Here is a 57,389-nt window from a genome sequence, read left to right on the forward strand (position 1 = left end):
CCGCTTCCGCGCGTCACCGACCTGGATACCCGGACCGCCGGGTTCGTCCGCGGATACGGGCTGACCGTCACGGACGCGCCGGACCAGGCCGGGCGGCGCCGCCCGGCCTGGGCGGCCTGATCGGCCTGCGGAGCGCGGCGCACGCCGCCACGGCGCCCGAGGAGTGAGACTTCGTCGAGGGCGGCAGCGGCCGGGAGACGACACGCTGTCCGCGGACCGGGCCGCCTTCGACGCGGTGGCGCCGGCGGACCGGGCGGCGCCACTCGGCTGCCGGGCCCTCGTGGCGACCGTGGACGTGCCGGTCACCGTGAATACCGCGCCGATCTCGCAGGCCGTCGTCGGGGGCGCCCTGCCGGAGGCGGGCTTCAGCCCGACCCGGGCGACCTCCGGCGACCGGCGGATCCACCAGCGCGATCCGGCCCACCACCTTCGCGGTCCGGAATCGCCGTTCCGGCGGTGCCCGGACGTTTCCCGGAAAACCCCGCACGGCGGTTTCTTCGTCGTCGTCGATGTGCCGTTCACCGTCGGCGACGAATTGCTCGAAAGGTCCGGCCAGGAATTCGGCGCGCTCTTTACGCCGATATTGCACTTCCATGCCGGGAAGGAGGGGCGGAACCACCTCCGACTGTCCTGCAGTTCCCTCTCCGGTGAACACTTGGAAGAAGGACTGAACAGGCTTGCGACCCTTTTCGCCGACCGCGGCGTGCGTCTTGTTGACATCCGCGCCGACCCGATGCCTCACTGTAGTAGCGTGAGTATGGACATCACAGCCGGGAGTTGACTTGTTACACTGCAAAGCTGTCTGCAAACGCTATGGCGGAGGACGGTGGATCCTCACCGATGTGGACATGGAGGTCTCCGCCGGCGAGGTGGTCGCCGTGGTCGGCACCAACGGTTCCGGGAAGTCGACCCTGCTGAAGATCCTGGTCGGGCTGTCGCAGCCCACGTCCGGCAAGGTGTCGGGCCGACCGCCGACCATCGGCTACGTACCGGACCGCTTCACGGCGCACGAACGCATCTCGGCGATCTCCTACCTCACCCACATGGGACGCATCCGAGGCATGTCCACCTCCGCCGCCCGCGCGCGGGGAGGCCACCTGCTGGACCGGCTGGCCCTCGTGGGCGGCCCGACCGCGTCGCTGCGCACACTCTCCAAAGGCAACGCACAGAAGGTCGCGCTGGCCCAGGCCCTGCTCGTCCGGCCCGACCTGCTGGTCCTCGACGAACCGTGGTCGGGCCTGGACGCCTCGGCCCACGGCGTCCTGGGCGAGTTCATCGACGAAGTGGCCGCCCGACGCGGCGCGGTGGTCTTCACCGACCACCGCGAGGCGATCACCGGGACGCACGCCACCGGCGCCTACGCCATCACCGACGGCCGGGTCGTCTGGCGGGGCGGCACGCACGCCGAGGGCCCCGCCCCGGTGGTCGAACTGGTCCTGACCGTGCCGGCCGACGGCGCGGTCCCGGCCGAGCCGGACTGGTACTCGCTCCCGGGCGTGGTAAACGCCGCCCGCCGGGGCCAGGACACGATCCTGCGGGTGACCCGGGAACACTCCGACGCCGTACTGATGACGGCGCTGCAGCACCGGTGGTCGGTGGACGCGGTGGCCAGGGCCGCGCACGACCACGGCTCCCGCACCGACGCCGGGAGTGTTGCCCGGTGATCCCCTTGGTCCGCTACATGTTCACGGTTCTGCTGCTCTCCCAGCGCTACCTCGCGCCGCTGCTCGTGTTCATCGGCCTCGCCGCCGTGCTGACCAGCAGCGACACCGGCCCGCTCCCCGCCACGTATTCCGCGGTGGCGGGCGCCATGCTGCTGTGCTCCACCTGGCTGACCATGACGCTGATCGGCCTGGAAGACCCGCCGCATCGCTCGATCGTGGTCGTCAGCGCGGGCAGCCACCTGAGAATGGTGCTCGGATCGGTCGCGACCGCTGCCGTCTGGTGCCTGCTGCTGACGGGGGCCGGCCTGGCACTGCCGCTGCTGTTCGGAACCCACACCGTCGGCCCCGCCGATCTGGCCCTCGGCACGGAGGCCCAACTGACCTGCGCCTTCACCGGCATGTCCATCGGATTCGTCTGCTCACGGCTGGTGTTCCGGCGGCAGGGCTACGCACTCGTCGTCGCCCTGGCGCTCCTGCTGGCCGCCATGCTCGGCAAGGGCGTGTCCCCGGTCAACATCCTGCTGACCGACCTCCAGCACGCGTCGAAGTCGGCGGACGTCCTGGGCTCCACGGGCGTGCTGGCCGCCGCCGCCGCGGTTCTGCTCGCGGCGGGAACGGCCGTCACCCACGCGATCGCCGTCAAGAAGAGCTGACCACCAGGGGAACGTCCCGCGACGGCGCGGGACGTTCCCCGGTCCGTACCCGGCGCCTCCGCCGCCGGCGGCTCACGCCGCCCCCTCGGTCCCCGCGCCGGGAACCTCCCGCACCGAACGCAGCCCGGAGCGGAGCAACACGACGGTCGCGGCCGCCGACGCCAGCCCGGTCAGCACGAGTGCCCACCCCGTACCGGCCTCCGGGCCCATGGCGCCGCCCAGGACATCGACGGCCACCCCGCCCAGCAGGGCCCCGAGCGGCATCGCGCAGAAGTTGATGGTCCGCGACGTCGCGTGCACGCGGCCCAGCAGATCCGCCCTGGTGACCGACTGCCGCAAGGTGGTGATCGTGGCGTTCCACACCGGCACCCACACCGAGGCCGCCGCCCCGACCACCACCAGGGTCGGAACGGCCGGCAACCACAGCGCCAGCGGGGCCGCGGCCCACACCGCTCCGGAGGCGCAGGCCGTGACGAGGGTCGCGCCCAGACCGAAGCGGGCCAGCATCCGGTCCGCCATCCACGCGCCGCCCACCCCGCCGAGGCCCACCAGGGTGAAGAGCACTCCGACGGTGCCGGGCGGGAGACCGAGGGCCCGGTAGGCGAAGAGCAGCGACACCGTCGAGGCGGCCGCGTTCCCCAGGTTCCGCAGCACGGCGGCCACCGTCGTGGCACGCAGCAGCGGGTGCCGCCACAATGCCGCGACCCCCTCCTTCATCTCGGCGGACATCGAACCCCCCTGCCGCCGTGGCGCCGGAGGCTCCGGGGTGCGAAGCCTCATGAGCGTGAAGACCGGTATGACGAAACCGGCGGCGACCACCGCCAGGGCCGTCGTACCGGCGAGGAACTGAGTCAGCAGACCGCCCAGGGCCGGTGCGCCGAGCATGGCGAGCGAGGTCGACACCTCCAGCCTGGCGTTCGCCCGCGGCAGCATGTCCCTCGGCAGCAGGGTCGGCAGGTGCGACTGGTTGGCGACGTCGTAGAGGACGCCGAACGAACCGGCGAGGAGCGCCGCCGCACACAGTTCCGCCATTCCCAGCACCCCCGCGGCGGCGGCCAGCGGAATCGCGGCGAGCGCCAGCATCATGCCCACGGTCGACAGCATCATGGCCGGCCTGCGCCGCCGACGGTCCATCGCGACGCCGGCGAAGAGCGCCAGAGCCGGGTACGGGGCGGTGCCCGCCGCATTCAGCAGACCGACGCCCACATCGGAAGCGTCGAACAGGACGATGGCGGTGGTGGGGAAGAGGAAGATCGCCACCTGATGGCCCACGACACTCGCGGTCTGGCCGAGCCAGTACCAGCGGAAATCACGCCGGGCCGACGGATTTGTCCGCTCGATGGAACGATTCGACTCGACGGCCATTGAGCCACCCGCGCCGGCATCGATTTCCACCCTCCGTGCCCTGGCCATTTCCTCCCCCGTCCCGGTCGGCGTCCACCGACACGTCCGGGCAATTCAAACATGCGAAATCGGGAGGCGTCGACCGGGTCGCGGAAACCGGATTCACCGGATTCACCGGATTCAGCCGGTGGACGCGCTCCGGAAGATGAGGACTCGGTGCCCTCGACGACACCGACTTCGAGCTCGGCGAGCCACCCCCGCGTCGCGAACGGCGCCGGCCGGTTCCAGCTTCAGAAGGTGCTGCTCGACAAACTCGTTGGGGGCATGCTCGACGTCGAATACAGCCTCCTGGCCGAATCCGCCCAGCGCGCCGGCCGTGCCCTGCACGCAATCGGCGACGCGGACCTCACCGACGCCGTCCTCACCGGGACCGCCACCGAACTCGCCGCAGTGGAGTACGCCGAACTCGGCGACCTCACCGGCCGCGCCCGGCAAGCCGTCCTCCTCAGCCGCGAAGGTGCCTCCCCCGTCCAGGCGGGGGTCAGGCGCCGGACGGGGCGTGCGGTCCGATGCCGGACAGCGCGTCGGTGTAGATGCCGGTCATCGCCGTCACGGCTCGTGCCCGGTCCAGATCCGGGTCCAGGTGGTGCTGGATGTTGACGCCCAGGGTGCCGCCGAGCAGCGCTGCCGCGACGGCCTCCGGGTCGGCGACGTGCGCGCCCGTCGCACGCAGGTGGTCGGCGTACAGGACGCGGATCTTGGCGTACTCCTCGGCGTAGGTGGCGCGCAGGGCGGACTCGCGGCTCACCGCCTCGATCAGGAGCGTCGAGAAGATGCGTGCCTCGGGCCGGGACATCAGGGCGAAGTTCGCCTCGATCAGCACCTCGACACCGGCGCCCGGCCCGGCGGCGGCGAGGCGTTCGCGCAGGAAGTCGGCGCCCCACCGGAACGCCTCCTCGACGACCGCCTTCAGCAGCCCGTCCTTCGAGCCGAAGTGCCAGGCCACGGAGCCCCGGCTGATGCCGGAGCGCTCCGCCACGGCCTGGACGGACGCCGCGGCGGCTCCGCCCTCGGCGGCGAGTTCCCAGGCGGCGGCCACCAGCCGGCGCTGGGTCTCGGCGGAGATCTCCTGCTTGCGGGTCGCACCCACGCGGCGTCCTTTCCCAAGGTCATGGCCGTCTGACGCGGCCGATTCTGTCACGCCGATCGGCTGGCACCGGGACGGCGACCGCTTGCCTATGCTGAACGTCCAGTTCTATGCTGAACGTCCAATAACCAAGGGGAGTCATCATGGAACTGATCGACCTGACCAGGACGCTGGACCCCGCCGACCGCGAGCTGCTCCCCGAGCAGCTGCGTCCGTTCGCCGAGGTGATCGCGCCTTCCATCGCCTACGCCCACCCCGCGGGCGAGGGCCGCGAGCAGTTCGCCGCCGCCCTGCACTGCCGCGTCGAGGACCTGCCCGACGGTGAGGGCTGGGGCGCGGAGACGCTGACCGACTTCAACACCCACCTCGGCACCCACGTGGACGCCCCGCTGCACTACGGCTCGACCTGCGAAGGCAAGCCGGCCCGCACCATCACCGACATCGCCCTGGACGAGCTGTGGTGCGAGGCGCTCGTGCTGGACCTGCGGGGGCGCTGCGAGCTCGACGCCCCGATCACCGTCGAGGCGCTGGAGGCCGCCCTCGCCGACAACGGCGCCCCGGTCCCGGCCGGCGGCGCGATCCTGCTGCGCACCGGCCAGGAGCGCTACGGGCTGTCCGACCCCGAGTTCTTCCGCTACCCGGGGATGAGCCACGAGTCGACGCTCTTCCTGGCCGGCCTCGGAGCCAAGGTGCTCGGCACCGACGCCGGGGGCTGGGACCTGGGCTTCTCCGTGATGGCGCGCAAGTTCCACGAGAGCGGCGACAACTCCGTGCTGTGGGACGGCCACCGGGCCGGCCGCGAGCGGGAGGTCTTCATCGTCCAGCAGATGACCAACCTCGCCGCACTGCCGCCGTCCGGGTTCCGGGTGGCGTTCTTCCCGATCAAGATCGCCCGCGCGAGCGCCGCCCCGGCCCGCGTCGTCGCCTTCGTCTGAGCCCGGACCCCGCTGGACCCCTGCTGGACCCCGCTGAGGAGAGGAACCCACCGTGAAACTCGCAACCGTGGAGCATGAGGGCGCCGAGCGCACCGCCCTCGTCCTCGACCGGGGCGCACGCCTGCTGCTGCTCGACCGCGCCCACCACCTGACGACCGGTGAGCACGCCCCCGCGCTGGCCACCATGCAGCTGATCGTCGAGGGCGGCGACCCCGTACGACGGACCCTGGACCGGCTCGCCGAACAGGCCCCGGAGGAAGCCGTGGCCGCCGCCTCCGAGGTGCGCTGGCTCTCCCCGCTGCCCCGGCCCGTGCAGATCCGGGACTTCGGCGCCTTCCCTGGCCACTTCCGCAACGCCCGCGCCCGGATCGAGGGCATCCCGGCCGACCAGGTCGAGCTGCCCGCCATCATGCTCGAACGCCCGCTGTACTACTTCACCAACCGGCTCTCGGTGACCGGCCACGACAGCGACATCACCTGGCCCGCGTACTCCTCGGTGCGGGACTACGAGCTGGAGTTCGCCTGCGTGCTCGGCCGCGGCGGCACCGACATCACGGCCGCGGACGCCCCCGCGCACATCTTCGGCTACACGGTCTTCAACGACTTCAGCGCCCGCGACACCCAGCTGGAGGAGATCGCCACCGGCCTGGGCCTGAGCAAGAGCAAGGACTTCACCGACGCCAACGTCCTCGGCCCGTGGATCACCACCGCCGACGAGGTCGGCGACCCCTACAAGCTCACCATGACCGCCCGCGTCAACGGCGAGGAGGTCAGCCGCGGCACCACCGCCGACATGCACCACACCTTCGCCGACATGATCGTCTTCGCCTCCCGGTCGACCCGGCTGCACGCCAGCGAGGTCTTCGGCTCGGGCACCGTGCCCACCGGCTGCGGGCTGGAACACGGTCGCTTCCTGGAACCCGGCGACACCGTGGAACTCGAAGTGTCCGGCCTCGGCATCCTGCGCAACCGGGTGGTGTCATGAACCGCGAAGCACTGGTCCTCGGCGTCGGCGCCACCCCCTTCGGCCGCCACCTCGACCGCACCGCCGGCGACCTCGCTGGCCAGGCCGCCCACGAGGCGCTGCGCGACGCCGGACTCACCCCGGCCGACGTCGGCGCGGTATTCCACGCCACGGTCAGTCAGAAGGCCATCGACGGGCAGCACATGATCCCCGGCCAGGTCGCGCTGCGCCCGCACGGGTTCGCCGGCGTGCCCGTGGTGAACGTGGAGAACGCCTGCGCGGGCGGTGCCACCGCGCTGTGGCTGGCCATCGCCCACGTCCGGGCGGGCCTGTCGGACGTCGCCCTGGCCGTCGGCGTGGACAAGCTGGTCTGCGCCGACCCCGCCCAGGGGCTGGCGGTGTTCGACGGAGCCATGGACGTCGCCCACCGCGAGGAGGCCCTCGCCGCGCTCGCCGCCCTGTCCGAGCCCCTGCCGCCCGAGCTGTCCGTCCCCGAGGGCGAGCGTTCGGTGTTCATGGAGATCTACGCCTCCCTGGCCCGCGCCCACATGCAGCGCTTCGGCACCACCGAAGCCCAGCTGGCCGCGGTCGCCGCGAAGAACCACGCACACTCCGTCCACAACCCCTGGGCCCACTTCCGCAAGCCGTTCACCGCGGACCAGGTCCTGGCGGCGCGCCGGGTGGCGTGGCCGCTGACGGTGCCGATGTGCTCACCGGTCAGCGACGGCGCCGCCGCCGTCGTCGTGACCAGGGCCGACTTCCCCCACGACGGTTCGGCCGTGGCGGTGCTGAGCAGCGTCCTGCTGTCCGGCACCGACCGGGCGGCGGACGACGCCGGACGGCACATCGGCCGCCGGGCCGCGCTCGCCGCCTACGAGAAGGCGGGACTCGGGCCGCAGGACGTCGACGTGGCGGAGGTCCACGACGCCACCGCCTTCGGCGAGATCCAGCAGGTGGAGAACCTGGGCTTCTGCCCGATCGGCGACGGCGGCCCCTGGTCGGCCTCGGGCGCGAGCGCACTCGGCGGCTCCCTTCCGGTGAACCCGTCGGGCGGACTCGAATCGCGCGGCCACCCGGTGTCCGCCACCGGGCTGGCGCAGGTCTTCGAACTGGTCACCCAGCTGCGGGGCCGGGCCGGCGAGCGCCAGGTCCCCGGCGCGCGCGTCGCCATCGCCGAGAACGGCGGCGGCCTCTACGGAATCGAGGAGGCGGTCGCCGCCGTGACCATCCTGGGGAGAGCCCGATGAGCCCCGGCTACGCCGACCTGATCCTCTCCGCGCTGCGCAGACGGCCCGAACGCACCGCCTTCCGCTTCACCGACGACGACGGGGCCAAGCACACCTGGACCTACGGTGAGACCGCGAACCGGATCGAGCGCACCGCGGCCGCGTTCGGGCGGCTGGGTCTCGCACCCGGCGACGGACTAGCCCTGCTGTGCGGCCCGGACCCGCGGGCGTTCACCGTCATGGCCGCCGCCTGCCTGGCCGGACTGCGCTACACCGCCCTGCACCCGCTGGCCACCGCCGACACCGACCGGACCGTCCTGCGCGACAGCGCCTCCGGCTGCCTGGTCGTGGACGAGACCCGCTTCGCCTCCCGCGCCCGCCCCGAGGGCGTCGGAACGGTCACCCTCGCCGAAATCGACAGCCTTGCCGCCGACACCGCCCCCGGCCCCGGCGACCCACGCGGCCCCGCCCTGTACCTCTTCTACACCGGCGGCACGACCGGCGAGCCCAAGGGCGTGATGTTGTGCGACCGCTCCCTGCTCGCCAACGCCTGGGCCTGCTCCACCTGGGCCTGGCCGCCGGACACCCACTTCCTGATCACCACCCCCATGTCCCACGCCGCCGGCCTCCTCGTCGCACCCGGCCTGCCGTCGGCGGACCGCCCGCCGCGATCGCCGCGACCCGCCGGTTCGAGCGCGACATCCTGGAGCCGGACCTGATCCGCCGGGCCCTCCTCGATCTCGCAGGCGAGCTCGGCACCCGCCTGCGCGCCTCCCGCCAGACCAGCCGTCAGGTCGAGCTCCAGGTCACCTGCGCCGACCGCTCCCACACCGTCCGCCGCCGCACCCCCTGTTCTGGGCAGTTGGGCGAGCGTAGCCTCAGCACCCATGAAGCCTTGGGAGCATGCAGCCGCCAGGGCTGCCGTCCGACGCATTCGGGCGGCTCTGGAGGAGTACGACACATTGGCGAAGGGCCGGCCACCAGGCTCGCTGTCGGGCCAGGAAGTGTTCAGGCGCGAGGACCTGGTTCGCCTGCTCTGTAAGGAGACGCGGCAGCAGAACCGCACCTCCGCGATCAAGAGAGCCCGGAAGATTGTGGCGGACCCCTCGATGTATCGGCCCAAACGCATCAAGCCGAAGAAGCCGAAGCTCTTGGGCCCAGCAAAGGTGACCCGTGCCGATGTCGTGGCGGCGGCCGGGTTCAAGAGCTCCCCGCGGGCCTTCGACGCGGATCACGTGCGCAAGGTCGTCCCGACCGCCGTCGAGAGCAGTCGACGGCACTGACTGAGAAAGTGTTGGGTAATTGATCGGCTGCATGGCGTGATCTGCTGGCGGTGATCTCCGCGGTCGAGGTGTCCGCGAAGATCACCGCTATGTGTGCCTGTGTATGCAAGCCGTCCTACGACTCGTCGTTGACGGACGCTCAGTGCGCGGTGATCGAGCCGTTGCTGCCGGTTCGGGATCCGCGCCGGGCGGGCCGTCGGCTGAAGTTCCCGCGTCGGCTGGTTGTGGACGCCGTGTTGCAGCCTGTACTGGTCCCGCACCACCGGGGACGTCGAGGTGTTGGAGTCGGTGACCTGGTGCTCGATCGAGGAGCTCGCCGCCTCGCTGCTGCCCGGCCACGGCGACCAGCGCCGGATGCCCGCGAAGGAGGCGGACCGTCGGCTGCGCGCGCTCGCCGGGCGGTGCCGGACGCCGCGGCCCGGGCCCGTGGACTTCGGCGCGGTCCGTTGGTGACGGCGGACCGCGCCTACGGGTGGTATTCGAGGACCGAAGGGGGCAGACCCCACACGGTCACGTCCAGGGCGATCGGGCCGTCGCCTCCGGCGCTGAGCACCGTGAAGTAGCCGACCCGCATCTGTGCCGTCCCGAAGCACGCCATGGATCCGGCCCGCACGGTCATGCTCTGCCCCCCTGGGGGGGTGTTGAGCTGCCTCACGCAGTCCTCACGGCTGGGTTCCTCCGACCCGGTCCAGGGGATGACCGTCTTGCCCGAGACCTTGTTCGCGTCGCACTTCTCGGCGCAGTGGACCGAGAGGTCTCCGCCGTCCGCGCTCCGCGGTGGCATCAGGTCCAGCTCGTACCCGGAGTTCGTCGTCCCGCTCCTGGCCTCGGCGCCGAGGGTCAGCCTCCCGTGCCACTGGACCGATGCGAACAGCTCTTCGGATGTCGGCGTCGGTGTCGGCGTCGGGAACGAGGGAGCCAGGGGCGCGAGAGAGGCGGGCGGCGCCGACGATCGGCCGTCCTGCCCCAGGTTCGCGTCCTGTTGCCGCCCCCGGACGAGCAGCAGGCCCGATCCGAGGCCCACCAGCACGGCGAGGACGAGCAGGCCGATCCAGAGGGCCCGTCGATAGGGCGGCGGCTGAGGAGGATGGAAGTTGGCGATACCGGCCTGGACGACGCCGCCGTGGACGGTGCTCTCATGGATCCGGCTGGTGACGTTCACGTCCCCGTCGTCGCTGCCCATTCCCACTCACCGCCCGCCGGTCTGTTGCCCGTTCGGTGGCAGCCTACCCTGGTCGTCTCGACGGAACCCGGGCCGGCTTTGGACACCTGGCTCACCGGGTGCGCCGGTGCCTGCGCCGGGTGCGCGGGGGTGTGCGAACGGTTCCGTCGGGGACGAGGATCACCCACATCGACGAGGGCCTCGACTTCGGTGGTGGCGTCCGCCCACCGTCCGCCCCGGATCATCATGCTCCGCACCCTATCGACTACGGTGTGCGACGGGGGTGGGAACCGGCCTGGACGCCCCCGCCCCGGACGCCAGGCAGCACCCCGGCGCCGGCACCCGCGGCACGGGCGGGCCGGCACCCGGTACCGGCGGGGACCGCGCAAACGCGACCGGGGACGCGGACGGCATCCACCGCGCGCCGGACGGGACCACGTGGATCGTGCCGCCCCAGCGCCGCCCCAGCCCGCCCGCCGCCGCCCCACCAACCGCTACACCCCCAACAACCCCGGCAACTGGACCCCAGGGGCCACAGCACCGAACCCTGACCCTTCACCCCACCCCACACACCCATCCTGACCAGCACAAACGCCGAGGGTCTCTCACGGTTTCGTGAGGAGCCCTCGGCATATCCGAACAGCAAAACGGCCGGTCAAGCCGACATACTGTCGGATCGACCGGCCGCATTGCGTCGGTTGAACGCCCCGACCGTGGGGGCCCTGCCGGCCGTCCGCCGCGCGACAACGCGAGGCGTTCCCCCGGACCGGTCTCGCCGATGGACGGAAGGCCCCACCACCGGGTGGGAATGATGAACTGGCTCGCGACGACGTTCAGTCCGCGCCGCTCGCACACGACCGTGAGGTTGAGCCACACGGAGCTGCAGGGGTGGACGTCCTTGAAGCCGTGGCCGTCACGGGCGTAGATGAGCAGCGCGACATCGCGCTGCCCGCAGCCAGTGGCTCGCATCCCGGCGATGTCGCCGATGAACGCGCGGGCGAAGGCCGACGAGCGGGCCGACCGCACCGGCCCTCCGGGATGTCCGCGAGGTACACCCGCAGGGGGTCGCCGAACTCGGCGACGGCGATCCGACCGGCCGGTTCGCGCCCGAGCGCACCGGCCACGAAGTCGGCCAGGTCGGCCGCCTCGACGGCAACGGGCGCGTTGTTGCTGTCGGACATGACGGTTCCTCGTTCCAGGGAAGGTGGGGCCGCGCGGGCGGCGGCGCGGCCCAGACGATGTGGAGCGGCTGGCGGTCGGCCGGGGCGCCGCCGGGGGTTGGGCCGCGAGCAGCAGGGCCTTCGTCGCATCCTTGAGCGGGCCCTTCTGGTCGTGCAGCAGCGTGGTCATCGCCAGGTTGGCGCGGTGCTCCTGCCCGGTCAGGGCCTCGGGGCCTTGACGGTGCGGAAGTAGTCCTCGAACTCCACGACGGCCTGAAGGGCGGCCCAACGGGTGCCCCGGATGTTGTCCTGGGTGTCAGCCTCGGCGAACAGGTGGTGCGGCCGGTCCCGGCGCTCCTCCTGGGCGGCGACCCCGTGGCCGAGTCCTCGTAGCCGACTCGCGAACCCAGCGATCGGTGGACCTCCGCTCTGGCGCAACGCCTACCCCCCAAGCCTCGGGATTGACTGTCCGAGAAGGAAGACGACACCGTATTCGTCCCAGTGGCAGGGGTTGCCGCGGCTGAACGCCCGAAAGGTTCGCCTCAGAGTCGATGGAACAATGACCACTAACTCGCTATAGACATTCACCACCGACCGGCCGTGAATGTCTACGCCGCTGCTCAGCCGGCTTGTACGCCTGCGTCGTCGAGGCTCTCCTCGTCGCCGGACGAGGGGCCCGGCACGGTGGTCCTGGTGGCCAGGGCATGCTTCCGCGGCCTGCCCTTGGGGCGGCGCGCCGGCACCTCCGCACCCAGCCTCGCGAGCTCCTCCGTGCTCCAACCGGCTGCCTCGGCGGCTGCATAGGCTCTCCCGTACGGGACCTCGGTTTCGGCCAGCTGGTCCTTCAGGCTCTTTCGCTCCGCCATGACGGCTGCGAGCGGCACGATGGCCTTCTCGCGGTCGTCCTGGATCTCGCGCATTCGCCTCAGAAAATCGTCTTCCCTCGTCATGCAGCGGATCGTAGAGCCACCGCCCCCGACGGTTTCGAATCTTCCCGCGCGCCTCACCCGTGTCGGTGATTTCCGGCTGCCAATCCGGCGTATCCGCTGGCCGTCAATTCGATGACCAAGCAAGGTGGCGCAGCAGGGCGGCACGGCCAGGGACACCTGCGATCCTGCCGCCCGAACCCCCGGCCAGCGGAACCGAGGAGGACCGACGGTGAGTGCCACGGAGGGCGCCCGGCGACGGGAACGGCAGATGCAGTCGCCGCGGTCGAACCGGGTGAATCTGGCGTACAACGATGCCGAGCTGACGATCGTACAAGAGGCCGCGAAACGCGACGGTATGGCCGTGTCCGCGTGGGTGGCCCGAAAGGCACTGGCAGTGGCCAAGTCCCAGCTCGTGCCGGTATCCGCGGATGCCCGGGAAGTGCTGGCGGAGCTCATCAGATCGCGCGGCGAGCTGGTGCGAATCGGCGAGTCGGCCGGGCCTACCGGTCCCTGCGACGGCGAGCCCGGCACGCGCCTCATCGAAGAGGCCGTTCGGCGAGTCGACCGCGCGACGCTGCAGCTGATGCGGGAGCGGGCGTCGCGCTGGTGATCCCCAAAAGAGCGAAGGGCGGAAACGACACCGCCGGGCTGCTGTTCTACCTGTACGGCCCCGGAAAGCGGGACGAGCACGAGGACCCGCGCATGGTCGCCGCCTGGGCGTCATGGGTGCCCGACCCCGCGCGGTCGGCGGAGACGACGGTCGGGGATCTCGCGCTGCTCCTGGACGCTCCGGTGCACGCTTCCCGGGGCACCATCCCGGCCGAACTCGTCTACCACGTCGCGGTGCGTCTGGCACCCGAGGATCCGCTCCTGACGGACGAGCAGTGGGGCTCGGTCGCCCGGGCGATGATGAGCGCCGCCGGTGTCGCCCCGCAGGGCGACAGATGGGGCTGCCGATGGGTGGCGGTCCGGCATGCTGGCGACCACATCCACATCGTCGCGACGAAGGTCCGCCAGGACGGGATCCAGCCGAATCTGCGGCAGGACATCGTGCGGATGCAACAGCTCGCCCGACGGTTCGAGGTGCGGTGGGGACTGCGTCGGCTGACGTCGGGGGATCGGACCGCGAAGCGGTGGCCGACGACGGGAGAGACGCGAAAGGCCTCGCGCCGTCACCTGCCCGAAAGTGCGCGTGAGCAGCTTGAGCGAACGGTCCGTGCGGCAGCGGCGGCCGCAGCCGGCGAGGACGACTTCTTCGCCCGGCTCCGGTCCTCCGGTCTGCGGGTCGCGCAGCGTTCCGGCCCGGGGCGCAGCGCCCCGACGGGCTACACGGTCGCGCTCCCCGGCGACCGAGACCGGGGCGACCGGGCCGTGTGGTTCGCGGGCTCGAGTCTGGCCTACGACCTGTCGCTCCCCCGGGTCCGCGAGCGCTGGCAGGTACCGATCCCGGAGCCGGACGTGCCGCCGCATGCGTTCTGGCAGACGCTCCAGCACAACCTCAGCACGGCGTCGGGTTCGCTCGGCTCCGGCGGACGGCAAGCAGGGGCCGGCGACGTCGCCGCGCTCGGCGACCTTCTCGTCCTGATGTCCGCGGCCGCACCTCCCCTGGTCGAACCGAACCTGCGAGCCTCGGCGGCGGAATTCGAGCGGGCCGCCAGAGCCCCGGGCAGACGCGACCTGGACGGCGAAGCGCGAATGCTCCTTCGGTCCTCGGCCCGCCTCCTCGTGTCGTCGGCCAGGTCGGCCGGGCACAACGACGCGGCCGCCTTCCTGGGCTTCCTCCTGGCCCTGGTCGCAGCCGTCACGGCCGCGCAGCTCTGGCACGAGGAACAGGGCTACCGTCTCCAGGCCGACGCGGCGAGGAGGACCGGCCGGTCGCTCCTGGAAGCTGTGGAGCTGAGCACCGGAGCGTCCGTCGAAACCAGCTCTCGGTCACGCACGAGACGGCCGGGGCCCGCCTCACCGGTGCCCAGCCGATCGTCGCTACTGACCGACGTCGTGACGAGGGCGCTGCCCAGTCATGCGTCGGCGGTGCTCGTGGATCCCGCCTGGCCTGTCCTGCGCAGGCGCCTCATCGCCTTGGAGCGACTGGGCTTCGACCCCTCATCGGTTCTCGCCGCAGTCGCCACGCGGCGTGAACTCGGCTCGGCGGAGTCCATCGCCCAGGTTCTCGTCTGGAGGTTGGACGGCTGGGCTCGCGCTCGCGGCGAGGCTCTGGATACGCGGGCAGCGACAACCGCGCCACCGACCGCAGGCGCCAAGAAGACCGCCGGTCCTTCGGCCGAGACGAATCGCGTTCCCGGCAACGGTGCGGAAGGCCCCAGACGGGGCCGCTGAGCGACAGGAGATCACGATGACCATGCCCTACCCGGGTGAACCGTTCGCCGAGGCGGTCGGCGAGGCGGTACAGACGTCGACGGCGGCGGTGCGCCTGGTGCTCGCGGTCGCGGACGCGGTCCGCCGTGGGGCGCAGCGGAGGTCGGGGCGGGAGCACCCGCTGCCGCCGACCGACCTGGCGCTCACCGAGGCGGCCGGGGATCTCAAGGCCCTGCTCGCCCCCGATGTCGCCTGGATGTTGATGTCCGGTCCGGACTGGCCGATCATGGCGCAGCAGCTGGTCGCCTTGCGGCGGGCCGGTGTCGACCTGGAGCACTTCCTGCCGCGGGTCGGGGACATCGCGGTGTCGGTGCGGGATGCCGTCCTGTCCGACTCGGCGCGGATCACGGCCGAGCAGACCCAGGAGTGGGCCGGGCTGCTCCGCGAGACCCTTCCGGCGGGCCCGGTGCGCGAGGCGATCCTGGCCTCCCCCACCTGGCCGGAGATCGCCGCGACGATGCAGGAACTGCTGGAACGGGGCGTCGACGTCCGAAGAATCCTGGCGGCCGCCTATGCCGAGGGGACCGATGTCGGGCAGGCGGTCGACCGCGGGCTCGACGCCGCTCAGCGGCGGGCGAGCGGGCCGAGCCGGGACTCCGTACGCTCCTACGGTCCGTTGACGGTAGGGCTGGACCTACCGAGGGATCTCGACCTCGGAGACCGCCGGAGGGCGCTGGCGCAGCTGGGTGTGAGCCAGGCGGAGAACGCCTCCTTCGTACGCTGGGTCTACGAGGCGCTGCCCGGCCGGGACCGTGAGGCGGCGCTGCTGGTGAACTCCCGCCCGTGGCCGCTGCTGGCCGCCCGGATGGCGCACATGCAGGACGGTGGCAAGCCGGTCCGGGAGCACCTGGCGCGGCTGATGCGTGATCGCGGCTGGGAAGCCGGCCCCGCCTCCTACCTCGTGCCCCGCCTCGTCCAGGCCACCGCCGACGCACTGCGCAGGCCGGCGAACGACGCCGTCACCGCGGCCACGGTGGTGACCGACGCGGCCCGGGCCTCCTCGGCCACGGCGGGACAGCCCCCGTCATGGACGCGGGGCGCGAAGCCCAGCCCCAAACGCACCGCCCACCATGCTCCCATCCCGAAGCCCACCGCCGGACGGTCCCGGTAGCCGCCCCAAGCCCCGCTCTGACACAGCTCCTACGGTCGCGTGGCGCCCGCGAAGTCGGAGGCGGGCATGTCCGTGACGGGGGCCCTCTTGACGACGTCGCCGGTCTTCGGCGCTGAGATCATGTGTTCGTCGCCGATGTAGAGCGCCACGTGGTAGACGTGGCCGTTGCCGCCGTGTCTCCAGAACAGCAGGTCGCCTACCCGGAGTTCGGCCTGGGCAACGGGACGGTCCGCCGTGGCGGAGTACTGCTCGGCGGCGGTGCGGGGGAGCCGGCGGGCGGGCCAGTACGCGTACTGGACGAGGGCCGAGCAGTCCCAGCCGACCGTCACGCCGGCCAGACACTGTCCGTCCCGGTAGCCGCCGTCGCCGTCGCAGTAGCCCCGGGCGGGGCCGGTCGGGCTGCCGCCGCCGTAGCTGTAGGGCACGCCGAGCTGGGTGGCGGCCCGGCGGGCGGCGTCCGCGCCGGCGCCGTGGCCCGTGATCTCCGAGAACGGGCCGGTGCCCTGGAAGCGGGCCACGCTGCCCATGATGTCCGCCACATAGCGCCGGGTTTCGGCGTAGGGCGGCACGCCTCGGTTGGCTTCCACGGCGGCCCACCCCGCGTTGTAGGCGGCCAACGCCAGACGACGGGGGTCGTCGGCGATGCCGGACGCGGCCGCCTGCCCGAGCAGACTGCACATCAGCCGCCCCTGCGCCATCACGGCGTCTCCGATCTCGAAGGGCGAAGCCGTACCGCTGCGGTCGTCGTCCCTCCCCCAGGTCGCCCAGGTACCCGGCATGAACTGGGCCGGCCCTTCGGCGCCCGCCGGACTGCGGGCGTCGGCACGGAAGCCGCTCTCCTCGAACAGCTGGGCCGCGAGCAACGCGGCTGTCAGCGCCGGGTCGTGGCAGGCTTCAGCGGCCTTGAGCACCCATGGCCGGTATTCCTCGGGCAGCCCGGCGACCGGTGTCCTGCCCGTCCCGGCGGCTCCCGCCGTCACCACCGGAACGAACGCCGCGACGACCACACCGAGCAGCACGAGGAGCACCGCGCAGCAGACCGGACCCTTCTTCACGGAGACCCCCTTGTGAGGTGCGTCTATAGGCCCGAATGGGCGGATGGGCGTGCCTTCGGTACCGCCAGGGGCGTTACGCCACGTGGTCAAACGATCAGTTCCTCGCTCCTGATCGAAAGGCCGCTCTGACAACGCGAGTTGCTGGGGGAGGTTGCGACGTGGCACCCGATCCGGTGGTACCTGTTCAGCAGGCACGCACCGTCCCGACGTACGGGCTGATGCCGGTTCACGGATACGACATCGCCTCCGCCGTGGTGCTTCAGATGCTCAACGGCGGCGACGGACGGGGCCTACCGGCCCGCGGGCTCGGACCGGGAGAACCGGTGCCGTACGGCGTCCAGCCGGTGCTGGTCGCTCCCAGCACCGTCTACGGCACCGTGCAGGTGGAGGCGATCGTCCGAAGCTGGCCGGCCGACACCGTTCCGAAGCCGTGGCTCGTCGTGGTGGCCGACGTCCCCGCCAAGCCTGCGGCCGCGGCCCGCTACCGCCTCCGTGCCCTGGGCGGGCGTCTCGCCGGGACGGTGTTCCTGCCCTACCTGCCGGCGCTTCGCTCGGTCGCACGTGCCGAAGACGCCCTGGCCGACGCCGCCGTGGCGCGCGCGGCCGCCCGGCTGCGCACCCAGATGGAAGGGAAGTGACTGATGTTCCTCGCCGAAGATCCCAAGAACTCGGGACTGATTCCCGCCGCCAAGCCGACCAAGATCCCGGGAATGGAGGGCACCGTCAGCACCTTGTTCGGCTACGGCCTGTGGATCCTGCTCCTGGCCGGTGTCGTCGCGGCCGGTGTCGGGGTGTGGAAGCTCGCGATGTCCGACAAGTCCCGTCACGGCGGCGGGTCCGAGCCGTTCAAGTGGATGGGCAGTGGAGTGGCGGCCGTCCTGCTGGCCGGCTCGTTGATCTCCATCCTCAACGGCATCGCGGGCTGACATGAGGAAGTCGAGGGGAGGCCTGCCCCTGTCCCGGACCGTGCTGTGGGGCTCGGGCGCCATGCTGGCCGCCGTGGTCGGGCTCACCGGGTACGCGGCCCTGGCCGGTCACGACGACGTTCCGGCGGCCCGGCACGCCGGCCCGGCGTCCACGTCGTCGCCATCGGCGGCGACCACCGCGCCGCAGCCGGCGCCCACGTACAGCGTCCCGCCGACCTGGACCGAGCCGGAGCGCTGGCTCGCCGCGCCGAGGGGTGCGCGAAAGGCGGCGAACGGTCGGGAGACCGGCTTCCCGAACACCACCGACGGCGCCATCGGGATGATGGTGGCCGCCTCCGCGATGGACGTCGAAGGCGCCGGCACCCTCGCGGAGCAGCAACTCGCCGTCTACAGCGCCTACATGCTGCCCGCCGATCAGTCCCCGACGGCCGAGACGAAGGTGCGCCAGGGCGCGGAGCGGGCCGACGCCGCGACCCGCAGAGCCCTCGGACTGCCAGAGAGCGGGCCGCTGCCGGGCGGCGCGTTCATGCGGACCGTCATGATCGGGGTCAAGCCCATCCAGGTCACCCCCGCCCAGGTGACCGCCTACGTACTGATGAACGTCACCGACAAGGCCGGGGAGACGGCCGCGGAGAAGACGGTCTACAGCGTGGGGATCCTCGGAGCCGTCTGGCAGGACGGCGACTGGAAGTTGTCGGGACAGGCGATCAAGGACGCGGCGGCGCAGGCCGACCGGAAGCCGCCCATCGCGGCGCCGGGCGACGCCGCCTTCAACGCGGCAGGCTGGACCGCGATCAGGCAGGCGTCGTGAGGCGTCGGATCGCCGCCGTCCTCCTGTCCCTGGCGGTCGTGTTCGGCAGCACCACGGCCATCGCGCCACCGGCCGCCGCGGACGACGGCGTCGTCGGCTCGATCGTGGACTTCGGCTGCGAGCAGACCGCTGTAGGCCTGGTCGGACGGATCTTCGACACCGACTGGTGCGAGTCGGCCGGGAAGGCCACCGACAAGGCGGTCAAGGAGGAGTGGAACTCCATCTGGGAGTCCGCCGTCGGCGACTGGCTCAAGGCGGCGGTCGAACTCTGCAGAACGCTCATGGCGGCGACGCTGACGATCGCTTTGAAGGGACCGTCGCTGAAGCTGGAGAACACCGGGCTGTGGAACGGGAACGCCGTACTGGCCGGGATGATGGCGTGGCTCGGCCTGCTGATCTCCGTGTTCGGATTCATGTGGCAGGCCGGGCGCATGGCTGTCACCGGCCAAGCCAAACACCTGTTGCGGGCCGCCTCGGGGTGGGGGCAGAACGCGATGCTGAGCGTCTTCGGCGTATCGCTGGTGGCGCTGCTGCTCACCGCCGGTGACGCGCTGACCGACGGCTTGGTCCAAGGCGTCTTCCATGACGACACGACCGCCTTCGACAAGATCATCACCACCATGGTTCCCAACGGGATCGTGAACCCCGTGATCGTGGCCGGCGGCGCCGTGGTGCTCATCCTGGTCGGCTTCGTCCAGCTCATGCTGGTCTTCCTGCGCAACAGCGCGATCCCGATCCAGTGCCTGCTGCTGCCGATCGCCGGGGCCGGACGGGTCGGCGGCGACGCCACCCAGAAGTGGGTGACGAAGCTGATCTCCTCGATCCTCGTCGGCATCGCCTACAAACCCGTCCTCGCGGTCATCATCTGTGCGGGCTTCACCGAGTTCGGTAAGTCGGACGGCTTCGCCGCGTGGCTGCGCGGCCTGGCCACCCTGATGCTCGGCATCCTCGCCCCCGGACCGCTCACCCGGATCTTCGCCTCCCTGAGCGAGGAGCTCGGGTCGGGCATGGCCGGCTCCGGCGCTGTCGGAGCCATGGGTGCGATCGGTGCGATGGCGGGGCGCGGAAGCGGTGAGATCGCCGGAAGCGGGGCCGAGGGGGCCGGGGGAAGCCAGCCGACCACAGCCGTGGAACACGCCAAGCGCGTCGAACAGGCCAGATCCAGGGGCAAGGCCGCCGACGACGAACAGGACGGCGGCAGCGACGCCCTCGCTCAGGCCTCCCGTACCGGTGCCGGGTTGGTCCCGAACCCGACCGCCCCGGGAGACGGTGCGAGCTCCGCAGCCGGTGCCGGGGGCTCGGCGGGAGCCGGTGGTGCGGCGGGTGCCGCCGGGGTTGCCGGGGTAGCGACCGGGGCGGGCCCCGTGATCCAGGTCCTGGACGGACTCGACCAGGCCGTTCAACGAGGTGCCGGGGAGATCGGAAACGGAGGACACCTGTGACCACGCTTGAAGTCCCGGACGGGTTGAGGGTGCAGGGATTCCGTACACGGCGCAGCTTCGGCCTCGCCGGAATGTCGCGCGAAGCCACCATCCTGGCCGCCGTCGTGCTGATCGCCGACGGCATCGTCGGCGCCCGCTGCCCCGGCACCTTGCTCGTCACCATGCCGCTCACCATCACCCTCGCGGGGCTGGCCGCCGCGCGCCGTCAGGGCATGCCGGCTCTGGCCTACTACTGGGCCGTGCTCGCCTGGCGGCATGCCGACCGTTCGGGCAGCACCTCCTACCGCCAGGTCCTTCTGCCGCAGCCCTACGCGCTGGACCTGCCCGGCGTCGGGGCGAGCTCCGTGCTGATCGCCGCCCACGACCCCACCACGGGCCGTCCGGTCGGGGTGGTCCACAACCGGTCCAGCGGAGCGATGACCGTCACCACCCTGCTCGCCCCCGGCGGGACGCTCATGGCCACCACCAGCGCGGTACGCGGCAACCTGCGCAGCTGGAGCGCGGTCCTGGACGCGATGAGTACCGACGAGCAGATCCTGGGCGCCGCCGTCACCGTCCAGATCACCCCGGGCGCGGGCGAAGCGCTCGCCGACGACGTCAAGGACCGCCGTCGACCGGACGCCCCGCGCCTGGCGCTCGACACGATCGACGAACTCGTGCGCACCACGCCGCGCGCGACCGCCTCGGTGGCACCGTGGATGAGCGTCATCGTCGACCCCACCGCGGGGGCGAACCCACCGACCGACCTGGCCGAGCAGGTGGCCGAGGCCCTCCGGGTGGTCGACACGCTCGACCTGAACGGCACCGGCACCGACATCGTGCGCCGGAGCACGCCCACCGACCTTCGCCGCCTGGTACGTTCCGCCTACGATCCGGCGGTGTTCGACGCCCGGGACGAGGACTTCGCCGAGCTGACCTGGGGTGAGTGCGGCCCGGTCGCCGCCGACGACCTGCTGGAGGCCTACGCGCACGACGGCGCTGTCTCCGTGAGCTGGGTGCTGCGGGAGATGCCGCGCCGCCCGATCCCCTACAGCGTGCTGCTGCCGCTGCTGAGCCCCGGGCGGTTCCAGCGCCGCGTCACCCTCTCCTACCGGGTGCTCGACCCGTACGAGGGCGAGGCGGTCCTGGAACGTGAGATCTCCAACGCCGAACAGCGCGCGCAGGCGACCGCACAGGTACGGGGACGCGCGAGGTGGAGCCAGAAGGCCGACCACCAGCGTGCCGAGCAGGCCGCCCACCAGGCGGCGAGCGGCGCCCAGGTCGTCGAATGGACGCTGAGGGTCACCGCCACCGCCCGCTCCGCCGCCGAACTCCCCGACGCCCGGCAGGAGTTGGAACGCGCGGTGAAGGCGACGAAGGGCATCCGGATGCGCCCCGCCTACGGCGCGCAGGCGTCCACGTTCGCGGCCGGTCTGCCGATCGGCTACCAGCCGTTGGTGAAGTAGGGAGTCGGCATGCGACAGCCGAAGCTGCTGACGCCGCGTTGGAACCCCGACCCGGACGACGGCCGGCCGGAGCGCGGGAAGGCCCGCGGTGTACCGGGCGGGCGGCGAACCTACGCTCCGCGGCTGGGCTGGGGCGGCCTGTTCGGTGGCCGGGCAGCGGTGGAGGACACCGGCACCGTCTACACCGGGCCCTCCACCCAGGCCGGCGCGATCTATCCGTTCCTCCTCGGTTCGGGGCTGCCGCCTCGCGGAGTGCCGGTCGGCCGGGACGTGCTCACCGGCGAGCTGGTGTGTGTCGACCCGTCCGGCTGGACCGGGAAGCTGACCACCAATCCCGGGGTGTGGGTCATGAGCCAGCCCGGCGTCGGCAAGAGCGCCCTGGTGAAGCGCATCTGCCTCGTCTACGTCGCGTTCGGCAGCATGATGTGCGTGCCGGCCGACGTCAAGGGCGAGTACACCGCGATGATCCGCGAACTCGGCGGCAGTGTGCTGAGGATCGGCACCGGGGCCGACCGGATCAACCCGCTCGACTCCGGCCCTCTGCTGGGCCGATCGGCCTCGCTGCCCGCCGCCGACCGCGGCGCCCTGCTCGACGTCCTCAACGGGCGCCGGCTGGAGACCCTCGGCGCCCTGCTGGCCACCCGGTGCGGGCTCGGCCGCCAGCCGGACGAGATCGAACGCTCCGCACTCACCACCGCCGTACAGCTCGCCGCCGATGCCGCGCCGGGCACCGACCCGGTCATCCCCGACGTCACCACCGTCCTGCGCCAGGCCCCCGAGGCGCTGCGGGCCAAGCTGGCGGCCGAGGGCGACACGTACCTCGACCTGACCCGCTCGGTCGTGGCAGGGCTGGACAACCTGGTCGACGGGCCGCTCAAGGGCATGTTCGACGGGCCGACCACGACGCCGCTCGACCTGGACGCCCCGGCGGTGTCGGTCGACATCGACGCCCTGCGGGCCCGGGGCCGTGACGTCGTGTCCGCCGGGATGATCGCCAGCTGGGCCTACACCTATAACACCATCGACAGCGCCCGCAGCCTCGGTGTGATCCGCCGCCGACTCGTACTGCCCATGGACGAGATGTGGCGGGCCCTGCGTTCCGGCCCCGGCCTGGTCGACGCCATGGACTCCATCAGCCGCCTCAACCGCACCACCGACGACGTCACCATCTACGTCACGCACTCGCTCCAGGACATGGAAGCCCTGCCCACCGAGGAGGACCGGGCCAAAGCCAGAGGCCTGATGGACCGGTGCGACACCTGGGTCATCGGCGGCTCGACCGACGAGGAACTCGGCCGCGTCTCCGGCAAACGAACCCTGACCGAACAGGAACGCCTGCTGATCACGTCCTGGGCCTCGGCCACCAGCACCGGCCTCGACGCCTCCGACCACGTCCATCCCGGCCGCGGCAAGTACCTCATCAAGCTCGGCACCAGGCCCGGCATCGCCGCCGCGATGGAACTCACCTCCACCGAGCACCGGCTCTACCACACCGACACGGCCGGGAACGCACCCGAAGGAGCCCGCCGATGATGACCGAGAACGACCGGGCGTGGCTCGCCGGCGGCGCCCTCGCCGGCGGCTCGGTGGTCCTGTCCGCCTCCACCTGGACCGGTGCCTCCGTCTGCGCCGCCATCGCCGGAGCCGACATCCCGCCGCTCAGCCCCTTCACCGTCTTCGAGATGACGCGCGACTGGCACTCCGTCTGGCCGAACTCCCCCACCACCAGTGCCATCGGCGCCGTACTCCTCGACCTGGTCGTCCTCGCCGGCCTTCTCTGGGGCCTGCGGACGGGACTGCGCTGGTTCCACAACGCCTCCCACCTCGCCACCCTCCACCAGGTACGCGACCTCGCTCCCGAGCGCGCAGCCCGCACCGCCATCCGGCTGCGCGCTTCCCTCCACGGTGTCAGGCCTCGCGCCGTCGCGCCGCACGACCGTGGTGTGCTGATCGGCGACCACCTGCCGACCGGCGTGGAACTGCGCGGGTCCGACGAGGACACCTACCTCGCCCTGATGGCACCCCGGGCCGGCAAGTCCTCGACGATCGCGATCCCGGTCGCCGAGGAAGCCCCGGCGGCCCTGCTGCTGACCAGCAACAAGCCGGATGTCTACGCCGCCACCCTGGCCTCCCGCCGTAAGGCGGGCAACGTCTGGGCGTTCGACACCCAGGGCGTGGCCCGGATCGAGCGGGCATGGTGGTGGGACATCATCTCCGAGGCCGAGACGCTCGACCGCGCCGAGCGCCTGGCCGGGCACTTCGTCAACCAGGTCAAGTCGGACGTCGCCGACCCGTTCTGGTCTCAAGGCGCCGGCGACCTGCTGGTCGGCATGTTCCGCGCCGCCTGGTGGGACGGCGCCACCGTACGGCACGTACTCAAGTGGCTGGCCGACCCCAAGGAACGGGCGCCGCTGCGGATCCTCTACCAGCACGAGGAGGTCCTCGCCGAACAGGTCGACAGCTCCATCAACATCGCCGAGGAGACCCAGTCCGGCATCTACCAGAACGCCCGCACCGCCGTCAGCGCGCTGCGCGACGAGAAGGTGCTCGCCTGGCTGCTCCCCGACCGGCACCGGCCCCGGTTCCGGCCGGAGGAGTTCGCGCTCAGTCGGGACACCCTCTACCTGCTCAGCAGGAAGGGCGGCGCCGCCTCCGCCGTCGTCGCCGCGCTGGCCGACTCCGTGTTCACCTCCGCCTCCGAGGCCGGAGAGCGCCACGGCGGACGCCTGCCCGAGCCGATGCGCGCGGTCCTGGACGAGGCGGCCAACATCTGCCGGATCGAGGACCTGCCCGACCTCTACAGCCACCTCGGCTCACGCGGCATCACTCCCTGCACGATCCTCCAGTCCTACCGGCAGGGCGTACGGGCCTGGGGAGAGGTCGGCATGGACGCCCTGTGGAGCGCGGCCACGAAGAAGGTGATTGGCGTCGGCCTGGACGACCCGCGCTTCGTCAACGACATCGCCACCCTCATCGGCAACCACGACGTCATCCGCGAGTCCCGTTCCAGGAGCCGCGACGGCGGCTCGACGTCCTTCAGCGAGCACCGCGAGCAGATCCTCGAACCGGCCCAGGTCCGTGCCATGAAGCGCGGCACCGCCCTGCTGCTGTCCACCGGCATGCCCGTCGCCCAGATCGCCCTGCGCCCCTGGTACGAGGAGCAGGCCATGGCCCACCTCGGCCCCGCGATGAAGACCGAGGAGGCTCTCATCGCGAAGCGTGCCGCCGTCGCCTGGGAGGCCCGGAGGTCGGCTCGCCATGACTGACGAAGCCGCGGATCGGGTGCTCACCGAGGACGTGGACGATCTCAAGGCCATGCTCCAGGCCGTTCAGGCCGAGTTGCGGGACCTCCGGGAGTCCGGCTCGGGCGGGGTTGGATCGGCGGATCACAAAGGTGAGACCGACGACGCCGAGGCAGAGCAGGAGGAGAGCACCGAGTGGCAGTACCCGCCCTTCCTCTTCCTCCTCGAAGGCGAGCAGCGCGACGCGGAGCTGAGGCTGCTCGCGGAGTGGGTCGAAGGCGTCCTCGTCCCCGGCTGCCTCGGCGAGGCATCCGCCGAATCCCGGTGGTGCCATCTGTGGATCGAGCACTGGGACGCCGTCGGTGTCCTGCACGCGATGTGGCTGGCCTGGCAGGAACTCACCGATCCCGCCACCTGCGGCTACACCGGGCCCAGCGTCTGGTACCGCGACCACTACCGGCCGCACATCGCCGACCTGCGCGGTCCGGGAGGGCCGTTCGCCGGCTGCACCAAGGGCGAACACCGGACCGGGCACCGACTGCCCGGCAGGGTGCCCAGCGCCTGGTGCACGACCGAGGACGACAGCTGACCGGCCGACGCTACCGGGTCTTCCTCCGCGGATGGAGCGCACCGACCTCTCGGGACAGCTCGGACGCGCGGTGGGCCGGCAGGCGCGCCGGGTCCGACGGGCGGGCCACCGTCGTGCTGCGGGCACGGGCGGCGGCGGCCTTCACCCGGCGGGTGTCGTGGGAGGGGTCACCGGTGAAGCCGAGCGTGTTCCGACGGTCGGCCTCCAGCACGGCCCGGCGAAGGGGGCTGCCGACCGCTTCGGCCGCGCGCGCGGTGGCGATCTGCGCTGCGGCGGACGCTTGACGGGCGCTGTCGTAGGCGATCGTGATGTGGCGGATCTGCTCGGGCGAGGCCGGGTACCACCTGGTCCAACCGTCCCGGAACTGGTCGGAGGGTGCGCTGCCGCGAGGGTTGTGGGCGGGATCGGAACTGAGGAGTGCTCCGCGCTGAACCAGGGCGGAGCCGATACGGGGAACGTGTTCGGCGAGGATCTGTCCGGCTGCGGGGACAGCGTGGGCGGCAGCGAGCAGGTGGGTTGCGTCGCCCGGCGCCGTGATGATCTCGTGCGGGGCCCTGGGGGCGCGCCGCCCGGTGTCGCGGCGGGTCCAGCCCGGGGAGAAGAGGGTGCGCCCGAGCCGGACCACCGCGAACTCCGCCTCGCGGACGAGGCGCGGGTTCGAGGCCGCGGGCGCGCTGCCGAGGCCCGACTTCCAACTGGCCGCGGCCTGTTGCCAGGCCTGAGCTGCCTCTCGCAAGGCGCCGCCGACCACTTCCACGACGCCCTGGGCGACCGGGTCGGATGTGAGGAGATCCCGGGTGTGCTCGATCAGACGGGCGGTGAGCAGGTGGGCCACCGCGGAGTGGTCGGCGGCGATCGACAACTCGGCGACGGTGGCGTCCGGGAGGCGCTGGGACGCTTGCTGCGCCACGTGGGCGGCCAGCCATTCCAAACCTCCGCCGACCGCCCGGAGCGCTTCGTACTGCGACTCGCCCGGCCTGACCGGGGGCGGCGGCGCCGTGGCGGCCTGCGGGAGGTGCGTGAGGCCGGGAGCCGGGACGGACGGGCGGGGCGAGTGGAGCTGGCGCTGGATGCCGATCGCCGCCCGCTCGATGAGCACCGCGCGCTCCCTGAGGCGGTAGGCCACGTCATGGCTGCGAATCACCCGGCGGTCGGACGGGCACAGCTGGCCGATCCGCACGGCCACCCGCCCGGCGACGCTGGCGAGTTCGGCCGTCTGGGCGACCACGTGGCGCGCGACCCCGGAGCTGTCCAGGTACGCGGTGTAGGGGCTGCGGGGCTCTCCGTCCGGCCCGTGGTGGCTGGCGAGCAAGTCTCCGGCGAAGCGGAGGAAGCCCACGGCTTCGGCCAGGTGCGACGCTGCCGGGTCGGGCTCGGGCCACGCGTAGAAGGCCTCGTCCCGCAGCAACCGTCCGAGGATCTCCACGTTGCTGTGCAGTCGGGCCACGTCGCCTTCGGCGATGCCGAGCGGGTCGGGAGCGAGGGCTCCGAATCGGCTGGTGCCGCGGTGGAGCAGCTGGAAGACGTCCGCCAGCGCCTCGCTGCGAGCGGCGTGCTGACCTGGTGTGCTCGGGCTATCGGCGTCGGCGAGGGTGAGGGCCGCCAGGGCGTACTCCATCCTGGAAAAGGCCAGGGTGACGAAATCACCCCAGGTGACGTCCGTCATCCGGCCGCTCCCTGCTCGACCGGCAGGGCATCGCGCAGTGCGGCGGCGGCGTCCCGGGCGTGGAGGGCGGCCATGTGACGGTCCCGCATCCGCCGGACGTCGGGCGAGCGCCGGGCGAGCTCGTCGAGTGCGTCGGCGAGGCCGGCCAGGTGGTCGACCAGGTCGTGGTCGGCCAGGCGGTCGCCGCCCTCGGGGTCGCGGTCGGGCAGTGGGAGGTAGATGGTCGCCTCGGTGGCGTAGGAGGCGGCGGTGAGGGCGGCCAGCTGGTCGTAGCGGTCGTCGCGGACGGCCAGGTCCGCGAGCGCGTGTGCGGCAGTGGCGGCCGTCCTCAGGGCGGTGGCGGCCGCCTGTTCGACGTCCGGCTGGTTCGGGTTCGGGTTCATGATTCGGTCCTCCGATGGGATGGCGGTGCGGAGACAGACGAGCACAGCTCGCACCGGTTCGGGGTACCGACCGGGGTTGCTGTGGAAAACACGGGCCTGACAGCAGGGCGGTTCACCGGATCGGATGAACTCGCCGAGTTCGCTCCCGGCCTCGGCTCACCTCTGCTTGGGCGTGCGCCCCGGCTGGACGGACGATCCGCCGCGTCGCAGGTGCGCCGGCCGCTCACCCGCAGCGGCGGTCGGCCGCCTCGGGGACGTACGGGCCGACCGCGCCGTGGCCGCTCTCGCCGAGACGCTTCCTGGTTGCGCGGCCGTCGGGCCAGGCCGTTGCAGCGCCTCGCCCATCCGCCGCAGCTCGGGAACATCGACGGTGATGGACGGAGTCCCGGCGGCGGGACCTCCATCCTGACGCCGCGCGGACATGCTGTAGGCACCTGCCGCGTTGCCGAGAACCAGGAGGGCCTCCGCGCTCGGCAGCCCGATCTGGCCGCGGCGCAGCCGGTCAGAGGCCAGTTGGGCGAGCCGGGCGATCGTCTCGCAGGCGCGGATCGACACATTGCGAAGGAACTCGGAGACACGGTGGTCGGCGAAGAGCCGACCGGCACATTCACCTGCCCTCAGCGCGAGAGTTCGCCACAGTCGGCCAACCGCTTCCCGTACGGCCCCAAGTTGGCGCCATTCCTCCAGTCCGCGAAGGTCTGGGTCGCATCGCTCGGCATCGCGAAGAGCTGCGTTGACGGCCTCCGCGCCGTACCCTGCGGCAGGCAGTACCGTCGGCCCCTGCACGTCCCGCATCACAGGTCCACCCGACTTCGCGGCAACCTGCTGCCACCGAACCCGCAGCGCCTCGACATCGGCCTCCAGGATCACTCGCAGATCGTCGGCCGTGCTGCGCCCCGCGGGCACGATCTCCTTCCAGGCCTCCATCACCTCACGGAGCTGCACCCTGAGATCGGGCAGCCCGACCTGGTCCGTCACCAGCCGAGCACCTGCCGACTCAGCCGTTCCCTTTTCGGGCCACAAGGGCAACTGATCCGTCTGCACCTCCCAAGCGCCTGCCGATTTCTCGTGTGCCGCCGATTCCAGGTGTGCACGCACTGACCCGCCGTCCGTTCCGGCATCCGCCGTCAAGCTCCCCACGAGTCCGGCCGAGACCGCGTCCTCCTCTGCCAGCCGCTCCCAAATCCTCTGATCATTCTCTGGAGGAACACCGAGAATGACGTCCTCCCGCTCCGCCGGCTGCAGTGATCGCATCCACCATCTCCCACACGACTATCCGCATATACGTCTGTCTGCACCAACAAGGAGTGGGATGCTTCGGGCGGGCACCGCCCCCTCCAGGTACGAGCTCCCCCGGTGTAGCACACGCCTGCCGAATTTCACCGGCCAACGCGACGGCCATATCCGAACTCATCGGCTCACCCTGATCACAAGCACCGGCGCGCCATCAATCCTCGCGGCACTGGCGCCCGCGCACCCGAGTTTCCGAAGGCCACCCGACCAACCATCAGGGGTGAGCCGAGAATCGGCCCCGTCGACGAACCCTGTCCCGAGAGCGAGCGAAGTCAGCAATGACTGAGTACAGCGAGTTAGTGCTTATTGTGACACTTAATGCTGCTGACAAGGCTGGATGATTCGGCGATCCCGTCCATTCACGCTGGTACCGGATCCTCCGCCGTCGGGTGGTTCGCACCACCGGTCACTGGCCCACGTCCTGCGTCGCCTAGCCTTGAGCGATGAACCTGAGCCTTGCGTACCGGACCGCCGAATCGCTGCTCGCGGACATCCCCCTGCGGTGGGCGCACTCCCGTCAGGTCTTCGAGCAGGCCCGGCTCCTCGGCCCGACGCTCGGGGGCGACGAGGAGCTGGTGCGTGTCGCCGCAGTTCTTCACGATGTCGGGTACGCGCCCTCGGCGGTCGACACCGGCCAGCACATGATCGACGGCGCCCGGTACCTGCGTCGGATCGGTGTCCATGCCGAGGTCTGCTCGCTCGTCGCCTACCACTCGTCCTCGGAGTGGGAAGCGGCCGAACTGGGACTGTCGGCCGCGCTCGCGGAGTTTCGCCGGCCGCCGTCGGACCTGCTGGACGCGATCACGTACTGCGATCTCACGAGCGGACCCGACGGCACCGTGGTCGACCCGGTGTCCCGGCTCGACGAGGTCCTTCACCGGTACGGCACCGGCCACGTCGTCCACCGTGCCGCCTCCGCGGCTCGCCCGGCGCTGCTGGCCGTGGTCGACCGGGTCGCGAAGCGGCTGGCCGAGTCCGCCAGCGCCTGAGTCAGCCGAGGTGTGGGGCCGGCTCGTTCCGGAAGCCGTGGTCGAGGCGGAGCCAGGTCGTCGGGGCGATGTCCAGCCCTTCGAGTTCCGCTCGCGGAACCCAGCGGACCTCGAAGGACTCGGAGCTGGCCGTGAGGCGGCCGCCGACCGGCCGCGCCCGGAAGCACAGGGAGAACTCCTGGCGCACTTCCCCGTCGGAGAACTCGATCACGTGCCCGGGGTCGCTGTACGTGCCGACGAGGCCGGTGACCTCGACCTCGATACCGGTCTCCTCCCGCACCTCGCGCACGACGGCCCCTGGAAGGTTCTCGCCGATCTCCAGAACCCCGCCGGGCATACCCCAGCGGCCGTTGTCGGAGCGCCGCTCCAACAGGAGATCGCCGCGCTCGTTCACCACGAACGCGGTGACGGCGGGCACGATTCGCTGGGCTTCCGGGGCCTTCGGATCGTCGAAGTAGTCGGTCCGGCTCACGATTCCTGCCTTGGTAGCGGAACAGCACCGGCCCAGACCTTCTCGAAGCTCTGCCGGTAGGTCGAGACCAGCTGGGCGCCGACGACGCGGCGCAGGTGGAGCACCGGGGTGAGCGGTGCGCTCACCCCGTAGATCTGGGTGTTCACCAGCATCTCGTCGTCGAACCAGTACAAGGAGTTGTGCAGCGTGGACCGGTGCGTCCGGAACTCGATGCCGGGCGTTCCGTAGAGCGGCCGGTAGAGCTTGATGACCTCGCGCACCTTGTACGCGACGCCCTCGCCGAGTTCCTCCTCCTCGCCCCGTCGCGCGACCTCCGTACTCTCCGGGTCACCTAGCAGCAGACGGATCCGGACGCCCGCCCGAGCCCGTTCGGCGAGCGCCCGGTGCCAGCGCGGGTTCTCGGCGAGATGGACGCCGGCATGGACGAGCACGCCGATGTCGGAAGCCGAGCGCTGAGCGAACTGCAACCACAACTCCGGTGGCACGGAGGAGCGGTGGGGGTATACATGGACGATCTCGGCGTCGGCCTCGTCCAGGCGCCGGGTCTCCGACTTCGCGTCCGGCCAGAGGTAGTCCTCGTCGGTCTGCAGCTTGGCCGCCGCCGCCTGGCGATGCCGCCTGTACGGTTCACGGCTTTTGAGGATCCAGCGCTCCACCGTCTTGGCATCGACTCCGCAGTGCTCCGCCAGTTCCCGCTCGGTGACTCCGCGGACGACCAGCGCGGACCGAAGGCGTTCGTTCGCCATGGCACCCCCGAATGGGACGTCTTGGGACGTATTGAGACTCCAGGAGAATACCGAGGACGTCCCAAGACGTCCAGCTCAGGCCTGATCATGTCCCCCTCCCCACCGGCATTCTGAGTCTCCGCCGGTTCGACCGGATCGAATCGGCCGGCTCGAATCCACCCGCTCATCTGCGGAGACTCGCCATGATCCCCTGCATCCTCAGCGCCGTCGTCAGCGACCTGATCGGCACCGCCGGCGTCCTCGCCGACATCCACGTCAGCCCCAAGGGGCTCGCTCTGACGGAGGCGGCGTGAACGCGACCGCCGACGCCGACAGCACCGAGGCGCCTCGACGGCCCCTGCCGCTGCCCGGCCTCCTCTCGGCCGTCCACATCCTCGACCCCCACACCCCCGGCATCGCGGGCCTGGCCTCCTATCTGGCCCGGAGGCACGCTCGGGTGACGGTCTCGCCGCCGCGCCCCGATTCCCGCCCCGACCTGCTCCAAAGGCTTGAACGGTGCGGTGTCGGCCTTCGGGCGGCCACTCCCGGGACGGCCGCGCTGATCTGGGGCGGGGACAACACCGTGGTCCACGAGGTCCTGGACCATGCCGTCGGCCGAGGCCTTCCCATACTGGGCTACGGGCGGGCCGTCGAGCTGCTGGCCGCCACGGCGCCGACCACGGTCGCCGTCGCCGGCAGCCACTCGACCACCATGACCGCCGCCGCGCTCACCTGCGCGCTCGTCAGCCGCGACCCGGGGTGGATCCTCGCCGAGGCACCCAAAGGGGACTCCGCCGGCTACGACGGCGGCGGAGAGCTCCTGGTGGTGGACCTGTGCCCGGACAGCTCCGGCCACGACGCCTCGCCGCCCGGTTGGCACTTCCGGTCCCTGGGCGAAGGCCTCGACCCGGCCGTGACGCTGGTCACCGCCGCGGACGCCGCACCGCCGAGCTGGTGGAACCAGCAGGAGGCGCTGGACCAGATGGAGGCCCTCGCCCGACGGAGCGGCACGGCGGTGCTGTGGGCCGCCCAGCCCGGCTGCCTGGAGCTCGCGGACCGGCTGCGCCGGCGCCGGGGCCCGAGGGTGGTGACCGTCGGTCGCGGCGCCGACATGGACGTGCAGGTCCTCGGGAGGTTCTGGACCGGTGAGGAGCACCGGGTCACCGTCCAGGCCGGCGGCGAGCGTCACACCTTCACCGTGCCGGTCGCGGGGACGAACTCCGCCATGGCCGTGGCGACGGCCTGGGCCGCGGGCTGGGCGCTCGGTGTCCCCGGCCACGAACTCGTCAACGGGCTCGGCGCGTTCGCCGGCGTCGAGCGGTCGCTGACCCGGCTCGGCACGAGGGGTGGAATCGACGTCGTGGAATCCATCGCCGTGCACCCGAGGGAGATCGAGGCCGACCTCCAAGGCGCCCGGATGCTCACCGAGGGCGCGGTGGTGGCCGTGTACGAGCCCTCCGGGCATCTGCGGTCGAACACGCTCGCCGGCCTGATCGCCGACGCCCTGACGGCCGCCGACCGGACGGTGCTGCTGCCCGTCCACTCGACGTTCCCCCGTCACCACAACCGCGTCGACGGCGGCGAGAGCATCCTCACCGCCAGTCCCGCGGGCACGGTGATCCGCTACGAGCCCGGCCTGGACCAGCCGGGCCCCGAGTCGCTGGTCGCCTCCCTCGTCCGACGGGGCGACCTGGTCCTGACCATCGGCCCCCACGCCGCCCGACGGATCGGGCCCTCGCTGCTGGCCGCCCTCGACCGGTCGTAGCCTCCCCTCCTCCCCCGCTTCTGCTGGAGATCCGCCATGCCCACCTCCCGCCCCGTCAAGCCCGACCTGTCCGAGGCCGACGTCCTCCTCCTGCAGCAGCTGGCCCGCGGCGCCCTGTACGGGGCGATCAGCCGGGCCACCGGGATCGAGCGGGCCAGGGTCGGTACTGCCGCCCTCACTCTGCTGCCGAAGATCGGAGCGAAGTCGCGCTTCCACGCCACCGCCCTGGGCGCGGGATGGGGCCTGGTGCAGGAGGTGCACCTGATGAACCCCATCGGCAACCCGCTGTCGGCACAGCACATCGCCGTCCTCGCCGGGCTGGTGGGCGGCGAGGACGCGACCGTCACCGCCGAGCGCCTGGGCCTGGCCGTGAACACGGTGAAGACCTACACCCAGACCGTCCTGAGGACGCTCGGGGCCCGGTCGCGGGAGCAGGCGAGCGCCGCGGCCGTTCTCGGCGACCTGGTACCGCTGCGGGCACTCGGCGTCGGTTGGCCGGCCGTGAAGCTCAGCAGGCTTCGGCAGCGGGCGAAAGCGTGCTGATGCGTACGGAAGTGGCGTCCACGGCGCCGGCCGCGCAGTTCGTCGCGGTGTTGGACAGGGTCGGTCTCGGGATGACGAACGCGGCGATCGGCACGGCCATGGATCTGAGTGTCGACACCGTCAAGTACCACCTGCGCCAGGCGTACGACCGGTTGGGGACGGCGAACCGGGTCCAGGCCTTCACCTGGGCGTGGCAGTCCGGCCTGCTCACGCGTTCGGCCCCGACGGGTGCTCCGCCGGCTCTCACGGACGAGCAGACGCTGATCCTGCGGATCTGGGCAGCGGGTGGGAACCGCCTCGACGTCGCCCGCGCGCTGGAGGTCCGGGAGCGCGCGGCGGAGCTCTACGAGGACGCCGTGCTGGACGTCTTCGGCACGCGCAAGCGCGTTGTCGCCGTCCGCCGAGCACTGGAACACCAGCTGATCGACCCGGCCGGGGACACCCTGGCCGGGCTCACCACACCCATGGCGGCCGATTCGGGCCAGGGCCGCACCAGGCACCACCGGACGAAGGGAGCGGCCGGTGCGTCCGGACCCGTAGCGACGACCCCGGCAGAGCTCTGCCACCGTTCCGATCCGGTGGAGCGCGCCGTCGCGATGCTCCGGTCCACGCGCGGTCTGGTCGTACACCTCGGCGCGCTGGCCGCCCTTCCGGAAGTGCCGTCGCTGGCGGAGGTTCTGGCCGGCGCCGCGCCTCGCGGGGGCGCGCCGACCGTCGTCCGGCTGGTGCACCAGGCGCTGGCCCTCGGCCTCCCGTGCGCTCTGGTGCTTCCTGCCGTGGCGGTCGATCCGGACCGTGCCGTCGGAGTGGTCGGGCTGAGAGCGGCCTGGTCCTGCGCCGTACGCCAGGGCGCGCACAACGGCACCGCCGCCTACGTGGCCGCCGCCCACCGCCTCGGTGCACCGGCCGACGACCTCCTGCTCGCGTGCACCGCCGATCAAGTACCCGTGGCCGGGGAAGCCGGCTTTCGCCGGGTCCTGGCGACCACGAGCTTCGTTCCGAGGACGGAGCCACGACGTGCCCCTGCGCCCGAGCTGAACGGGCTGGAGCGGCGGATCGCCGAACTCGCCGCCGAGGGGCTGACCATCGCCGAGATCAGCGGCCGGGTCCATGCCGGGGAGTACCTGGTCCGTCACCGCCTGGCCGACCTGCGCCGACGCGCCGGCGCCGTGGACGACGCGCACCTGGCCGTCCGCCTGATCACGACGGAGCTGATCGGCACCGAGCGGCTGCGCGCCGGGCTGCCCGACCGGGTGCCCGAGCTGGATCAGGCGGGGCGAGCCGTGCTCACGCTGATCTGCACCGGGACGATGAGCGAGGCCGGGGCGAACGCCGCCGGACTGAGCCTGCGCGAGGCCCGCACCGTCGAGGCCAGGGTCGTCCGTGCGCTCTCGTGGCGCGGCAGCCGCACCCACGCCGCTGCCGTCGCCCTCGTCACCGGCGTCGTCACCCTGCCTCCAACACCTCTATGGGTTGGCTGATCCGGACCGCCTCCGTCGCTGAGAGCCTCCCGATCTGGGCGGCTTCCGGCCAGTGATCCCGGTGGGGTGCCGCTCCGCACGCTGAACGGCACCCCACCCCCGCCGCCTCGCGCTCTCGCTCCGGGCGTCTGCCTCCTGACCGCCTGACCGCTTGACCAAGGACCGTTTCGATGACCACCGGCTGGATCCAGCACGACCTCACCTTCGCCGACCCTGCCACCGTCGAACAGATCACCGCCCACCGCCTGGCCCCCGTCCTCGCCTACGGCCAGAACTCCGGCGCGCTGAACGGCTGGTGGTACATCCGCAAAAAGGGGCTGCGACTGCGCTACCGCGCCGCCGACCCCGCCCTCGTCATCACCGCGCTCCTCGACGTGCTCGCCAAGGAGGGACTCCTCACGGGCTGGGCCACCGTGATCTACGAACCGGAAACCGAGGCGTTCGGCGGCCCCGACGCCATGGAGATCGCCCACCGGCTCTTCCACACCGACAGCCGGCACCTGATGGCCCGTACCGCCGAGCCCGACCCGCCCGCACTCGGCCGGACCGAGACCCTCGTCGTCCTCGTCTCCGCCATGCTCCGCTCCGCCGGCCTCGACTGGTACGAACAGGGCGACGTCTGGGCCAAGTTCGCCGAACTGCGACCCGAGCCGCCCGCCCTCGCACCCGTACTGGCAGCCCCCCTGACCGCCGCGATGCGCCGCCTGATGACCCTCGACACCCGCCGACTCACCCACCCTGGTGAACCGCTCGCCGGCCAATCCGACTGGGTCGACGCCTTCGAGAAGGCCGGACAGGACCTCGTCCGCCTGGCGCGCGACGGCCGCCTCACCCGCGGGCTACGCGCCGTCCTCGCCCACCTGATGATCTTCCACGCCAACCGCGCCGGCCTGCCCGTCGAGCACCAATCCGCCACTGCTGCACGCGCGTTGGAAACCGTCTTCCATTTCGGCGAGGGCCCCACGTCCTCGCAGCCCACCATCCGCACAACCACTAGGGTCGCCGACGTGACTACTCTCAGCAACAGCGCCGCCACCTCCGCGGAGCAGCTGCGCAACAGCCTTACCGACCGTCTGCTCGCCCAGAAGCACATCACCAGCACCTCGGTGGAGCGTGCCTTCCGCACCGTTCCCCGCGAGCACTTCCTGCCCGGCTTCCCTCTGGAGGCCGCCTACGCCGACAACCCCACCTACACCAAGACCGACGGGTCCGGCACCCAGATCAGCGCCGCTTCCCAGCCCGCCATCGTCGCCCTGATGCTGGAGCAGCTCGACGCCCGGCCCGGCCAGCGCGTCTTCGAGGCCGGGGCCGGGACCGGCGTCAACGCCGCCTACCTGGCCACCATCGTCGGCCCGGACGGGCACGTGGTCGCCGTCGACGTGGACGACGACCTCGTCGACGGCGCCCGCAAGCACCTCGCGGACGCCGGGATCACCAACGCCGACGTGGTCCTCGGCGACGGCGCGCTCGGTCACCCCGACGGCGCCCCGTTCGACCGACTGATCGCCACCGTGAGCACCAGCGAGGTGCCCACCGCCTGGCTCCGGCAGGTCAAGCCCACCGGGCGGATCGTCCTGCCGCTGCGTCTGCGCGGCACCGCCTCGCGCACCATCGCCTTCGAGCGCGGCGAGAACGGCTGGGTGTCCGTCGACGACCAGCTCGCCGTCTTCATGCCGCTGCGCGGCAGCATGGACGACGCCCGCCGCACCGTCGCCCTGACCCACCAGGGCGACGTCACCCTCCAGGTCCACAAGGACCAGAGCGACGCGGTCCACGCCGACCTGCTGCTCGGCGTCCTCGACACCGAGCGCCACGACGTCTGGACCGGCGTCACCATCCCGGCCGGCACCACCTACGAGTACCAGGACCTGTGGCTGGCCCTCACCCTCCCCAACTCCCTGATGCGGATGGCCGTCACCGGCACCGCCCGCGAACGCGGCGTGAACCCGATGTTCGGCTGGGGCGCCATGGCCACCGTGGACGCCGCCTCCCTCGCCTACCTCACTCTGCGCCCCGGCCCACCCGACACCGACGGCCGCAAGACCTACGAGACCGGCGTCATCGGCCACGGCCCGACGGGCGCCGCCCTCGCCGACCTCGTCACCGACCAGATCCGCACCTGGAACACCGGCTACCGCAGCCGCAGGCCGCGCTTCGAACTCCCGGACACCCCCGCCACCGCGGACCCGGCCGCCGGCCGCTTCTTCCTGGACCGCCCCCACCACCCGATCACCGTCATCTGGGAGTAACCCGCATGCACCCGACCGGACCGATCGCCCGGCGGTTCCCGCTGGTCGCACGCCACCGGCCCGCGTGCCTGCCCCTGACCGCCCGTGTCGGCCGGCTCACCGAGCTGGCCGACACAGCCTCCCGGCAGGACGATCCCAGCCTCGCCTCCGCCGTCTTCAACCAGGCGGCCCTCCTCGCCTCCGACCTCGCCCTGCCCGGCTACGCCCGCGAGCTCTGCCACCGCCACGCCGCCCTCCACCTCACCCGCGGCCCGCTCCCCGCGACCAGCGCCATCCACTTCCTCGAACCCGTCGTCAACCTCGCCCGCCTCCACATCCGCGCCGGCCACCACCAGCACGGCCACCAGCTCCTCCTCGACCTCTACCGAGCCGTCACCACCGCCACCGAGACCACCCTCGACGGCATCACCATCCCCACCCGCCTCACCCAGACCACCGAGCAACAGCGCGAAGTCCGCCGGTGGCTGTGGCGCGTCCTCATCGCCGACGACACCCGCGCCCTCACCACCGCCGGCCGCTGGACGGACGCCCTGCGCCACATCGAGCAGCACCGCGGCATCGGCCGGCGCATCCTCGACGGCCGCCAAGTCGCCGTCCTCGCCCACGCCACCGCCAGCGACCTCCCCGGCGCCCTCGCCCTGCTGGCCGACACCGAGCCGGGCGCGCCCTGGGAGAACGCCGTCACCGCCGTCCTCACCGCCCTGTGCCACCCCGGCGACCGGCCCGCCGCCGAAACCGCGATCGACCACTGCCTCGCCCTCGAACCCGATGAGGGCCTGGCCGTCTTCACCACCCGCCTCGCCCTGACCGCGATCGACGCCGCCGGCCCGGACACCCCCGCCTCCCGAGACCTGATCGAGCAGCTCTCCCACCGAGCGGGTGAAACGGGCGACGGCTACGCACTGCGCGATCTCCTCGCCCACCCCGGTGTACGCGACCGCCTCGGAACCGGCCGGACGGCCGAACTCGCACAGGCCCTCGCCGCCTGCGCACTCGGCTCCGCCACCCTCCCCGAGCCCCTCCGCGACCAGCTGGAGGCCGCCCTCGCCGACGCCCGGGCGGTGCTCGAAGCCTCCCCGCCGGACCCGGTCCCACCCGCAGGAAACCCGTTCGGACATCACATCCCCAGAACAGCACACAGCTGAAGCAGCCTTCGGAGTTGCCTCAAACGATCGACGGTCTGACCAGGCATGCTGCCGAGTCGATCCCCGCTGACGCCTGATCGTCCCTCCAGAAGGGATGATCAGGCGTGGTGTGTCAGCGCAAGGCGGCCCTGGCCGGGTCGGCTCATCTGAAACTCCTCTCCGGCGTGACAATCGAAGCGAGGATGCACAACCGACAGGCCCAGCAGAAGGCTTGTGGGCTTCATGACGAGACGGTTGAGGACCGGGAACGGCTGATCCGCCGCGCCCCGGACCGCACCCGACCGGCCGGATCCGCGGGGCCGGCCCCGCCGCGGTAGGTGTAGGAGACATACTCGGCGACGCCCTCCCGTACGCGAACCGGCCTCGGTCGTCGCGTGGCTGGAGGTTCTCATGGAACGGACGGTTTGGTCCGGAGCCTCGGGCGCACGACGAAGACCCATTCCGGCACCCGGCACCTCCTACTCCAGGGCCTCCTAAGTACATTTCATACATTGGGAGTTGATGCTACTTTCCATGTACCGATGCAACTCAGGGAGGGGTTGAAGTGAAGGTCACGTTCATCCAGGTGGAGGGCACGGCAGAAGAGCTGGACGCGTCCGACGTGGGAAGGCAGCTCATCGCCGCGATGGGAGTGGGCCCGACGCCCGCCAGCCGTCCCACCGCAGGGGAGGACGCGGCGGTCGGGGGCAGCCGGCAGTCGCTGCCGATTCCCGGCCTCGCGGCCGAGGGCCAGGCGGAGGTGAGGAAGATGCTGACCCGGAACCCCGCCGCGGAGCAGTTCGTCGCGTTCCTCGAGGAGACGACGTCGTGGCCCAACGCCGCGCTGCACGGGGTCAAGCGGAAGACCCACCAGGAGGGAGAACCCCTCGACTACAGCGACTACCTGCGCCTGCGACGGCAGGGAAGCCAGCTCGGCGGGTTCGCGTACGTCCACGCCGACACCGGCGTGGTCAACCTGCGGCTCAACTACGACAGCGACGCCGCGACCCTTCACGGCATCGCACCGGACGCCTATCTCGTCCCCAAGGGCCACCGGGCCTACCGGGTGAGCGTGCAGATCACGGACGAGGACACGCTCCGCCAGGCACTCGAGCTCGCCGAGATGGCCTACAAGCTGACGTAGCCCGGGATCGTGGCGGTCAGACCGAGCCCTGCTTGCCACCAACGTCCTTGCTCCATCCGGCAGTTCTTCGGGCGCCGCCGCGCCGAACGGCTGGGGTCAGGACCCGGCCGGCGATCTCCTGCCGGTCGACGTGCAGTACCCGGGCGAGCCCGTCGAGCGTGATGACGGGCTCGCCCTTCGCGTAGCGGAGGGCCTGGCCTCAGAGGTCTCCGGTGCCCGCCGCCAGTTGCTCCCGGTCGTAGGAGTCGCGTGAGCGGGCGATGGCGTCGCGGTGGCGTTCCGCCCAGGCGGTGAGGCCCTTGAGGGAGGCGTAGAGTTCGGCGGCCATCTCGGTGCCGCGGTACTCCACCTTGGGCGGCACGGTCGCGTAGACGGTGCGTTCGATCAGTCCGTCGCGTTCGAGGTTCCGCAGCGTCAGGGTGAGCATGCGGCGGCTGATTCCGGGTACGGACCGTTCGAGTTCGGTGAAGCGGACCGGGCCGTGGCTGAGGTTGAGCAGGATGCCGATCGCCCACTTGCCGCTGATCCGGTTGAGCGCCTCCAGGACGGTGCACGCCTCGCGGGCGGGGGCCGGGTCGTCGAGGCCGCCGGTCTCGTCGATGTCCTCGATCACATCGTTGTTCCCCAGGAACATGAAAGTGCCTCCTTACGGTGGACTTGATGGTCACACATGATGGTCGCTGTAACAAGAAGTGCCCTCAGGGAGCGCGGGCGCCACCGGGCGCCCCTCCCGGGCCATTCCCCCGAAGGACTGCTCCGATGACCACGCAAGCCCCGCCGTCCCTCCAGCCTTCCAGGTCACGCTGGTTGGCACTGGGGCTCCTCTGCACCGGCAACCTGATGATCATCCTCGACGGTTCGATCGTGACCGTCGCCCTCCCGACCATCCAGACCGACCTCGGCTTCACCCAGTCCGGCCTGGCCTGGGTGGTCAACGCCTACCTCATCGCCTTCGCCGGGCTGCTGCTGCTCTCCGGCCGGCTGGGCGACCTGCTGGGCGGCAAGCGCGTCTTCAGCGCGGGCCTGGGCCTGTTCACGGTGGCCTCGCTGGCCTGCGGCCTGTCCTCCTCCTCGACGGCACTGGTGGTGTTCCGGTTCGTCCAGGGGGTCGGCGGGGCGCTCGCCTCGGCCGTCGTCCTGGGCATGATCATCACCCTGTTCCCCGACGCCGGCGAGCGCGCCAAGGCACTGGCGGCGTACGCGTTCGTCTCCGCGGCCGGCGCCTCGCTGGGCCTGATCCTGGGCGGCGTGCTGACGCAGAGCTTCAGCTGGCCGTGGGTGTTCTACGTCAACGTGCCGATCGGCCTGGTGGCGCTCGTGCTGACGCAGAGCGTGGTGCCGGGCGGGAAGGGAGCGGGGCTGCGCGAGGGCGCCGACCTGATCGGTTCGGTGCTCGCCACCGGCGGTCTGATGCTGCTGGTCTACACGATCATCAAGGCCGAGGAGTACACCTGGGGCGACGCCCGCACGCTGGGCCTGCTGGCCGGCTCGCTGGTACTGCTGGTCGGTTTCGTGGTCCGCCAGGCGTACGCGGCCAAGCCGCTGCTGCCGCTGCACATCTTCCGCTCCCGGGCGGTCTCCGGCGCCAACGGCATCATGGTCCTGATGGTCGCCGGCCTGTTCGGCTACCAGTTCTGCACCGCGCTCTACTTCCAGAACGTCCTGGGCTACGACGCGCTGAAGACCGGGCTCGCCTTCCTGCCCGCGCCGGTCACCATCGCGATCGTCTCGCTGGGCTTCGCGGTCAAGCTGAACCAGAAGTTCGGGCCCCGCCGGGTGCTGGTCGTCGGCCTGCTGCTGGTGGCCGCGGCGCTCGCGCTGCTGGCCCGGGTGCCGAGCGACGGCAGCTTCCTCGCCGACATCGTGCCGCCGTTCGTGCTGCTCGGCCTCGGCTTCGGCGCGGCCATGCCGGCGCTGATCGGCCAGGCCATGTCGGTCACCTCGCCCAACGACGCCGGCATCGCCTCCGGCCTGGTGAACACCACCCAGCAGGTCGGCGCCTCGATCGGCACCGCCGTGCTCGCCACGGTGGCCGCCTCCCGCACCGCGACGCTGCTCGGCGAGGGCGACAGCAAGGTGGCGGCGCTCACCGGCGGCTTCCACCTCTCCTACGGGCTCAGCGCCCTGTTCGTGGCGGTCGGCGTCCTGGTGGCCGCCTTCGTCCTGCGCAGCCCCGCGGACGGCGCCGAGAGCGCCCCCGAGTCGGACCTCAAGTCTGCGGACACCCCCGTACCGCACGTTTGACGGTCCCCGTGCGGCCGTTCCGGAGGGCCTCCCGGAACGGCCGCACCACCCCGACGGCGCGCACCGCCGCCGGGGCCGCACCGCACTCGGCACCACGTCGGAGCACCGCGTCGGAACACGTCGGCCGAGACACCGGCCGAGCACACCCACGAGGATCCCACCGCGAAACCCGCGGGCCCCGGGAAAGGGCCCGCTTAGGGGGACGGTCAGGGGGGTCGGATCCGGACGGAGCCAGCAGACTCGTCGCATCGTCCGCGGCCGGGTCCATCAGCGTCTCCCCCGCGGGGTGGGCGGGCCTCACGCCGCCCACCGTTCCCCGCCTCGCGCAGGATCGAGAAAGAACCCATGTACACCAGACGCCGTTTCCTCCGTCTCCCGGTCACCCTGACCGCCGCCGCCGTCATCGGCCCCGCCGTCCTCACGGCCTGCTCCGACTCCTCCGCCCCGCCCTCCGCGAAGAGCGCCGGCGGCGGCACCCTGCGCTACGGCGCCGCCGTCGAACCCGACAGCTGGGACCCGCACGCCGCGTCCACTGCCGTCACCGGGCGGCTGCTGCGCCCGGTGCTGGAGTCGCTGGTCGCGATCGCTCCGGACGGGACCGTCAAGCCGTGGCTGGCCGAGTCGTGGACGGTCTCGCCCGACGGCCTCACCTACACCTTCACCCTGCGCACCGGCGTGACCTTCAGCGACGGCACCCCGTTCGACGCGGCGGCGGTGAAGGCGAACTTCGAGCACGTCACGGCGGCGAAGACGGCGTCCAAGCGGGCGGCCGGCCTGCTCGGCCCCTACAAGGAGACCGAGGTGGTCGACCCGCGCACGGTGGCCGTGCACCTGACGGCCCCCCACGCCTCGTTCCTCAACTCGGCGGGGAGCACCTTCCTCGGCTTCCACTCCCCCGTCGCGCTGCGCGACCACGCGGGCGACCTCTCCTCCGGCGGCGCGTTCGTCGTCGGCACCGGCCCGTTCACCTTCGAGTCGGTGACGCCGGGTCAGCAGGCGGTGTTCAAGCGCCGGTCCGACTACGACTGGGCCCCGCCGACCGCCGCCCACCAGGGGCCGGCGAAGCTGGAGAGCATCGTCGTGCTGCTGCTGAAGGAGGACGCCTCCCGGGTCGGCGCCCTGACGTCCGGTCAGGTCGACGCCGCCGAGCTGATCCCCGCCAACCGGCTGGCCGGCCTGCGCGGCCGCAACGGCGTCGAGGTGGTCCGCAAGGCGGTCCCCGGCGTCCCCTACACCTACTACCTCAACACCGCCCGCGCGCCGTTCGACGACCCGCGCACCCGGCAGGCCGTCCGGCACGCCATCGACTTCGCCGGGATCGTCAAGGGCGTCTTCCAGGGCGAGTACGAGCAGGCCTGGGGGCCGCTGGCGCCCTCCACCCCCGGCGCCGAGCCTTCGTTCGCCAAGCCGGCCTGGGAGTACAGCAAGGAGAAGGCGGAGAAGCTGCTGGACGAGGCCGGCTGGACCGGGCGGGACGCCGACGGCTACCGAACCAGGGACGGCAAGCGCCTCAGCGCCGAGCAGCCGTACGTGCAGACCTTCGTCTCGGCCCAGAACCACACCTTCGACGTGGGCGTGCAGGACGCGCTGAAGCAGGTCGGCATCGAGCTGAAGCTGGTGCCGCTGGACTCCGCGGGCTCCATCGGGCGCACCGGCAAGGGCGACTACGACGTGTTCGCCTTCGCCTGGCAGGGCTCCGACCCGGTCCTGCTGGGCAGCCTCTACCACTCCAAGTCCCAGTTCGGGGGCGGCGGGGCGAACGGCAGCCGGGTCAAGGACGCCGAGATCGACGGCTGGCTGGACGAGGCCGAGGCGACCGTGGACGCCGAGCGGCGCGCCGAGCTGTACCGCAAGGTCCAGCGGAAGATCGTCGAGCAGGCGTACTCCTTCCCGGCCTACATCGCCACCATGGACGTCGCCCGGCACGGCAAGGTGAACGGGCTGGTCCTGGACGTCGACGCCAACACCGACTTCTACGGCATCGGGGTGGCCTGAGGTGTCGAACAGTGCCCGGCACGTGCCGCCCTGGGCCAGGTTCGTCGCCCGGCGGCTCGCGGCGGGGCTGGTGGTGGTGTGGGGGACGCTCACGGTGACGTTCTTCGCCCTCCACCTCGCCCCCGGCGACATCGTGGACGGACTGATCGGGCCGGGCGCCGCCGGCACCCCGGCCCTGCGTGACCAGGTGATCGCCGAGAACGGCCTGAACGACCCGCTGCTCGTCCAGTACGGCCGCCAGCTCGCCCGGTTGGCGAGCGGCGGCCTCGGCTGGTCGTACCAGCTCAACGAGCCGATCGAGCGGCTGCTCGGCAGCCAGCTCGGCCCGACCGTCGAGCTGGCGGTGTCCGCGCTGGTCACCGCGCTGGTGCTGGCGGTGCTGGCGGCCACCCTGACGGCCGGCCGGGGCCGGGCGGTGCGCGCCGCCGCCGGTGTCGCCGAGCTGCTGATGGTGTCGATGCCGTCGTTCTGGCTGGGCATCATCCTGCTGACGGTGTTCTCCTACCGGCTGCACGCGCTGCCCTCGATCGGGGCGGACGGGCCGGCGGCCCTGGTGCTGCCGACACTGGCGCTGGCACTGCCGCTGGCCGGGGTGCTCGCCCAGGTGATCCGCCAGGAGCTGGAGAGCGCCGACGGCCGCCCGTTCGTGCTGACCGCGCGCTCGCGCGGCCTGGGCGCGACGGCGGTGCTGCTGCGGCACACCCTGCGGCACGCGCTGCTGCCGCTGACCACGCTGGCCGGCTTCGTGCTGGGCAGCCTGTTCGGCGGCGCGGTGCTGGTGGAGAACATCTTCACCCGGCCCGGCCTGGGCCGGGTGCTGGCCAACGCGGTCGGCTCGCGCGACCTGCCGGTGGTCAGCGCCCTGGTGGTCATCTCCAGCGCGGCGTTCGTGGTCATCAACACCCTGGTGGACGTGCTCCACCCGCTGATCGACCCCCGGCTGCGCGAGGGAGGAGCGGCATGAGCACCGTGACCGCCCTCCTCGACCGGCCGGCCGGGGCCGCCGCCCGCCGGGGCGCGCTGCTGCGCTCGCCCGCCCGCCTGGCGCCGCTGGTCCTGCTGGCCGTGGTGGCGCTCGTCCTGGCCTTCCCCGGGGTGTTCGCCACCCACTCCCCCGCGGCGACGGACGTCGCGGCGGCGCTGCGCCCGCCCGGTGCCGAGCACTGGCTGGGCACCGACCAACTCGGCCGGGACGTCTGGTCGCGGCTGGTGCACGGCACCCGGCTGTCGCTGCTGATCGCCGTCGGCGCGACGCTGATCGGGGTGGGCGGCGGCGCGCTGCTCGGCCTGGTCGCCGGCTGCGGCGGACGGCGCGTCGACTTCGTCCTGATGCGGCTGGTGGACGTGCTGCTGGGCTTCCCCGAACTGCTGCTCGCGCTGGTGGTGGTGGCGGTTCTGGGCGGCGGCACGGTCAACGTGGCGATCGCCATCGGCATCGCCGGGGTGCCCCACTACGCCCGGCTGGTGCGCGGCCAGGCACGACTGGTGCTGCGCTCGGAGTACGTGGAGGCGGCGCGGGTGCTGGGGGTGCCGGCCTGGCGGTCGGTGCTGCGGCACGTGCTGCCGAACGTCGGCGGCCCGCTGGTGGTGCTGGCCTCCATCGGGCTGGGCTCGGCCATCATCTCGGGCTCCGGACTCAGCCTGCTCGGCCTGGGCCCCGTCCCGCCGGAGGCGGACTGGGGCTCGATGGTCGCCGACGGCAAGGACTTCCTCCAGACGGCCTGGTGGATCTCGATCTCACCCGGCCTGGCCGTCTCGGTCGTGGTGGTCTGCACCACGCTGATCGGCCGTTCGCTGCAGCTGAGGGCGGTGCGATGACGACGACGACAACGGAAGCGACCGGTGCGGAGGCGACGGCCGGGGACACCGGTGCGCCGGTGCCGGGCCCGCTCGTGCGGGTGGAGGGGCTGCGGGTGTCGTTCCCCGGCGCGCCGCGGCCCGCCGTGGACGGGGTGTCACTGGCCATCGGCCCCGGGGAGTGCGTGGCGCTGGTCGGCGAGTCCGGCTCGGGCAAGTCCGTCACCTCGCGTTCCCTCATCGGGCTGGCCGGCGCCAGGGCCCGGGTCTCCGCCCGGACCCTGGAGGTCGCCGGGGCGGACACCGCCGGCTTCGGCGAACGGCAGTGGCGCGCGGTGCGCGGCCGGCGGGTCGCCGTGGTCTTCCAGGACGCGCTGACCGCGCTGGACCCGCTGCGCACCGTCGGCGCCGAGATCGCCGAGGCGGCCCGCCTCGGCGGCACCGCCGGCCCGGACGTCGGCGCCCGGGTGGTGGAACTGCTCACGGCGGTGGGCGTGCCGGAGCCGGAGGCCCGGCGCACCCAGTACCCGCATCAGCTCTCCGGCGGGCTGCGCCAGCGCGCGCTGATCGCCTCCGCGCTGGCCGCCGACGCCCCGCTGCTGATCGCCGACGAGCCGACCACGGCACTGGACGCGATCGTCCAGGCGCAGATCCTGGCGCTGCTCGGCCGGCTCAAGGCCGAGGGCCGGGGACTGCTGCTGGTCAGTCACGACCTGGCGGTGGTGGCGCAGTTGGCGGACCGGGTGCTGGTGCTGCGGCGGGGCGAGGTGGTGGAGAGCGGGCCGACCGGCCGGGTGCTGTCCGCCCCGGAGCACCCGTACACCCGGATGCTGCTGGACGCGGTGCCCTCGGGCCGCCCGCCGGCCCGTCCCGCCCAGGCCCCGGCACCGGCCGAGGCACCGGACACCGGGGCACCGGACACCGAGGCACCGGACGCCGAGGAGGCGGCCCCGGTGCTGACCGGGCGCGGGCTGGTCAAGTCCTTCGCCCCGGGCGGGCCGAGGGCCCTCGACGAGGTCGGGTTCACCCTGCGGGCGGGCGAGGCGCTGGGCGTGGTCGGCGAGTCCGGCTCGGGCAAGACCACGCTGGCGCGGGTCGCGATGGGTCTGTCCCGTCCCGACGCCGGGGAGGTGCTGCTGCACGGGCGGCCCTGGTCGGCGCTGCCGGAGCGGCGGCGCCGGGCCTCGCGCTCGGCGATCCAGTTCGTCCAGCAGGACCCGTACGCCTCGGCGGACCCCCGGTTCACCGTGGCGCGGATCATCGGCGAGGCGCTGCCGGGACTGCGGCGCGCCGAGCGGGCCCGGCGGTGCGCGGAACTCCTCGACCAGGTCGGCCTGCCGGCCGAGCTGCTCTCCCGCCGGCCGCACCAGCTGTCCGGCGGTCAGCGCCAGCGGGTGGCCATCGCCCGGGCGCTGGCGGGCCGTCCGCAGGTGCTGGTCTGCGACGAGCCGGTCTCGGCGCTGGACGTCTCGGTGCAGGCGCAGGTGCTGGAGCTGCTGGACCGGCTGCGGCGCGAGCGGGGCATCGCCCTGCTGTTCATCACCCACGACCTGGCCGTGGTGCGGCAGGTCGCCGACCGGGTGCTGATCATGCGCGGCGGGTCGGTCGTCGAGGAGGGCGAGACCGAGCGGATCTTCGAGGCCCCCGCCCACCCGTACACCCGGGCCCTGCTGGACGCCGTCCTGCGGCTGCCCGGCTCGGACGGTGCGGACGGCGCGGGCAGTACGGGCAGTACGGGCAGTACGGACGGCTCGGGCGGGGCGCACGGCGCCGACGTCACCGGCCGCGACGACCCCCGGCAGGACCCGCAGCAGGCCCCGGAGCGGAACACCGAGCAGGACACCGAACACGTCGCCGGGCAGGACGGCGAGCACGTCACGAAGTGGGAGACATGACTGACACGACGACGGACGCCGTCCCCGAGGCCGCCGAGGCGTGGCTGCGGCGGGCCGAGGAGGTCGCGGCGCTGCTGGCGCCCGGCGCCGCCCGGCGCGACCGCGAGGGCACCCCGCCGGTGCGGGAGATCCGGCTGCTGAAGGAGTCCGGCCTGGTGACCCTGCTGGGGCCGGTCGAGTACGGCGGGGCCGGCCAGGACTGGTCCACCGCGTTCCGGGTGGTGCGCACCGTCGCGGCGGCCGACGCCTCGGTCGGCGAGCTGCTGGCCCACCACTACGTGTGGGTGTCGATCGCCGAGTTCATCGGCACCGACGAGAAGATCCAGCACATCGCCGAGGTGTCGGCCCGGGCCCGGTGGTTCTACAGCGGGTCCTCGAAGCCCCGCTCGGCGCCCCTGGTGATCCAGGACACCGGCCGCGAGATGCTGTTCCACGGGCGGCTGGAGCGCGTCCTGGGCCACCCGGTGTCGGACATCACCATCCTGGAGGGCTTCCTGGAGGACGGCGACACCCCGATCAGCGCGCTCGCGATGAGCGACCACCTGGGGCTGTCCTTCGAGCCCGGAGCCGAGGAGTTCGGGCTGCGGTCGCTGGCCGCCGGGACGGTGGTCGCCGACGGCGCGAACATCCCGTGGACCGGGGCGCTCGGCCACGTCGACAAGACCTTCGTGCCCCGGGTCTACAACACCTTCCTCACCCCGGCCTTCCAGCTCGCCCAGGCCAACGCGCTGATCGGTGCGGCCCGGGGCGCGCTGGACGCCGCCGCCCGGCACGCCCGCGAGCAGTGGTCGCAGGCGCCGCTGACCGAGGCCGCCGCCGCGGACGCGGCCCGGCACTACGGCGCCCTGGCCTCCGCGCTGTGGGCGGTGGAGGCGTTCGCCGACGCCGTCGGCGCCGAGGCGGACGCCCTGCACGCCCGGCGCCGCACGGTGACCGAGGAGGAGCGCGGCCGGCACGCCGTCCGGGTCGCGGCGCTGGCCGCGCAGGCCGGCGCGGCCGCCGACGCGGTCACCGCCGGCGTGCTCGGGGCGGCCTGCCCCGGCGGCGCCGAGGCCGCGGCCGGGCTGGACCGCTACTGGCGGGACACCCGGGCGCGACGGGTGCACGAGGACGACCCGGGGCGCGCCCGCGTGGTGGGGCGCCACCTCCTGCACGGCGAAGTCCCCCGCCCCACCTGGTACGCGTGACACCCCGAGTAAGGAGCACCCCCGCATGACCAGCAGTTCCCCGACCGTCCCGCTGTCCGTCCTCGACATATCGTCCATCGACTCCGCCGGCAGCCCCGCCGAGACCCTGGTCGGCACCCGCCGGCTGGTGGCGGCCGCCGACGAGCTGGGCTACACCCGGTTCTGGGTGGCCGAGCACCACAACTCGCGCGGGATCGCCGGCTCCGTGCCGGCCGTCCTGCTGGCCGCGCTCGGCGAGCGGACCAGCCGGATCCGGATCGGCGCGGGCGGGGTGATCCTGCCCAATCACCCGCCGTACGCCGTCGCGGAGTCCTTCCGGACGCTGGCCGCGCTGTTCCCCGGCCGGGTGGACCTGGGCATCGGCCGCTCGGGCGCGGACCCGCTGCTCTCCCACGCGCTGCGCCGGGCGCCCGACGAGGACTTCCCGGCGGCGCTGGAGGAGCTGCTCGCCTTCGTCGACGGCGGCTTCCCGGACGGGCACGTCTACCAGCGGCTGGAGGCCCTGCCGGAGCCGCCGCGGCCTCCGCGGCCGTGGCTGCTGGGCGCCAGTGTGCGCAGCGCCGTGGACGCGGGCCGGCGCGGGCTGCCGTACGCGTTCGCCCACCACTTCTTCAACTCGCGCGGCACCGAGGAGGCGCTGCGGGCGTACCGGCAGAGCTTCCGGCCCTCGGCCCGGGCCGAGCGGCCGCACGCGATCGTCACCGCCTACACGGTGTGCGGGGAGACCACGGAGCACGCGCGCCGGCTGACGGCGCCGGCGCTGTTCCCGGTGCTGCGGCTGAACGGCGCCTCGCCGATCGCGCCGCTGCCCACCGTCGAGGAGGCGGCGGCGTACCCGTGGACGGAGGCCGAGCGGGCCTCCGCCGACGCACTGCTCAGCACCCAGGCGGTCGGCGACGCCGAGGAGGTCCGCCGGGCGCTGACGGACCTGCTGGAGCGCACCGGCGCGGACGAGCTGATGGTGACCAACAACGTCACCGACGTCGAGGAGAAGATCCGCTCGCTGGAACGCGTGCGGGACCTCGCCCCGGCGCTGCCCGTCCCCGCCGGGGTCAGCCGGTAACGGCCGGGCGGCGGCGATGGACGCGGGCGCCGAGGCTGTCGCGGATGCGGCGGTGGTGGGTGACCAGCCAGACCCGCTCGGGCTCCCCGGGCGGGCAGCGGTCCAGGGCGTGGTCGAGACAGCTGACCGCGAGCGCGTCGTCGCCCGCGGCGGCGGCCCGGGCGGACGCCCCGACCAGGGCTTCCCAGGCACGGCGCTCCATCGCCTCCACCGGGGTGCCGTCCGCCTCGGCGAGCGCGATGGCGCGGTCGTGGTGGAAGGCCAGCAGCCCGGGGCGGGGCACGTCCAGCAGGGCGGCCCAGTCGGCCGCCCGCAGGTGGCGTTCGACCAGGACGCGGCCGGGCAGCTGGGCGAGCGCGACATCGCGGCTGACGGCGTACCGGAAGGCGTACTCGACGTCTCCGGGGACGCCGCTGCGGCGCACCCGGCGCAGCAGTTCGCGCGACTCCAGGAGCTCCAGGCTGCGGCCGACCTCCTCGGGGTCGCGCTGGCTGACGGCCTCGACCGCGCCGCGCCACAGCGTGCCGCCGACGACGGCGGCGTCGCGCAGCACCGAGCGGGTGGTGCGGTCGAGGCCGTCGAGCTGGGCGGCGGCGACGGCGAGGACGGCCGGCGGGTGGTCGGCGCCGGCGTCCGCCGCCCGCGCGTAGGCCTGGGCGAACAGCGGGTTGCCGTCGGCGAGGGCCGCGCGGCGGTCGTCGGCGGGCGTCGGGTGGCGGCGGCCGGAGGCGGCGCCGATCACGGTGGCGGTGGCCGCGGTGGACAGCGGTGCCACGTGCAGCAGGACCGAGCGGCGCTTGGCGCACCCCCAGGAGGGCCTGGTGTGCAGCAGTTCGGAACGGGCGCCGACGATCAGCAGCAGGGCGACCGGGCCGAGCCGGACGGTGAGGTCCTCGACGAAGGAGCGGACGAAGTCGGCGGCGCGGTGGAGGTCGTCCAGGACGACCACCAGCGGGCGCTCGGCGGCCGCCTCCTCCAGGAACTGCCGCAGCGCGCCGAGGACTTCCTCCCGTGGGACGGCGCCGCCGTCCGGCCCCTCGGCGGAGGCGGCCGGGGCGGGCAGGCCGAGGCAGGCGGCGAGCGCGGTGACGATCGGTCCGGTGTCGGCGTGCGGGAGGAGCCCGCGCACGACGTTGGTCAGTGCGGGCAGGACGACGGCCGCCGGCGCGCCGGCGCGGATGCCCGTGTAGGCGCGGACCAGGCCGGCCAGCGGCTCGTAGGGGGTGTGGGCGTCGAAGGCGGGGGTGCCCGCGTGGAGCACCCGGGGCGCCGGCGGTCCGGCGCCGTCGCGCAGCGCGGCGGCGAACTCCCCGATCAGCCGGGTCTTGCCGATGCCGGGCTCGCCCAGCACCGTGACCAGGTACGGCAGTTGGCGCCGGACGCTGTCCTGGTAGGCGCCGCGCAGCAGGTTCAGCTCGTGGGTGCGCTCCAGGAACGGCGGTTCGGCGGGGTGCCCGGACGGCCCGCGGCCCTCGGGGCGGGCGGGCGCGGGGCGGTGGACGCCGGGGACACCGGGGACCGGGGCGAAGCCGAGGTCGGCGCCGCCGGTCTCGACGGTGGCGTCGGCGGCCCACAGTTCCCCGCGGGGGACCTGCAGCAGCAGGTGGTGGCAGGCGTCCAGGACCTCGCCGGTGACCTCCACCGGCTCGGGCGCGCTGTCGTCGTAGGTGACCACCACCTCGCCGGTGCCGACCACGAGGTGGGTGACCGGCCGGGTGGCGGCGGCCCCGCTGCCGGGCACCGGTCCGGCCGCGGTGGCCCCGGGGGTGGCCGGTCCGGGCGCCTCGAAGTGGCGGTGCAGGGCGAGGGCGGCGCGCAGGGCCCGCTCGGCGTCGTCCTCGTGGGCCCGGGGGACGCCGAAGACGACCAGCCACACCGAGCCGAAGGCGCGGCGCACGTGTCCGCCGAAGGGCGCCATCTCGCGCCGGATGTCGGCGGTCAGCTCCTTGACGGCGTGGTCGACCCGCTCGGGGGCGAGGGCGCCGCCGTCGGCCGTCCACTGGGCGCGGACCATGACGACGCTGGCCGCGCGCCGCTCGACCCGTTCCCAGGACGCGCGGAAGGCGTGCTCGGCGGCCGGGGCGGCGGCGGTCCCGGCGCGGCCGGCGCCACTGTCGTCGGCGCGGCTGCCGTCGGCGCGGTCGTCGGCGCGCGCGGGCGGGGTGGGGGCCGGCCGGGGGCGCGGCGGCTGCGGGGCGGCTGCGGCCGCAGGGCGGGGTCCGGCCGGGGGCGGGAAGTCCGCCGCGCCGCCCGGGGCGGTGGTGAGCCGCAGCGCCAGGGCCGGGTCGTGGCTGAGGATCGCGCGCTGGAGGCGTCGCAGGTCGCGGCCGGGCTCCAGGCCGAAGCGGTCGGCGAGCAGGTCCCGGGTGCGCCGGTAGCGGTCCAGCGCCTCGGACTGGCGCCCGCAGTTGTAGAGGACGACCATCAGCTGGGCGACCAGGCGTTCCCGGGTCGGCTCGGCCTCCAGCATGGACTCCAGTTCGCCGATCAGCTCGCGGTCCCGCCCCATCGCCAACTCGGCCTGGATGCAGTCCTCGTGGACGGCGAGCCGGGTGCCCTGGAGGGCGGCCAGCTCGGGCCAGGTGAGCCCGGCGTCGCTCACGTCGGCGAGCACCGGACCGCGCCACAGGCCGAGGGCGCGGCGCAGCAGTTCCGAGGCCCGCGTCCAGTCGCCGGCCGCCAGTCGGGCCCGGCCCAATGTGACAAGCTCATGAAATTCCGTGAGATCGAGCTGTTCAGGCTCGATTCTGAGCACGTATCCGGGCACAGTGGTATTCAGCGCGGGTTTCCCGTCCGCCGGCTCCCCGACCGCCTGGAATGCGCGGCGCAGCCCGGCCACCGAGTTCTGCACCATTTTCCGCGCCGTGGACGGACGGTCATCGCCCCAGAGTGCGGCGACTATCTCGTTGATACCCACCACGCTATTCGCGCGGAGCAGCAGAACACCGAGCAGGGCCCTCTGCTGCAGGCCGCGAATGGGCACGTCGGTGCCGTCGGAGAGCACTTCAAGCGGCCCCAGAACGTTGAATCGCACCCCTACCCCCTTGATTCCCTGCGATTCCGGAGAAAGCCATTCCGGAGAATGTGCCCGATGGTACATCAGATCGATCCGGGGTCTTCCGTTGACCGCACGTCGACTTCGATCTACGCTATCGATGGCGACCCCCCTGCCGGTATTCACCGAGGCAAATTCGCCGCCGCCCGGCCGGGCTGATTCGACGTCGCGGTGACCGGGCAGGCGTGCGGGCCACGGGGGCGTCGTAACGGCGCCGGCCCGGTGGACCGGCCGGCGTCACCGGTGGATCCCCGTGGTCCGCGTGATCCCCGTGGACCGCGTGATCCGCATGGTCGAGACCCTGGCTCCGCTCCGTCCGCGACACCGCCTTCCGCCAGGACGCCCCCGAGATCAGCACCGGCCACGGGCCCGGGAGCACGGCGACCCCGCGCGACCTCGCGATCAACGCCCTCCGCGACCACCGCCGCACCGGCATCGAGGCCGGCCTCCGCCATGCCTCCAGCCGCCCACTCGGCCTCCTCCACGCCCCTGAGCAGGGACGATGAAAGATCGTCAGGACCCTGGACCAGCCCTGCCCACCCGGCCGCCCCGGCGGCAGTGGCCCGCCCATGAGCGATCAGTTCCCGGGCGATGGGCGGGATGTCCCCATGATGGGTTCGACCGGGAGCGGGCGGCCGTCGCCACCGCCTCGGGGAGCCGCCGGGGACCGGCGGCCGGACGCCTACAAGAGACGAGGTCGGGGGTACCCGGTGCCTTCCCTGCTGGAACGTGACGCGCACATCGACAGACTCGACCACCTGCTCGCCGAATGTCTCGGCCGCGCGGGCCGGGTGGCACTGGTCGACGGACCCCTCGGCAGCGGCAAGAGCGAGCTGCTGCGGGTGTTCACCGCCCGGGCCGCCGAGCGCGGAGTCCTGGTCGTGGGCGCGGGCTGTTCCGCCCAGGAGCGGGACCTGCCCTTCGGGATCGCCGACCGGATCGCCCACTCCCCCGGCTGGCCCGCCGAGCACGCCGAGCGGCTGGCCGCGCTGGCCGACCCGGCCGTCCTCGCCGAGCCGGCCGGGAGTGCCGGCGGCACCGCCCTCAACGGCAGCGCTCTCAACGACAGCACCCTCAACGGCACCGGCGCGGTCGGCGACCCGGCCGGCCCACCGTCGCCGGCGCTGCTGCGCGCCTGCCGCGACCTGACCACCGCCCTGCTCGCGGCCGCCGCCGACACCCCGGTGCTGCTCTGCGTCGAGGACATCGGCCACGCCGACGAGGCGTCCCTGCACTTCCTGCGCCACCTCGTCCGCCACCTGCCGCAGAGCCGGGTGCTGCTGGTCCTCACCGACGGCAGCACCCCGTGGCCCGCGCGGCGCCGGCTGCACGCCGAACTGCTGCGCCACCCGCACGCGCACCGCCTCGCACTGGCCCCGCTGTCCCGGGCCGGCGCGCTGCGCCTGGTCACCGAGGGCCTGGGCGAGGAGGACGCCCGTCACCGCGGCCCCGGCCTGGTGGACGTGGCCGGCGGCAACCCGCTGCTGCTGCACGCCCTCGTCGAGGAGCACCTCGACCGCGCCGACGAGCCCGAACCGCGCTACGGCCCGGCCCTGCTGAGCTGCCTCCACCGGGCCGGCCCCGGCGTGCTGCGGGTCGTCCAGGCCCAGGCCGTGCTCGGCGAGGAGGCCCCGGCCGAGGACGTGGCCCGGCTGCTCGGCGAGCGGGAGAGCGCCGACGCGGTCGCCCGGACCCGCGCCACGCTCACCGCCGCCGGACTGCTGGACGGCGAGGGACGGCTGCGCACCGCGGCCGCCCGCGCCGCCGTCCTGGAGGACCTCGCCCCGCACGAGCGCACCGAACTGCGGCTGCGGGCCGCCCAGTTGGCCCACGAGACGGGCAGCCCCGCCGCCGAGGTGGCCCAGCACCTGGTCGAGGCCGGGCGGGCGCCCGCGCCGTGGGCGGTCGCCGCGCTGACCGAGGCGGCCGAGCACGCCCTGCTCGACCACCGTCACCGCACCGCCGTCGCCTGCCTGAGCCTGGCCCACAAGGAGGCCGCCGAGGAGAACGACCGGGCGGTGCTCCGGCACCGGCTGGCGCAGGCCGAGTGGCAGCTCAACCCCTCGGCGGCGGCCCGGCACCTGGTGCCGCTCACCGCCGCGGTCCGGGCCGGGCACCTCGGGCTCGCCGAGGCGCTCGTCCTCGTCCGGTACCTGCTGTGGCACGGCCGCGGCGAGGAGGCGCTGGCCGTCCTGGACCTGCTGCGCGCCCGGACCGGACCGGCCGGACCGGCCTCCCCCGCCGAGACGGGCGCGCTGCGCGACGTCGAGACCTGGCTCGCCTACACCCACCCGGGCCTGGCCCGGGGCCGCCGCGTCCCGGTGCTGCCCGCCGACCTGCGGCACACGGTCGCCCCGGACGTCGACCCGCAGCTGCGGGCCGCCGCCGCGCTCGCCGGGGCGCTCACCCGGGGACGGGCCACGGAGACCGTCGACCACGCCCAGCAGGTGCTGCACGACGCCCACCTGCACGGCCGCACCGCGTGGGCCGAGGAGGCCGCGCTGCTCGCGCTGCGGGTGCTGCTCCAGGCCGGGCGCGCCGACACCGCGGCGGTCTGGAGCCAACGGCTGCTCGGCACCGCCGCGCGCCGCGAGGCCCCGACCGCGACGGCCCTGTACTCGGCGGCGCACGCCGAGGCGGCCCTGCGGCTCGGCGAGCCGACCACGGCGGCCGAGCACAGCCGGGCCGCGCTGACCCACCTCAGCCCCACCTCCTGGGGCATCGCGGTGGGCCTGCCGCTGGGCACGCTGGTCATCGCCGAGAGCCGCGCCGGCGAGCACCGCTCGGCCGCCAAGCACCTCACCCACGCCGTCGGTGAGGCCATGTTCCAGAGCCTGTACGGGCTGCACTACCTGTTCGCCCGCGGCGAGCACTACCAGGCGACCCGGCACGGCCACGCGGCACTCGCCGACTTCCTGTCCTGCGGCGAACTGCTGCGCACCTGGGGCCTGGACGGCGCCGGGGTGGTGCCCTGGCGCACCCAGGCCGCCGACGCCTGGCTGCGGCTGGACAACCGGGACCGCGCCTGGCGGCTGATCCACGAACAGCTCAGCCGGGCCGACGCCGACCTGCCGCACAACCGCGGCCCGGCGCTGCGGCTGCTCGCCGCGGCCGGGCCGGCCGGGCGGCGCGGCCCCCTGCTCACCGAGGCCGTCGACCTCACCGAGGCCTCCGGCGACCGCTACGAGCAGGTGCGGGTGCTCACCGACCTGAGCCGGGTGCACCAGGGCTCCGGCAACAGGCGCCGGGCCCGGCTGCTGCTGCGCCAGGCCCTGCACGTGGCGAACATGTGCGCCCTGCAGCCGCTCGTCCAGGAGCTGCTGTCGGTCTCGGCGGACCTCGGCGAGAGCGGCCCGGCCGCCGACGCACGGGAGCCGGGCGGGGTCGACGCGCTCACCGAGTCCGAGCGGCGGGTCGCCTCGCTCGCCGTACTCGGCTACACCAACCGCGAGATCGCCGGACGCCTGTACGTCACGGCGAGCACCGTGGAACAGCACCTCACCCGGGTCTACCGCAAGCTCGGGGTACGCCGACGCAAGGACCTGCCCGCCGATCTGTGGGCCAACCTGAGGAAGACGGGATGACGACGCCGATGACCACGCCGACCGCCACCAGCCTGACGGTGCACGACGGCACCGGGCCCGACCTCGCCCGGGCCCTGGCGGGCCTGACCGCCGGCCAGCAACCGCAGTGGCCCGATCAGGAACGGGTGCGCGAGGTGCGCGCCGCGCTCGGCGCCCTGCCGCCCCTGGTGGAGCCCGCCGCCGTGGACCGGCTCCGGGAGCGCCTGGCCGAGGCCGCGCTCGGCCGGGCCCTGGTCGTCCAGGGCGGGGACTGCGCCGAGACCTTCGCCGGCAACACCCCCGAGCACGTGCGCGCCAACCTGCACACCCTGCTGCACTGCGCGACCCTGTTCGAGGTCGCCTCCGGCCTGCCGGTGGTGCCGGTCGGACGCGTCGCCGGGCAGTACGCCAAGCCGCGCTCCAGCCCGACGGGCCCGGACGGGCTGCCCTCCTACCGGGGCGACATCGTCAACGGCCTCGCGGCGACGGCCGAGGCCCGCACACCGGACCCGCGGCGGATGCTCATCGCGTACGACGGCGCCGGCGCCGCGCTCGACGTGCTGGACTCGGTGGCCGACGCGACCCGCACCGAACTGTTCGCCGGTCACGAGGCCCTGCTGCTCGACTACGAGGTGCCGCTGGTGCGCGACGGGTACGCGCTGTCCGGCCACTTCCTGTGGATCGGCGAGCGGACCCGCGAACTCGACGGCGCGCACGTCGCCCTGGCCCGCCGGATCGCCAACCCGCTGGGCCTCAAGCTGGGCCCGTCCACCACCCCGGAGCAGGCCGTCGCCTACGCCGAGGCGCTGGACCCGGACCGCGTCCCCGGCCGGCTGACGCTGATCAGCCGGATGGGCGCGGACCGGGTGTCCGACGTGCTGCCGCCGCTGGTGGAGGCGGTGGCGGACGCGGGACACCCGGTGGTCTGGCTCTGCGACCCGATGCACGGCAACACCGAGACGGCGGCCGGCGGGCTGAAGACCCGCCGCTTCGACCGGATCGCCGCCGAGGTGAGCGGGTACTTCGCCGTGCACCGGGCGATAGGCAGCCACCCCGGCGGCCTGCACCTGGAACTGACCGGCGACGACGTGACCGAGTGCCTCGGCGGTCGCGAGGACCTGCGCGAGGAGCAGCTCCCCGAGCGCTACCTGACCGGCTGCGACCCGCGGCTGAACGGGCGCCAGAGCCTCGACCTGGCGCGCGTGGTGGCGGAGATCCTGCTGGAGCACTCCGCCCGGCGGGCGCCCGTGGCGGTCTGAGGACCGCCCACCCGGACCGACGGCCCGCTCCTC

Annotated in this window: 50 protein-coding genes and 2 pseudogenes; 38 read left to right on the top strand and 14 right to left on the bottom strand. The window is 73.0% G+C overall.

Annotation, left to right across the window (positions count from 1 at the left end):
- Positions 1-289 precede the first annotated feature (289 nt).
- The 3 genes from AMK13_RS19505 (at position 290) to AMK13_RS19515 (ending at position 2,317) form a co-directional block, all read left to right on the top strand.
- Positions 290-781: a hypothetical protein gene (locus tag AMK13_RS19505; protein ID WP_143204575.1), complete on the top strand. Its 492-nt coding sequence runs from the start codon at positions 290-292 to the stop codon at positions 779-781.
- Positions 782-842: 61 nt separating this feature from the next.
- On the top strand, positions 843-1,664 hold the full coding sequence (locus AMK13_RS19510; RefSeq protein WP_241852954.1) for an ATP-binding cassette domain-containing protein: 822 nt from the start codon (positions 843-845) through the stop codon (positions 1,662-1,664).
- Positions 1,661-2,317: a hypothetical protein gene (locus AMK13_RS19515; RefSeq protein WP_074003400.1), complete on the top strand. Its 657-nt coding sequence runs from the start codon at positions 1,661-1,663 to the stop codon at positions 2,315-2,317. The genes AMK13_RS19510 and AMK13_RS19515 overlap by 4 nt, the downstream gene beginning before the upstream one ends.
- A 72-nt stretch (positions 2,318-2,389) precedes the next feature.
- Here the strand turns inward: AMK13_RS19515 and AMK13_RS19520 are convergent, their stop codons facing one another.
- The 3 genes from AMK13_RS19520 to AMK13_RS19530 form a co-directional block, all read right to left on the bottom strand.
- On the bottom strand, positions 2,390-3,730 hold the full coding sequence (locus tag AMK13_RS19520; protein WP_079272297.1) for an MFS transporter: 1,341 nt from the start codon (positions 3,728-3,730) through the stop codon (positions 2,390-2,392).
- Between the two features lie 111 nt (positions 3,731-3,841).
- Entirely contained in the window at positions 3,842-4,156 is a 315-nt protein-coding gene (locus AMK13_RS19525; protein ID WP_074003402.1) for a hypothetical protein, read from the bottom strand.
- Positions 4,157-4,202: 46 nt separating this feature from the next.
- Positions 4,203-4,811, bottom strand: a complete 609-nt coding sequence (locus AMK13_RS19530) for a TetR/AcrR family transcriptional regulator (RefSeq protein WP_074003403.1) — start codon at positions 4,809-4,811, stop codon at positions 4,203-4,205.
- Between the two features lie 140 nt (positions 4,812-4,951).
- Here AMK13_RS19530 and AMK13_RS19535 point away from each other — a divergent pair, with 140 nt between their 5' ends.
- From AMK13_RS19535 to AMK13_RS41080, 7 genes and pseudogenes are all read left to right on the top strand, one after another.
- Positions 4,952-5,743, top strand: a complete 792-nt coding sequence (locus tag AMK13_RS19535) for a cyclase family protein (protein ID WP_074003404.1) — start codon at positions 4,952-4,954, stop codon at positions 5,741-5,743.
- Between the two features lie 52 nt (positions 5,744-5,795).
- Positions 5,796-6,728: a fumarylacetoacetate hydrolase family protein gene (locus tag AMK13_RS19540; RefSeq protein WP_074003405.1), complete on the top strand. Its 933-nt coding sequence runs from the start codon at positions 5,796-5,798 to the stop codon at positions 6,726-6,728.
- Complete coding sequence (locus AMK13_RS19545) at positions 6,725-7,954, top strand: thiolase family protein (protein ID WP_074003406.1); 1,230 nt, start codon at positions 6,725-6,727, stop codon at positions 7,952-7,954. The genes AMK13_RS19540 and AMK13_RS19545 overlap by 4 nt, the downstream gene beginning before the upstream one ends.
- On the top strand, positions 7,951-8,652 hold the full coding sequence (locus tag AMK13_RS19550; RefSeq protein WP_074003407.1) for an AMP-binding protein: 702 nt from the start codon (positions 7,951-7,953) through the stop codon (positions 8,650-8,652). The genes AMK13_RS19545 and AMK13_RS19550 overlap by 4 nt, the downstream gene beginning before the upstream one ends.
- A pseudogene (locus AMK13_RS45000) lies at positions 8,652-8,720 on the top strand (hypothetical protein); the annotation flags it as partial. The gene AMK13_RS19550 and the pseudogene AMK13_RS45000, both read left to right, overlap by 1 nt.
- A gap of 100 nt (positions 8,721-8,820) precedes the next feature.
- Entirely contained in the window at positions 8,821-9,216 is a 396-nt protein-coding gene (locus AMK13_RS19555; protein WP_143204576.1) for a hypothetical protein, read from the top strand.
- 240 nt (positions 9,217-9,456) lie between these two features.
- A pseudogene (locus AMK13_RS41080) lies at positions 9,457-9,669 on the top strand (MBL fold metallo-hydrolase); the annotation flags it as partial.
- 13 nt (positions 9,670-9,682) lie between these two features.
- On the opposite strand, the gene AMK13_RS41085 reads toward AMK13_RS41080, so the two are convergent.
- The 3 genes from AMK13_RS41085 to AMK13_RS19575 all read right to left on the bottom strand — a co-directional run bounded on the left by AMK13_RS41085 (position 9,683) and on the right by AMK13_RS19575 (position 12,488).
- On the bottom strand, positions 9,683-10,399 hold the full coding sequence (locus AMK13_RS41085; RefSeq protein ID WP_079272299.1) for a hypothetical protein: 717 nt from the start codon (positions 10,397-10,399) through the stop codon (positions 9,683-9,685).
- Between the two features lie 1,358 nt (positions 10,400-11,757).
- Entirely contained in the window at positions 11,758-11,976 is a 219-nt protein-coding gene (locus AMK13_RS19570) for a hypothetical protein (RefSeq protein ID WP_074003410.1), read from the bottom strand.
- Positions 11,977-12,158: 182 nt separating this feature from the next.
- A complete protein-coding gene (locus AMK13_RS19575) occupies positions 12,159-12,488 on the bottom strand; it encodes a hypothetical protein (RefSeq protein ID WP_074003411.1) in 330 nt (109 codons plus the stop codon).
- A 208-nt stretch (positions 12,489-12,696) separates the two neighbouring features.
- Between AMK13_RS19575 and AMK13_RS19580 the strand changes: the two genes are divergently transcribed.
- Genes AMK13_RS19580 through AMK13_RS41090 form a run of 3 tightly spaced genes read left to right on the top strand, consistent with a single transcriptional unit; the run spans position 12,697 to position 15,954 of the window.
- Entirely contained in the window at positions 12,697-13,077 is a 381-nt protein-coding gene (locus AMK13_RS19580) for a hypothetical protein (protein WP_143204577.1), read from the top strand.
- Complete coding sequence (locus AMK13_RS19585) at positions 13,074-14,804, top strand: relaxase/mobilization nuclease domain-containing protein (RefSeq protein WP_074003413.1); 1,731 nt, start codon at positions 13,074-13,076, stop codon at positions 14,802-14,804. The genes AMK13_RS19580 and AMK13_RS19585 overlap by 4 nt, the downstream gene beginning before the upstream one ends.
- Positions 14,805-14,820: 16 nt before the next feature.
- Positions 14,821-15,954: a hypothetical protein gene (locus tag AMK13_RS41090; protein ID WP_143204578.1), complete on the top strand. Its 1,134-nt coding sequence runs from the start codon at positions 14,821-14,823 to the stop codon at positions 15,952-15,954.
- Positions 15,955-15,983: 29 nt separating this feature from the next.
- On the opposite strand, the gene AMK13_RS19595 is transcribed toward AMK13_RS41090, so the two are convergent.
- Positions 15,984-17,009, bottom strand: coding sequence for a C40 family peptidase (locus tag AMK13_RS19595; protein WP_241852955.1), 1,026 nt, complete (start codon positions 17,007-17,009; stop codon positions 15,984-15,986).
- A 158-nt stretch (positions 17,010-17,167) separates the two neighbouring features.
- Between AMK13_RS19595 and AMK13_RS19600 the strand changes: the two genes are divergently transcribed.
- Genes AMK13_RS19600 through AMK13_RS19635 form a run of 8 tightly spaced genes read left to right on the top strand, consistent with a single transcriptional unit; the run spans position 17,168 to position 25,464 of the window.
- Entirely contained in the window at positions 17,168-17,647 is a 480-nt protein-coding gene (locus AMK13_RS19600; protein ID WP_143204579.1) for a hypothetical protein, read from the top strand.
- 3 nt (positions 17,648-17,650) lie between these two features.
- Positions 17,651-17,935 (top strand): hypothetical protein, encoded by a 285-nt coding sequence (locus AMK13_RS19605; RefSeq protein ID WP_049650094.1) that lies wholly within the window; start codon positions 17,651-17,653, stop codon positions 17,933-17,935.
- 1 nt (position 17,936) lies between these two features.
- The gene (locus tag AMK13_RS19610) at positions 17,937-18,746 is read left to right on the top strand and encodes a hypothetical protein (RefSeq protein ID WP_074003415.1); all 810 of its coding nucleotides are present in this window, start codon (positions 17,937-17,939) and stop codon (positions 18,744-18,746) included.
- On the top strand, positions 18,743-20,188 hold the full coding sequence (locus tag AMK13_RS43565) for a hypothetical protein (protein WP_074003416.1): 1,446 nt from the start codon (positions 18,743-18,745) through the stop codon (positions 20,186-20,188). Before AMK13_RS19610 ends, AMK13_RS43565 begins: the two co-directional genes overlap by 4 nt.
- A 29-nt stretch (positions 20,189-20,217) precedes the next feature.
- Positions 20,218-21,633: an SCO6880 family protein gene (locus AMK13_RS19620; protein WP_338016316.1), complete on the top strand. Its 1,416-nt coding sequence runs from the start codon at positions 20,218-20,220 to the stop codon at positions 21,631-21,633.
- Positions 21,634-21,642: 9 nt separating this feature from the next.
- The gene (locus AMK13_RS19625) at positions 21,643-23,166 is read left to right on the top strand and encodes an ATP-binding protein (RefSeq protein ID WP_074003417.1); all 1,524 of its coding nucleotides are present in this window, start codon (positions 21,643-21,645) and stop codon (positions 23,164-23,166) included.
- Complete coding sequence (locus AMK13_RS19630; protein WP_074003418.1) at positions 23,163-24,899, top strand: type IV secretory system conjugative DNA transfer family protein; 1,737 nt, start codon at positions 23,163-23,165, stop codon at positions 24,897-24,899. The genes AMK13_RS19625 and AMK13_RS19630 overlap by 4 nt, the downstream gene beginning before the upstream one ends.
- Positions 24,892-25,464 (top strand): DUF4913 domain-containing protein, encoded by a 573-nt coding sequence (locus AMK13_RS19635; RefSeq protein ID WP_074003419.1) that lies wholly within the window; start codon positions 24,892-24,894, stop codon positions 25,462-25,464. The genes AMK13_RS19630 and AMK13_RS19635 overlap by 8 nt, the downstream gene beginning before the upstream one ends.
- A 10-nt stretch (positions 25,465-25,474) precedes the next feature.
- Here the strand turns inward: AMK13_RS19635 and AMK13_RS19640 are convergent, their stop codons facing one another.
- The 3 genes from AMK13_RS19640 to AMK13_RS19650 all read right to left on the bottom strand — a co-directional run bounded on the left by AMK13_RS19640 (position 25,475) and on the right by AMK13_RS19650 (position 28,491).
- The gene (locus AMK13_RS19640; protein WP_074003420.1) at positions 25,475-27,130 is read right to left on the bottom strand and encodes a hypothetical protein; all 1,656 of its coding nucleotides are present in this window, start codon (positions 27,128-27,130) and stop codon (positions 25,475-25,477) included.
- Positions 27,127-27,513, bottom strand: a complete 387-nt coding sequence (locus tag AMK13_RS43570) for a hypothetical protein (RefSeq protein WP_074003421.1) — start codon at positions 27,511-27,513, stop codon at positions 27,127-27,129. The genes AMK13_RS19640 and AMK13_RS43570 overlap by 4 nt, the downstream gene beginning before the upstream one ends.
- Before the next feature lie 156 nt (positions 27,514-27,669).
- Complete coding sequence (locus AMK13_RS19650) at positions 27,670-28,491, bottom strand: hypothetical protein (RefSeq protein ID WP_158077726.1); 822 nt, start codon at positions 28,489-28,491, stop codon at positions 27,670-27,672.
- A gap of 758 nt (positions 28,492-29,249) precedes the next feature.
- Between AMK13_RS19650 and AMK13_RS19655 the strand changes: the two genes are divergently transcribed.
- Entirely contained in the window at positions 29,250-29,795 is a 546-nt protein-coding gene (locus AMK13_RS19655; RefSeq protein WP_074003423.1) for an HD domain-containing protein, read from the top strand.
- A gap of 1 nt (position 29,796) precedes the next feature.
- Here the strand turns inward: AMK13_RS19655 and AMK13_RS19660 are convergent, their stop codons facing one another.
- Positions 29,797-30,267, bottom strand: coding sequence for an NUDIX domain-containing protein (locus AMK13_RS19660; RefSeq protein WP_074003424.1), 471 nt, complete (start codon positions 30,265-30,267; stop codon positions 29,797-29,799).
- Positions 30,264-31,013, bottom strand: coding sequence for an XRE family transcriptional regulator (locus tag AMK13_RS19665; RefSeq protein ID WP_074003425.1), 750 nt, complete (start codon positions 31,011-31,013; stop codon positions 30,264-30,266). Before AMK13_RS19665 ends, AMK13_RS19660 begins: the two co-directional genes overlap by 4 nt.
- Positions 31,014-31,302: 289 nt before the next feature.
- On the opposite strand from AMK13_RS19665, the gene AMK13_RS19670 reads away from it, so the two are divergent.
- The 6 genes from AMK13_RS19670 to AMK13_RS19695 all read left to right on the top strand — a co-directional run bounded on the left by AMK13_RS19670 (position 31,303) and on the right by AMK13_RS19695 (position 39,298).
- Positions 31,303-32,757: a hypothetical protein gene (locus AMK13_RS19670; protein ID WP_074003426.1), complete on the top strand. Its 1,455-nt coding sequence runs from the start codon at positions 31,303-31,305 to the stop codon at positions 32,755-32,757.
- A gap of 36 nt (positions 32,758-32,793) precedes the next feature.
- Positions 32,794-33,300 carry a LuxR C-terminal-related transcriptional regulator gene (locus tag AMK13_RS19675; protein ID WP_074003427.1) on the top strand — a complete coding sequence of 169 codons (507 nt, stop codon included), beginning with the start codon at positions 32,794-32,796 and terminating at the stop codon, positions 33,298-33,300.
- The gene (locus tag AMK13_RS19680; protein WP_074003428.1) at positions 33,300-34,781 is read left to right on the top strand and encodes a LuxR C-terminal-related transcriptional regulator; all 1,482 of its coding nucleotides are present in this window, start codon (positions 33,300-33,302) and stop codon (positions 34,779-34,781) included. Before AMK13_RS19675 ends, AMK13_RS19680 begins: the two co-directional genes overlap by 1 nt.
- Before the next feature lie 170 nt (positions 34,782-34,951).
- Entirely contained in the window at positions 34,952-37,030 is a 2,079-nt protein-coding gene (gene fxlM, locus AMK13_RS19685; protein WP_074003429.1) for a methyltransferase, FxLD system, read from the top strand.
- Between the two features lie 5 nt (positions 37,031-37,035).
- The gene (locus AMK13_RS43575; protein WP_074003430.1) at positions 37,036-38,175 is read left to right on the top strand and encodes a hypothetical protein; all 1,140 of its coding nucleotides are present in this window, start codon (positions 37,036-37,038) and stop codon (positions 38,173-38,175) included.
- A 544-nt stretch (positions 38,176-38,719) separates the two neighbouring features.
- On the top strand, positions 38,720-39,298 hold the full coding sequence (locus AMK13_RS19695; RefSeq protein ID WP_074003431.1) for a hypothetical protein: 579 nt from the start codon (positions 38,720-38,722) through the stop codon (positions 39,296-39,298).
- Positions 39,299-39,497: 199 nt separating this feature from the next.
- Here AMK13_RS19695 and AMK13_RS19700 read toward each other — a convergent pair whose 3' ends face one another.
- The gene (locus tag AMK13_RS19700) at positions 39,498-39,932 is read right to left on the bottom strand and encodes a winged helix-turn-helix transcriptional regulator (protein WP_079272302.1); all 435 of its coding nucleotides are present in this window, start codon (positions 39,930-39,932) and stop codon (positions 39,498-39,500) included.
- Positions 39,933-40,057: 125 nt separating this feature from the next.
- On the opposite strand from AMK13_RS19700, the gene AMK13_RS19705 reads away from it, so the two are divergent.
- The 7 genes from AMK13_RS19705 (at position 40,058) to AMK13_RS19735 (ending at position 49,479) form a co-directional block, all read left to right on the top strand.
- Positions 40,058-41,542, top strand: a complete 1,485-nt coding sequence (locus AMK13_RS19705; protein ID WP_074003432.1) for an MFS transporter — start codon at positions 40,058-40,060, stop codon at positions 41,540-41,542.
- A 345-nt stretch (positions 41,543-41,887) separates the two neighbouring features.
- Positions 41,888-43,537 carry an ABC transporter substrate-binding protein gene (locus AMK13_RS19710; RefSeq protein ID WP_074003433.1) on the top strand — a complete coding sequence of 550 codons (1,650 nt, stop codon included), beginning with the start codon at positions 41,888-41,890 and terminating at the stop codon, positions 43,535-43,537.
- 1 nt (position 43,538) lies between these two features.
- Positions 43,539-44,501: an ABC transporter permease gene (locus tag AMK13_RS19715; RefSeq protein ID WP_241852957.1), complete on the top strand. Its 963-nt coding sequence runs from the start codon at positions 43,539-43,541 to the stop codon at positions 44,499-44,501.
- Positions 44,498-45,355, top strand: coding sequence for an ABC transporter permease (locus AMK13_RS19720; RefSeq protein WP_074003434.1), 858 nt, complete (start codon positions 44,498-44,500; stop codon positions 45,353-45,355). The genes AMK13_RS19715 and AMK13_RS19720 overlap by 4 nt, the downstream gene beginning before the upstream one ends.
- Positions 45,352-47,229, top strand: coding sequence for a dipeptide ABC transporter ATP-binding protein (locus tag AMK13_RS19725; RefSeq protein WP_079272303.1), 1,878 nt, complete (start codon positions 45,352-45,354; stop codon positions 47,227-47,229). Before AMK13_RS19720 ends, AMK13_RS19725 begins: the two co-directional genes overlap by 4 nt.
- On the top strand, positions 47,226-48,416 hold the full coding sequence (locus AMK13_RS19730) for an acyl-CoA dehydrogenase family protein (protein WP_074003436.1): 1,191 nt from the start codon (positions 47,226-47,228) through the stop codon (positions 48,414-48,416). Before AMK13_RS19725 ends, AMK13_RS19730 begins: the two co-directional genes overlap by 4 nt.
- Before the next feature lie 25 nt (positions 48,417-48,441).
- Positions 48,442-49,479, top strand: coding sequence for an LLM class flavin-dependent oxidoreductase (locus AMK13_RS19735; RefSeq protein ID WP_074003437.1), 1,038 nt, complete (start codon positions 48,442-48,444; stop codon positions 49,477-49,479).
- Here the strand turns inward: AMK13_RS19735 and AMK13_RS19740 are convergent.
- Positions 49,469-52,177, bottom strand: coding sequence for a BTAD domain-containing putative transcriptional regulator (locus AMK13_RS19740; protein WP_158077727.1), 2,709 nt, complete (start codon positions 52,175-52,177; stop codon positions 49,469-49,471). The two genes, AMK13_RS19735 and AMK13_RS19740, sit on opposite strands and share 11 nt — an antisense overlap.
- Before the next feature lie 12 nt (positions 52,178-52,189).
- Between AMK13_RS19740 and AMK13_RS43580 the strand changes: the two genes are divergently transcribed.
- From AMK13_RS43580 to AMK13_RS19750, 3 genes are all read left to right on the top strand, one after another.
- The gene (locus AMK13_RS43580; RefSeq protein ID WP_158077728.1) at positions 52,190-52,693 is read left to right on the top strand and encodes a hypothetical protein; all 504 of its coding nucleotides are present in this window, start codon (positions 52,190-52,192) and stop codon (positions 52,691-52,693) included.
- Between the two features lie 551 nt (positions 52,694-53,244).
- A complete protein-coding gene (locus tag AMK13_RS19745; RefSeq protein ID WP_074003439.1) occupies positions 53,245-56,118 on the top strand; it encodes a helix-turn-helix transcriptional regulator in 2,874 nt (957 codons plus the stop codon).
- Positions 56,115-57,356, top strand: a complete 1,242-nt coding sequence (locus AMK13_RS19750) for a 3-deoxy-7-phosphoheptulonate synthase (protein ID WP_079272305.1) — start codon at positions 56,115-56,117, stop codon at positions 57,354-57,356. Before AMK13_RS19745 ends, AMK13_RS19750 begins: the two co-directional genes overlap by 4 nt.
- Positions 57,357-57,389 lie beyond the last annotated feature (33 nt).

Source organism: Streptomyces sp. CB02056 (assembly GCF_001905545.1).
Classification (GTDB): Bacteria; Actinomycetota; Actinomycetes; order Streptomycetales; family Streptomycetaceae; genus Kitasatospora.

Coding starts and splice junctions, on each gene's coding strand:
- AMK13_RS19550 (WP_074003407.1), top strand. CDS start 7,951: ATGAGCCCCGGCTACGCCGACCTGATCCTCTCCGCGCTGCGCAGACGG.
- AMK13_RS41085 (WP_079272299.1), bottom strand. CDS start 10,399: ATGGGCAGCGACGACGGGGACGTGAACGTCACCAGCCGGATCCATGAG.
- AMK13_RS19610 (WP_074003415.1), top strand. CDS start 17,937: ATGAGGAAGTCGAGGGGAGGCCTGCCCCTGTCCCGGACCGTGCTGTGG.
- AMK13_RS19720 (WP_074003434.1), top strand. CDS start 44,498: ATGAGCACCGTGACCGCCCTCCTCGACCGGCCGGCCGGGGCCGCCGCC.
- AMK13_RS19535 (WP_074003404.1), top strand. CDS start 4,952: ATGGAACTGATCGACCTGACCAGGACGCTGGACCCCGCCGACCGCGAG.
- AMK13_RS19520 (WP_079272297.1), bottom strand. CDS start 3,730: ATGGCCAGGGCACGGAGGGTGGAAATCGATGCCGGCGCGGGTGGCTCA.
- AMK13_RS19735 (WP_074003437.1), top strand. CDS start 48,442: ATGACCAGCAGTTCCCCGACCGTCCCGCTGTCCGTCCTCGACATATCG.
- AMK13_RS19630 (WP_074003418.1), top strand. CDS start 23,163: ATGATGACCGAGAACGACCGGGCGTGGCTCGCCGGCGGCGCCCTCGCC.
- AMK13_RS43570 (WP_074003421.1), bottom strand. CDS start 27,513: ATGAACCCGAACCCGAACCAGCCGGACGTCGAACAGGCGGCCGCCACC.
- AMK13_RS19575 (WP_074003411.1), bottom strand. CDS start 12,488: ATGACGAGGGAAGACGATTTTCTGAGGCGAATGCGCGAGATCCAGGAC.
- AMK13_RS19730 (WP_074003436.1), top strand. CDS start 47,226: ATGACTGACACGACGACGGACGCCGTCCCCGAGGCCGCCGAGGCGTGG.
- AMK13_RS19640 (WP_074003420.1), bottom strand. CDS start 27,130: ATGACGGACGTCACCTGGGGTGATTTCGTCACCCTGGCCTTTTCCAGG.
- AMK13_RS43575 (WP_074003430.1), top strand. CDS start 37,036: ATGCACCCGACCGGACCGATCGCCCGGCGGTTCCCGCTGGTCGCACGC.
- AMK13_RS19700 (WP_079272302.1), bottom strand. CDS start 39,932: ATGTTCCTGGGGAACAACGATGTGATCGAGGACATCGACGAGACCGGC.
- AMK13_RS19710 (WP_074003433.1), top strand. CDS start 41,888: ATGTACACCAGACGCCGTTTCCTCCGTCTCCCGGTCACCCTGACCGCC.
- AMK13_RS43580 (WP_158077728.1), top strand. CDS start 52,190: ATGAAATTCCGTGAGATCGAGCTGTTCAGGCTCGATTCTGAGCACGTA.
- AMK13_RS19750 (WP_079272305.1), top strand. CDS start 56,115: ATGACGACGCCGATGACCACGCCGACCGCCACCAGCCTGACGGTGCAC.
- fxlM (WP_074003429.1), top strand. CDS start 34,952: ATGACCACCGGCTGGATCCAGCACGACCTCACCTTCGCCGACCCTGCC.
- AMK13_RS19635 (WP_074003419.1), top strand. CDS start 24,892: ATGACTGACGAAGCCGCGGATCGGGTGCTCACCGAGGACGTGGACGAT.
- AMK13_RS19705 (WP_074003432.1), top strand. CDS start 40,058: ATGACCACGCAAGCCCCGCCGTCCCTCCAGCCTTCCAGGTCACGCTGG.
- AMK13_RS19545 (WP_074003406.1), top strand. CDS start 6,725: ATGAACCGCGAAGCACTGGTCCTCGGCGTCGGCGCCACCCCCTTCGGC.
- AMK13_RS19725 (WP_079272303.1), top strand. CDS start 45,352: ATGACGACGACGACAACGGAAGCGACCGGTGCGGAGGCGACGGCCGGG.
- AMK13_RS19665 (WP_074003425.1), bottom strand. CDS start 31,013: ATGGCGAACGAACGCCTTCGGTCCGCGCTGGTCGTCCGCGGAGTCACC.
- AMK13_RS19605 (WP_049650094.1), top strand. CDS start 17,651: ATGTTCCTCGCCGAAGATCCCAAGAACTCGGGACTGATTCCCGCCGCC.
- AMK13_RS19555 (WP_143204576.1), top strand. CDS start 8,821: ATGAAGCCTTGGGAGCATGCAGCCGCCAGGGCTGCCGTCCGACGCATT.
- AMK13_RS19680 (WP_074003428.1), top strand. CDS start 33,300: ATGCGTACGGAAGTGGCGTCCACGGCGCCGGCCGCGCAGTTCGTCGCG.
- AMK13_RS41090 (WP_143204578.1), top strand. CDS start 14,821: ATGACCATGCCCTACCCGGGTGAACCGTTCGCCGAGGCGGTCGGCGAG.
- AMK13_RS19625 (WP_074003417.1), top strand. CDS start 21,643: ATGCGACAGCCGAAGCTGCTGACGCCGCGTTGGAACCCCGACCCGGAC.
- AMK13_RS19655 (WP_074003423.1), top strand. CDS start 29,250: ATGAACCTGAGCCTTGCGTACCGGACCGCCGAATCGCTGCTCGCGGAC.
- AMK13_RS19675 (WP_074003427.1), top strand. CDS start 32,794: ATGCCCACCTCCCGCCCCGTCAAGCCCGACCTGTCCGAGGCCGACGTC.